We start from the raw sequence: 57,671 nt of genomic DNA on the forward strand, positions 1-57,671 counted from the left end.
CCTTTTTCATTATATAGACCGACAAATCCACTTTTTTCCCATCGAGTCACCCAATTATATAGAGTTCTTCGGCTGATTCTAAATATTGTTATTAGTTGCTCGGGAGAAAACCCCTGATAAATCAGGATTATACATTGGGCTCTATTTCTTACTTGAGGAAATTGGCTTGAGCAACTTATTCTGTTTAAAAGTTTGAACATTTCGAGATTCATTTCTTTCAGTAATATCATGGATTTTCGAGATTTAGAGTGTTTTTTTAGTATAAATCATTATTTTCTAGTTATGTAATTAATTTTGTTTACTTACTTATCAGAAATATAGTTCTTAATCTTCTCAGAATTAACGGCTATCATTCTCCGACAATAACTCAAAGAATGATAGCCGAAAATATCAATTATCTTTGGCTTTTTTGCACCTAATTTCTGGCAAATGAAAAAGCCCCGGTTTTTTTTTAGGGGGGATCTAAATCCGGGGTTAAAGTTGATTAATTATGTCGCTTCCATTTTGTATTTTTCCCCTTTCTTGGGATCAGTCCAGTCACAACCAAAGCCCTTGGTCGCCGGAACAAATTGGTTCCAGGGAATCGGATCAACTGGGCCTTCCGTTGCCCAAACAATATTAAATAATCCATCATCCCGTACCTGTCCCATCCGCACGGTTTTAGAAATATGATGGTTGGGGAACATCGTCACTTTGCCCTCAGGAGCATCGAAACTTTGACCGATAGCTGCCAATCTAACCTTCTCTAAATCATCAGCAGTTCCGGCTTTTTCTACGGCCTGTTTCCACAAATAGACCATCAAATAAGCGGCTTCCATCGGGTCATTTGTTACCCGGTCTGGCCCATATTCAGCTTTAAACGCTTCGACCCATTTCTTATTAGTGGGAGTGTCAACGGTTTGGAAATAGTTCCAAGCGGCATAGTGACCCAAAAGGAAGTCCTTCCCAATTTGTCGGACTTCTTCTTCCCCAATACTGACCGACATCACCGGATATTTTTCCGGGGTCATTCCCGCCCCCTGTAACTGTTTGAAGAAGGCTACATTACTATCTCCATTCAAACTATTAAAAATCACACCGCCATTGGGTAATGCCTGTTTAATTTTAGTAATAATTGGGGTAACTTCCGTATTCCCTAGAGGTAAATAATCTTCCCCTACGGTTGTGCCACCAATAGCTATTAACTGTTCCTTAATAATATTGTTAGCCGTGCGGGGAAAAACATAGTCGGAGCCTACTAAGAAAAATTCCTTACCTTTATTATCAAATAACCATTGTACGGCGGGTTCAATTTGTTGATTCGGGGCGGCTCCGGTATAAAAAATGTTTTTAGAACATTCTTGACCTTCGTATTGAACCGGATACCATAACATATGATTTCTCGATTCAAATACATCTTTTACCGCCTTCCGACTGGCAGATGTCCAGCAACCAAAAACAGTAACGACTTTATCTTGGTCGATTAATTTTTGAGCTTTTTCGGCAAAAGTCGGCCAATCAGAAGCACCATCTTCAACGATGGCTTCAATTTGTTTACCAAGTACCCCACCATTGGCGTTAATTTCTTTAATTGCCAACTTTTCGGCTTCCACAACGGTGGTTTCACTAATTGCCATCGTTCCACTTAAGGAGTGAAGAATTCCCACCTTAATGGTATCGCCGCCACCGCTGGGGGTTGCGGTTGGGGTTGCGGTTGAGGTTGGGGTTGAACTCGTGGTATTATTGTTAGCAGAGTTAGCACACCCTTTCAGGAACAGGGTACTCCCAAAGGCTGCCGAACCATAAACTAAGAATTTGCGTCTACCGAAATTTTTTTTCACGATGACTATTTAGGAATTTAACTTAATAAAGTTGCTCGAAGAATAGGTGATTTTCTTGACCCTATCTGCCATCTTAGAATCAGTTTAATTCATGGATTACGCAGTAGATAAAAACACTTAAAAATTAATAATTGACTGCGACTCAGTGAAGATAGGGTGGGGCAATTTCCTATTCAGGCTTCGTATACTAGAGGAATTCCATGGGTCGAATTGTAATCTACAATACAAAATATTGATTATTGGCATAAAGACATACCCCTAACCCAGAAGAAATTAAACAGTGAAATGGAACTGGGAAACCCTTAGCTTAGGTTTGTAACCTCACCAATATGTAAAAATAATAAACAAATAAGAAAACGTATCCGGCACGAAGTATGGCTGTGGAGTCTCGATATAATCCTGCATCCCTTGAACAAAAGTGGCAACAAACCTGGGCACAACAGGGGTTGTACAAAACCCCGACCGATAAAAACCGGCCCAAATTTTACGCGCTATCCATGTTCCCCTATCCGTCGGGGAGTTTACACATGGGTCACGTTCGCAATTATACCATTACTGACGTGATCGCCCGACACAAACGGATGCAAGGCTATCGTGTCTTACATCCCATGGGGTGGGACGCCTTTGGACTACCCGCCGAAAATGCCGCCATTGACCGAGGAATTCCTCCGGCGGAATGGACGTATCAAAATATTGCCCAAATGCGGGAACAACTGCAAAAGTTGGGGTTCTCCATTGATTGGGAAAAGGAGGTCACCACCTGTTCCCCGGAATATTACCGTTGGACACAATGGCTATTCTTACAATTCTATAAGTGTGGACTCGCCTATCAAAAAGAAGCGGCGGTTAATTGGGATCCAATTGATCAAACGGTGCTGGCTAATGAACAAGTCGATAATGAGGGAAGATCTTGGCGGTCTGGGGCTATTGTTGAGCAGAAATTATTGCGGCAATGGTTCTTAAAAATTACCGACTATGCTAACGAATTACTCAACGATTTAGAGCATTTAAACGGCTGGCCGGAACGGGTTAAATTAATGCAAGCTAACTGGATCGGACAATCCATTGGGGCGCAGTTAGAATTTCCGATCATTGGGTTAGATGAAAATATCCCAGTTTTTACCACCCGTCCCGATACGGTTTATGGGGTTTCCTATGTGGTATTAGCCCCGGAACATCCCTTAGTTGCTCAGGTAACAACTCCCGAACAAAAAGCCGCCGTAGAAGCATTTATTCAGGAAGTTAAAAACGAAAGCCAAACCGATCGCACTTCTGAAGATAAACCAAAACGGGGCGTTCCTACCGGGGGAAAAGTCCTTAATCCTTTTAATGAGGAAGAAATTCCGATTTGGATTGCGGATTATGTTTTATATGGATATGGAACAGGCGCGGTCATGGGAGTTCCAGCCCATGATGTTCGGGATTTTCAATTTGCCACTCAATATGATTTACCCATCAAACAGGTGATTGTTCCTGATGATGCAGATAATGATAATGAGGAAAATGATCAAATCACAACTGCCTATACGGGGACAGGAATTTTAGTCGAATCCTGTAATTTTAGTGGGGAACATTCCGAACACGCCAAACAAGCGATTATTGACTATGCTGAAGATGAAGGATATGGCAAAGGAATTATTCAATATCGGTTAAGAGATTGGTTGATTTCCCGTCAACGCTATTGGGGAACTCCGATCCCGATTATTCATTGTCCGAATTGTGGGGCGGTGGCAGTTCCCGATCAGGATTTACCCGTAAAATTGCCGGAAAATGTTAAATTTAGTGGTCGAGGTTTATCGCCTTTAGCCCAATTAGAAGACTGGATTAATGTGCCCTGTCCGAGTTGTGGAACTCCGGCTAAACGGGAAACCGATACCATGGATACGTTTATTGATTCTTCTTGGTATTATCTGCGTTATCCCGATGCCAAAAATGATCAACAAGTATTCAATCCAGCCATTACTAATGATTGGATGTCAGTAGATCAATATGTGGGTGGTATTGAACACGCCATTTTGCATTTGTTGTATTCTCGATTCTTTACTAAAGTGGTGCGCGATCGCGGATTATTACATTGTAAAGAGCCCTTTGAAAAGTTATTAACTCAAGGAATGGTGCAGGGAATTACCTATAAAAACCGCACCACTGGAAAGTATTTTTCCGCCTCCCAAGTTAGTCCGAGTAATCCCCAAGATCCGACCACGGGAGAAAAGTTAGAAGTCTTTTATGAGAAGATGTCTAAATCTAAATATAATGGGGTTGATCCATTAGAAGTAATGGGCAAATATGGGGCTGATACCGCCCGAATGTTTATTCTATTTAAAGCCCCTCCTGAGAAGGATTTAGAATGGGATGATGCCGATGTTGAGGGACAATTTCGCTTCTTGAATCGGGTTTGGAGAATTGTTACCGAATTTGCTGAAATTGCCACTTCTAAACCCAAGAATCGAGAATTAAGTAAAGTTGAAAAAGACTTAAAACGGGCGATTCATACGGCTATTAAAGAAGTCAGCGAGGATTTAAACGGAGACTATCAATTTAATACGGCCGTATCTGAATTGATGAAACTCAGTAATGCTTTATCAGAAGCAAAGTGTAAAGAATCTCCGATTTATTCTGAAGGCATTGAAACCCTGTTGAAATTATTAGCCCCCTTTGCCCCCCATATCGCGGAGGAATTATGGCAATTGATTGGAAAAACGGGTTCAATTCATACTCAAATATGGCCTGAGCATGAGCCAGAAGCCTTAGTGGTGGATGAAATTACCTTAGTGATTCAAATTAATGGAAAAACCCGTGGGACGCTGCAAGTTCCAGCGACCGCCGATCACCAAACTTTAGAAGAATATGCCCGAAATTCTGAAGTGAGTCAACGTCATATTGGGGACAAAACTATTAAAAAAGTGATTGTTGTCCCGGGAAAATTAGTCAATTTTGTAGTCGTTTAACCCAGCACGGTTAAAATACTTTAAGATTCCTCCAAACTTTTCCGGTTTGGGGGTTTTTTATGCAGAATAAATAAATTAGGGATTAGGTTGGGGATATCAGATGATTGTAAATTTTTTGTCCAGACTCCAGACTTTTGAATTCTAAATTTGATATCATGGACAATGGGGAAGTGTAAAGGAATTTTTGCCCAGACTGAGAAGATCAAGCTCAAAGCATAATCCTAGATTTCAGTAGGGTTCGCCTGTTTTTAATCAAATTTAATATTTCTATAAAAATCAACTGAGTTTAATTTACCAAAAGGGAGTTCCATGTTTAATAATAGTAAAAGATTTTATGAACAAGGTTTAACAAAAGCACGCCTAGGCAATTATCAGGGTGCTTTGAAGGATTTTGATCAAGTGATTCAATTAAACCCTAATTATGCCAATGCTTATAATAATAGGGGTCTAGTTTATTATTATTTGAAAGACTATCAAAAAGCGGTGAGTGATTTAACAAAAGCCTTACAAATCGAACCTAAGTTACCCGATGCTTATGTGAATCGAGGCAATGCTTGGAGACATTTGGGCAAATATGAAAAAGCCATTCAAGATTTTAAAATCGCCCTAAGTTTTAATCCCAAAAGTGATGCGGTTTATAATAATTTGGGATTAGCGATCGCCCAATCAGGACAGTATCAAGATGCAATTGATAATTACAATCAAGCTCTATCCCTCAATCCTGAGAATCATAAAACCTATTATAATCGCGGTCGAGCTTTTTATTTATTAGGGATCAAAGAAAAGGCTTTAGATGATTTTAATAAAACCACTGAATTAGAATTGAATTATATTAAAGCCTATATTAATCGGGGATTATGTCATTATCAATTAGGCAATCATGATCGCGCCATTCGAGATTATAACCGAGCATTACAAATTGATCCTTATAATGTCTATGCCTATTATAATCGAGGCTGTGTTCATCACAACTTAAAACAATATCAAGCCGCAATTGATGATTTTGATCAAGTTCTAAATATTGATCCCAACTTTATTAAAGCCTATTTAAACCGGGGGCTATCTCGTTATAAGCTAGGAGATGAATCGGGAGCCAATAAAGACTTTTATCATGTGATGTGCGTTAATTCAGATACCTATATTCATTATCAAGCACAACGGGGGATTTCCGATCCGAGTCCCTATGCTAAAAACTCTCCTAAAGTTGATATGCAACACGGCGGAGAATATTTTTATACTACCTTTCTGAATGGATTGTGGGATGCAGAAGACCTGGAACAAAGGGAATCAACTATCTGTGAAGCTGAATTTATCAATGAATAAAAACTTGTCGGCTAATTCAGTCTCTGGGTTTAAGTGAATAACATATTTAAACTAATGAACAATAAAAATAAAGCAAAACCCGTCCGTAATTTTTCTCCTGAAATAATATGGGAAAGTGCTGTTCCCCAAAAAGCGCCTAAGATTGCAAACGGAGCGATTAATAATAAAGCTGGCCAGTAAATATATCCAATAAACCCAGGAAGAAAAGAATCGCCATGGGAAGATAGCAAAAAAGCCAAAGTTCCTAAAATAGAAATCGGTAAACTAAAGGAGGAAGATGTCCCCACCACTTCATACATGGGTAATCCGCAATAAATTAAAAAAGGCACACTAATTGCACCGCCTCCTACTCCGAGAAGACCCGACTTAAAACCGATTCCTAACCCGACGGCGTTGATTATAGCTAATCCAGGTAAGGAATCTGATTGTACTCGAGGTTTAAAATCTAGCAATAATTTAACAGAAATCAATAATAAAAATAATCCGAAAATTATTTTCAGTAAAGCACTAGATAAAGTATGATCTAATAAAGCACCGAATAAAACCCCTAATAGAATCCCAGGAATAATTTTCCAAAAAACTCCCCATTGCACATCCCCTTGAGAATGGTGCGCCACAATCGAAGAAGTCGCCGTAAAAGTCATTACACTCATGGAAGTGGCGATCGCACTGTGCATCACCAGATCGGTTGGAAACCCCATTAAATTAAAAATATAAAATAACCCCGGGACAACTAACATTCCCCCACCAATCCCGAGTAATCCGGCCGTTGTTCCCGCGGCTAGTCCCAATGTGGCTAATAACACCCAAGGCAAAATCCCCATGACCATCAAAAAATATCCAGTTTAAAGCAATAGGTCAATTGTATTGTGTCACAAATGTTTATAGTGCACTTCCCCCAAGCTGATCTTCTGTGTAACTAATTCCGATTAGTCGATGAACACTAAGCTGTAAAATAGTGCAAAGTGCAAATTGACAACAGTAACGGCCCTCAAGCCAGTGTGAGAGGGAAAAGTAATATTTGACTGTTTCCGTCCATCGCACGTCAAAAAAACCAGCAAGTGATGTATTCGTCACATTTTGTTAGTTAAGAGCTTAGGCATTATAAGGGAGAACAAACGAATGTATCGTCCAAGTGGAAATGGTGTTGTAACCAAGACAGGGGCTAACGGCCGCGTCTTTATCTTTGAAGTGGAGGGACTCCGACAAGGGGAAAATACAGACAAACTCAACTTCCCGATTCGTCGCAGTGGTGTGGTTTATGTCACTGTCCCCTACGAACGCATGAATCAAGAAATGCGTCGGATTGCTCGGTCGGGGGGGAAAATTGTTAGTATTCGCCCCGCCGGTGAACCTCTACCCGAAACGTCCGTAGCGACTGTCAGTCAACACCAGAGCCAACCATCTGAAGAAAACAGCCAGCCCATAACTGAAGCCAAGGCCAAAACGGAAATTCCCGTTAATACCTACCGTCCGAACAATCCCTATATCGGGAAATGTATTGAGAACTATGAACTCGTGGGTGAAGGCGGTTCGGGTACTGTCCGTCACCTCACCTTTGACCTCTCTGGTGGCGACTTACGCTATGTTGAAGGTCAAAGTATTGGGATTATTCCCCCTGGAACAGATAAAAAAGGCAAATCCCATAAATTAAGGCTGTATTCCATTGCCTCTACTCGTCATGGGGATAAACTGGATGATAAAACCGTTTCCCTCTGTGTTCGTCAACTGGAATACAAACATCCTGAAACTGGAGAAACCGTCTATGGTGTTTGTTCCACCCATCTATGCAATTTAGAAGTCGGGGCGGATGTGGCCATCACCGGGCCGGTGGGTAAGGAAATGTTATTACCCGATGATGAAGAAGCTACGGTGGTGATGATGGCAACGGGTACGGGTATTGCGCCGTTCCGAGCCTTCCTGTGGCGGATGTTTAAAGAACAACATGAAGACTACAAATTCAAGGGTTTAGCTTGGCTATTCTTTGGAATTCCTTACACTGCCAATATTCTGTATAAAGAAGAATTGGAACAGTTACAACGGGAATTTCCTGATAACTTCCGCTTGACCTATGCCATCAGTCGTGAGCAACAAAATCCCGAAGGTGGCAAAATGTATATTCAAGATCGGATTAAAGAAAACGCCGATGAACTATGGCAATTAGTTCAGAAAGATAATACCCATACCTATATTTGTGGTCTCAAAGGTATGGAAGGTGGAATTGACGAAGGTATGACCTCGGCTGCGGGTAAATTTGATGTTAACTGGAATGACTACCAGAAAACACTCAAAAAAGCACATCGTTGGCACGTTGAAACCTACTAAATCAGTTATCAGTAAACAGTTACCAGTTATCAGTGTAAGAATTTAAGAGGATGATGCCGATTAACACAGATGAAAATCCGTGAAATCCGCGAAATCCTCTTAAATCCGTGATCCCCGTTTCCCATGATTTTATGCTCCCAAAAACTGGCATTGAAATGTACCAACAAAGGCTTTTTGCCCTGCATAAAAGTCAAATTTACACCCATTCAGACTATGAAATTGACCAGCCAAATTATCAAGATTGGCTGGATATATTAAAGCAAGAATCCGATTTAATTAAAGATAAAATTGCCAAAAAATCTGATTCATCTCGTCTGAATATTTTATTAGGAGATTCCCTAAGTATGTGGTTTCCTAATAGTTTATTACCATCGGGAACATTCTGGTTAAATCAAGGGATTTCAGGAGATACAACCAGTGGAATTTTAAAACGTCTGGATATTTTTGCCAAGAATAATCCTAATAATATTTATATTTTAGCTGGAATTAATGATTTAAAAAGACAAGTTCCCGTTGCAGAGATATTAGAAAACCATCAGAAAATACTCGATTATTTACAATACAATTATCCTGATACCCGTATTTTAGTTCAATCTATTTTTCCGACTCAATTACCAACAGAAACCCTAACTTTTTCGATTCCAAATTCTTTAATTAAACAACTAAATCAAAACTTAGCCCAACAAGTTAACGACAGGGGAAGCATCTATTTGGACTTTCATCAACGATTTACTAATACCCAGGGAAATCTCCGATCTGAATTAACAACCGACGGTTTACACCTGAGTCCAGAAGGTTACAAAGTTTGGCAATTTGCCCTGAAACAAACGGAATCTCGCCTATCTAAAAACCGAGATCATAACTATCAAAAATGGTTACAAAAATCATCAGAACTTCCCTTAGATGGACAATCCTATAGTTGGGTTTCCTATCAGGTTAAACCTGGAGATACCCTAGAAAAAATCACCCTAAAAGCATTAGGACGAGAGGATTTCGATTATTGCGATTTAATCGCTATCCGAAATAACCTGACATCAGATTTTCTCCTGATCGATGATCGGATCGAAATCCCGCAATTAATCCAAAAATAGCAGGGTTGCGGGTTTTTAGGGTGGATAGCCAAACTGAACTAGAGAGTTTGGCGAGAAACGAATTTTTCCAGGTCTGCCTGAGTTTGTTGTAGCATTTGCTCACGAGAATCACGAGCTATCGTCAGGTTGGGAACTAAATTACGAGCTTGTAACGTCATGTGCAGTTGTAAATCTGCCACATAAGCACTTACGCCTTGATGATCAGAAGCTGTTGAGTATCCCATCTCTAACTTCACAGGTTTTTCTCCCCTTACGCTTAACTGTGTTTTTTGGTCACTGGGTAGAAGGTATCACGTCCGTTGCCAAACTGTATGATCCCGCAACGAAGTTTAACGGTTTTGGGGATAATCTTTACAGTTTGTTACAGATCGAGGAAGATGGGAGGCAACTAAACGACTGACCGCTAATTATTGCAATATTGAGATTTGTTAACAAACAGGAGACTTATGGGTAAGCTTTGTGGTGTTAACAAAATTTATATTAGAGGGAAACATTCCAGTACAGGACTAACCAACCTGGGGACACTCCAGACAAAAGATAGGGGTTAATTTGCGTTATGTATCATGGGATACAGAAAAAACGACATTTAACCCAACTCAAACTTAAAATCAATTACTCACTTAAATTAGATTCCTGGATATGACACAAATTATTGGCACTGCGAGCGATGATTTTTTAACCGGGACACCCGAACCCGATGAAATCCTAGGATTTTTAGGAAATGATACCTTACAAGGATTAGACAAAAACGATACCCTGAATGGAGGTCAGGATCAGGATTTGCTGTCTGGGGGTAATGGCAATGATCTGATGTTTGGGGATCTGGGAAATGATACCCTCGAAGGAGAAGCAGGGAATGATATTGCCTATGGCAATAGTGGGGACGATCAACTCAATGGCGGTGAAGGTGACGACCTCCTTTATGGTGGACAGGGGAATGATACCCTATTTAACAGTAGTGGAAATGATCAGCTATTTGGAGATAGAGGAAACGACCTTCTCTATAGCGGAAGCGGGAAAAATGAACTCACCGGTGGAGGGGGTTCCGATGTATTTGTGATTGGTCGAGAACTCATTGATAGTGAAATTGATATCATTACCGATTTTAGAATTGGAGTCGATTTACTTGGATTAACCAAGGAATTAAAATTTGCTGATTTGCGGTTTGTTCAAGTGGGAAATGATACCGTAATTGAAGATAAGGTCAGCAATCAACAACTGATATTGTTAACCGAAACCCAAGCTACAACCCTGAATAATCAGGCCAACTTCACCCAGTCGATCGAAAGCCTTACGCCCATTATTGAGTTTACCAATAATGATTCCTTGGTAGTCAAAGAAGGCGAAACACCGGCCCTATTTGTCAACGTTCGGCGGGCGGGCTCCCCGTTTAATACGGTGAGTGCAAAACTAGAATTGCAACTAGACACCGCCACTGGTAGTGACGTTAACCTAGAACCCGTAGAAATCGTTTTTAAACCTTACGAAACTTTTAAAATCGTTCCTATTCCTTTAACCGTTATTGATGATCGAGAAACCGAACCGAATGAAAGCTTTAAGTTAATTTTAGCCAATCCCACCGGAGGAGCTACCCTAGGACAATCCCAGGAAATTGTTGTCACCCTACAAGACAATGATAGTAGTTCCCCAGGAACTGTCCCTCCCACCAACTCAACGCCACCGATCGTTTTTCCCATCGGGCCCTTTCCCTCCGCGATTAGTCTGTCAGTTGCTCCCTCTACTATCCTCGAAAACAGCGAAGAAAACTTTGTTTATACCTTTACACGGGCGGGAGGTTCCTTAGACCTACCAATTAACGTTAACTTCACCGTGGGAGGAACGGCGAAACTAGGGGAAAACTATACCGTTATTGACAACCAAACCTTTACGAGTACCGGAGGTAGCATTTCCTTCCCGGCAAATGGTACCATCGCCACCCTAAAACTCGCTCCCATCAATAATGATAAATTTGAAGAAGACCCCCTAACTATCGATATCACCTTAAAAGAATCCGGCTTTTTATACACCGCTAATCCACAACAATCCACCGCCATAGCTAGTATCGGGAGCGAAGATCTTCCGCCCAGACCCCCGGTTTATAACTTTAGTCAGCCGGAATTTCCCATCTTTGAGGGTGATCCTGGCTTTCCTCAGCAAGCCACTATTACGGTTAATCGTACTTTTGATACCAGTCAGCAATCGAGTGTGAGAGTTTTGCTTACCCCGGCTGGACAGAATGGCGGAACACCTGGGGTTGATGTCGAACCCACGGAAATCGTCCTACAATTTGCCCCTGGTCAGACTGAGAATACCTTCCAAATCCCGATCATTGGTGATAACGAAATTGAACCTTCAGAAACAATTATCCTATCCTTTGCACCAGACGGTTTTCTCCCCACGGGACAAGCGGGAACCCTTAATCCCACAACCAACTTAATTATTAATGACGACGATGGCCCCACTACCTATGATTTCAAAGAACCCCTATTCAAAACCCTTGAAGGTAACTCCAGTAATATTACCCAACTGGTAGAAATTGATCGTTCTGGGGATATTAATGTTAACTCCTCTGTGGAAGTTAATATTACCGGAGTCAATGCTATCCCCAATGTAGATTTTGTTCCCGGGCCAATCACCGTCAACTTCACCCCGGGACAAATCGCTCAAACTGTCCCGATTACCATTATCGGCAACCTCACACCCAATCAAAACAGAACCCTGAATCTCTCCCTCAATCCCCCCCTAGGAGCTTTGGTGGGGAACCAGCATCCCACCGCAGAGTTACTGGTGGTTGACGATGATAATGTTCCGACCTACGACTTCACCACTAATACTTATCGAGTTCGGGAAGGGAATAGTGATATTACCTACAGTGAAATTACTATTGTTCGCTCAGGAAAGGTTGATATTGACTCCTCGGTGACGGTGGACTTAAACCCCGCTGCCAAAAATGGAGCGACCCCAGGAGATGATTTTACCCCGAGTACCATCCCGGTGCAATTTGCACCTGGGGAAATTAGTAAAACGGTACCGGTTACGATTAAAGGGGATCAAACATCTGAGTCTACCGAAACCGTAATTCTGTCCTTTTCTAACTTCGATAACGATGGACAAACGGGAACCACAGTCCCGCAAGCGGCTCTGATCATTGATGATGATGATTCCCCACCTAGCTATAACTTTACCCAGAACAACTACAGCGTAGATGAAGGAGACACCACTAGCCTGTTTAATGAAGTTCAGGTGGTTCGCTCAGGAGATATTAGTCAAACCTCTAGTGTGGATGTGGTATTTACCAGTGAGACGGCGATCGCTAATACCGACTTTACACCAGGGCCCCAAAGAATTCAATTTGCTGTTAACCAAGACAAACAAATTGTCCCCCTGGGAATTATTGGGAACACCCGGGTGCAACCTGACCGTGACTTTCAACTCTCCTTTGCTAATTTTGACAAAAACGGACTCGCGGGAGACATTATCCCTACCAGTACCGTGACCATCAAAGATGACGACAAAGCCACTCTCAGTTTAACCACCGTAGAAGCAACGGCCACCGAACCTGTCACCACAAAAGTCCCCAATGAACTACCCAAAAACGGGATTTATCGGATTAGTCGCGCCCCGGACACCTTTGGGGATTTAACGATCAACCTCACCCTAAAACCCGATAAAATTAGCGCGGCGGACTATACTTTGACCACCTCGACGGGTCAAACCGTAGCGGTCAGTAACACCTCCACCGCTACGCTCACCCTTCCCAACAATCAATCCAGTATTGATATCATCCTGACTCCGATTGATGATGTCCCAGCCGAAGCCGATGAATCCCTCACCCTAGTCTTAGCGGACGGCAATTATAAGATTGCTCCCAAAGAAAATACCGCAAAGGTGACAATTCTGGCCAATGATACCGCCGTGACTCAACTGGGAGATACCACCAGCCAAGCCCCGGCAGACTATGCCACCCTAGTAGAAGGTTCCTTACGTCAGGCGATTCTTAACGCTGAATCTTTACCAGGGGAAGATAAGATTACCTTTGTTGACAAAGCCGCTGCTGGGGTGATTAATCTGGCTGGGGCTTTACCCGGGGTCGGTAGCGATGTGATTTTTGATGGGCCAGGGGCCAATAAGCTCACGATTCGTCGAGATACGGGCGGAGACTACAATATTTTCACCGTTAATGGCGGGAATGTCACCTTTGAAGGATTGAAACTGAGCAATGGTTTCCCCGCCGGGACGATACCCAATACAAGCAGTACGACCACAGGGAGTCGGGGCGGTGCGATTAATATTACTTCCTCTACCAGTAAGGTGAAGGTGATCGACAGTTGGCTCGATGCAAACCAGGCGAATAATGGGGGGGCGATCGCCAACTCTGGCCAACTCACGGTTCAAAATAGTACCATCAGCAATAACATAGGTAGCAACGGTGGTGGAATTATTGTGATTGATGGTCAAGTCCAAGTTATTAATAGCACGATTGCTAACAACAAAGGCAACATCGGTGGTGGCGTGTTTAACTCTGTTGCGGACTTGACGATTACCAATAGTACGATTGCCTTCAATAATGCGACCGGAAACAGTGGCGGGGTCAGAAATATTGGCGGTGTAGCCAACCTGAAAAACACAATTATCGCCAGTAACACCTCCCCCCTTGACCCCGACGTGGGAGCATCCATAGAATTTGCCTTTAAGAGTGGTGGCAATAATATAATTGGAGACGGAACTGGAGGACAGGGTTTAGTCAATGGAGTGAACAATGATCAAGTTGGTAGCAGTACCACCCCGATTGATCCTTTACTCAGTCCCTTACAAAATAACGGTGGTGGCACGCCTACCTTGGCTCTAGCTAGTACCAGTCTTGCCATTAACAAGGGAAGTAATAGCTTTATTGCCCCATATACAGACCCGGGACAATTTGATCAACGGGGGGCAGGCTTTAACCGAATTATTAATAACATTATTGATATCGGAGCCTTTGAGTCTCAACTGTTCTAATTACGAATTACGAATTACGAATGAGTGGGGCGGGTTTAGAAAGGTTATCTGTGAGTATCAGAAATTTGTAAAGAACCCGCCCCTACAGTCTGATCTATTTCGTTGCCGCAGTCCGGGCAGCCGCAGCTTCATCGGGGTGAATATTCAGACGGGTAAGATTAATCCGACCCTTACTGTCAATTTCCCGAACTTTGACAATCACTTCATCCCCGACCGAGACTTCATCCTCCACCCGAGGAACCCGGTAATCTGCCAACTGGGAAATATGAATCATTCCCTCTTTACCGGGGAGTAATTCCACAAAAGCCCCAATTGGAATAATCCGAGTAATTCGGCCCACATACACATCCCCAGCATTCAGTTTGCGGGTCATTCCCTGAATGATTTGATAGGCGCGGGCGGCATTTTCGCTATCGGTGGAAGCAATTGTGACCGTACCATCATCATCAATATCAATCTTGACTCCGGTTTCTTCCGTAATCCCCTTAATGGTTTTCCCACCAGGCCCAATTACCAAACCAATCAAATCGGGATCAATTTTCAAGGTTAATAACCGAGGGGCGTAGGGCGATAAATCCGAACGAGGTTTGCCAATTACCTCTAACATTTTTTCCAGGATATGCAGTCGGGCAGGTTTTGCCTGATAAATGGCATCCGCCACCGTCTTCATCGGCAACCCGGTGATTTTCATATCCATTTGTAGGGCAGTGACTCCGGTATCTGTCCCCGCCACCTTGAAATCCATATCTCCTAAAAAGTCCTCGATTCCTTGGATATCGGTGAGAATCCGAACTTCTTCCCCTTCTTTAATTAATCCCATCGCCGCCCCACTCACGGGTTTAGAAATGGGAACCCCGGCATCCATCAAGGCCAAAGTTGATCCACAGACCGAACCCATGGACGTTGAACCATTAGAAGATAAGACCTCTGAAACCACCCGAATTACATAGGGAAACTGATCCTTAGAAGGTAATACCGGAACTAAGGCCCGTTCTGCTAAAGCTCCGTGACCAATTTCCCGACGTCCGGGCGATCGCATGGGTTTGGTTTCTCCAACCGAATAAGGCGGAAAATTGTAGTGGTGCATATAGCGTTTTTCTTCCTGGGGATGCAAGTCATCCAAATCCTGAGCATCTCCCGGCGTCCCCAAAGTGGCAATTGATAATACTTGAGTTAAACCGCGATTAAACAAACCACTGCCATGTACCCGTTTCGGCAAACAACTGACCTTACAGGATACCGGACGCACCTGATCCAAGCTGCGACCATCCACCCGCACACTATCTTGAACAATTTGCTGACGCATCAAGGTTTTGGTGATGTCCTTGAAAATCTGACTCACCAACTTAGAATCCTCTGCCACCGCCACCCGGATCGGATCATCTTCGGGCAGAGCTTCAATGGGAGCTACGACCTCACTTGCCTTGATTTTATCCAGGTTGGCATCCCGGGCGGTTTTATCCAGGTCATGTTGCTGGAGAACTTGTTTAACAGGGAGAGTCACGCGATCCCGAACAAACTGGATTAACCCTTGATTTCCCTCTGGGGGTTCCCCAGGTTTGACCTCAATTCCCAAGTCTCGCATTAATTCCTCTTGGGCCTTGATTAAATCACAAACCGCCTCATAACCAAAGTCGATCGCTTCGATAATATCCTGTTCCGGTAGTTGGTTCGCACCTGCTTCCACCATCACCACGCCATCGGGGGAACCCGCCACGACTAAATCCAAATCCCCATTTTTCACTTCCCGGTAAGTCGGGTTAATAATAAAGTCATCTCCGACTAAACCCACCCGTACCGCAGCCATCGGCCCAAAAAAGGGAATTCTTGCCAAAATTACTGCTACAGAAGCACCTGTCACCGCTAACACATCCGGTGGTACTTGTTCATCCATCGACAGGGTTGTGGCCACCACCTGAATATCATCCCGCAACCAATGAGGAATCAGAGGACGTAAGGGACGGTCAATTAAACGACTGGTTAAGGTAACGCGATCGGGTGGACGACCTTCCCGACGTAAGAATCCCCCTGGAATTCTTCCCCCCGCGTACAGTCGCTCCTCGTAGTCCACCAACAAGGGTAGAAAGTCCAATCCGGGTCTACCTTCGGCGCGAGTCGCAGTCACTAGAACTGATGTATCTCCCGACTCGATTAACACGGCTCCACCTGCCTGTGGCGCAAGTAAACCTATTTTGAGTCGAATATCCCTTCCATCAAACGATATCGACTTAATGATCTCTTCCATGTATTTTATCTTCCTTCTTCTTCCACTATTCTCTCTCTGTCGCCATCGTAACACGGTGATGAGCATGGGTAGGGAGTGTATAAACACTCGCCGTCAACCCTTCCTTATGAACAGTTAACAGTCTTCTAGCCACGATTTCACAAGCAACAGAGGGAGTTTTAAAGTTGGACTGAGGTTTCTGATCTTCAATCCCATCCGACCTCACCGATTGAGGTTGATTTTGACTGAATCCTTGTGTTTTAGAAACCTGAGTTCAGTTCTTCATTATAGTTGCTGACCATCTCAATCCTCTCTATATTGGGTCAACAAATGTAATCTTAACGGGACTGACCACCAAACTACCTATCCTCGATTATCGGGGTTGGGGCTAATTTTAACTCGTTAATACTGTAGGGGCGGGTTCTTAACAATTCTTTGATTCTAACCGATCACCTGACTAAACCCGCCCCCTTCTGAGGCTTTTTTTAACTTAGAATAATGGCATAATATTACTACCGAATTAGTGCCATGTCTATTTCTAAGATTTAGTATTCCCCGGATACCGGATTTATAGCAGTTATCAAGGTACTTATGACCCTTGATCAGCATAAGTTCGATAATCTTTCACATAGAATTTACCATATCTAATGTCAAAATACCCCTAGATTTATTGACAACTAACTCCATCATTTCTAGCCATTGAGAACCTATTAAAATTTCAGGCAGTTCATCGCCAACATGAACTGGGATAATAAATTCTTCTCCATCCAGAATTACTTTGCCTTCATAGATATTAAAAAACTCATCTCCCCGCGCTGTCTGCATCTCGACTTGGGGAGCAATTAAAGACCATTGTAAGGCTTGTAGGTCTTGAGAATTAATTGCCAGCCAACCTGTGGTAAAACCAGTGTCGAACAACACTTCTATTGGAAAGGATTCACCATGAGTTGCAATTAATTCAATTTCAAAGAATAACTGCCCATTTTCACCAAATGTACCTGCGATCATATCATGCCACAGGTTCCTCTTTCATTGAGACGAAATGCGGTCATTTTAATATTTTGTTCGCCATAAATCTCGCGTATTTTTTCAATTAACTTGGGTAATTGGGGTGCAATTAAATAATCTTCACTATCAGGTTCGATAGCAATGAAATAATTATAATATTCATCTATTAATTGGGGGCGTAGTCTTTCAAATATCGCTCGGCAACGCAGACCTAATTGAGTTCTTTCTGCTTTGCGTTTTGCTAATTCTTCGGGGGGGATAGTATTTTCTTTTAAGATTCTACCCCGTCTTACTTGTCGCTTCTCTGATAAGTTCGTCATGTTTTTAATAAAGTAAATTTTACTATGTTTTATTATAGCTAATAAATATTATTTTGTCAAGTTAGGGATGGGAGAGGTGCGATCGCTTGTACCTTGTTATTAAAGGGATGGAAAAAGGGCGATCGCGCTTTGAGATTGGGGGTAGGAGAGATGCGATCGCACTTTTGGTGATTTGGGATATGGGAAAATAGGACTAATGAGTTTCTAATTAATGATCAACCATCCTGTAGGGGCGGGTTCTCAACAATTCTTTGATTCTAACCGATCACCTGACTAAACCCGCCCCCTTCTGAGGCTTTTTTAACTTAGAATAATGGTATAATACCATTGATAACAACCGCACATACTATGAGCAAAGAAAACATGATGCTGACACTGGATAGCGAGAAAAAAGCAGCACTTTCGGCGATCGCAACTCTAATGGATCGGGATTTAAGCGACGTAGTGAATGAAGCTATCTCAAACTATCTGGAAATCAATCAAAAACTCCTGACAGAAAGCACAAAAAATCTGGAAAAATCAAAGGCTTGTGACTTGATTGATGAGGGAGAAAAAAAGAGACCTATTGATTTACAATCTCGCGGTATAAATCGACAACAAGCAGCCAATTTGTGTGCTAGACTGCAAAGTTTTACTGAAGATTGGAATTGTCCAGAAATGGATGTCTATGATGCCTTATAATCGCGGTGGATTGAGTTGAAAATACATAGTATGTCACCTAATTTTTAGAAAAACTTTACCATTGGATAGGAAAGAATAGCTTTATCTTCTGTCATAATGGTTAAATCATGCTCTAAAGATTGACAGAGTAAAACACGATCAAAGGGATCATTATGTAAGGCTGGTAATTTAGCTAATTGAGTAATCGTAGTTTCAGCAATAGATAAACTAGAAATTAAATGTTTTTCACGCTGTTGGGGAAGGTAAATTTTAGGAGATTCTGGTAATGGTAATTTTCCTAATTGATATTTAATTATTGCTTCCCAAACCGAAACTACACTGAGATAAATCTCGTTATCTTGATTACTGATAGCATCATAATATTGGTCTGCTAGTCATTTATTATTAGTAATAAACCACAGAAAAATATGAGTATCTAAGATAATTTTCATGGATTGGTAAATAAGTTAATAATTTCTTCAGGGAGGGGATCATTAAAATCATCTGGTACAACAAATTCACCCTCACATAAACCAATAGGACGGCGTTCTTTTTGAGGTGGTTTTGTTAGTATCGGTTTGATTTCAGCAATAGGTTGATCAGCTTGAGTAATGATCAAGCTGTTACCTTCTTGAATCAGTTTGATAAATTCTGATAAATTGTGCTGAATGTCATCTATATTTAGGGTAATCATGGCATTATTTTTGGTTACTGATTTCTAATTGAAAATCCAGAAAAAGTAATTAAGGCTGTTGTTGTAATTGAGTCATTAATGGGTCAGGAATTTCTAAAGTTACTAGATTCATAAAATTAACTATTAATTATAGTTATTAATTGATTTTAACTGAAATTAATCTTTACTGTCCATACTCTTAAATTAAAAGCGATCAACAAGGATTTGATATGTCTTGATTATAACGAATTAATTATTATTTTGTCAATTGACTCCTCTAAATACGCTAACGTCTGATGAAATTGCCAATCAGCTTTTATATGTGTAAATTAAGTGTTTATTGAAAAATTAGCGATCGCGCTTTGAGTTTGGGGGATGGGAGAGGCGCGATCAAACTTTTGGTGATTTGGGATATGAGAAATAGGACTAATGAGTTTCTAATTAATGATTAACCATCCTGTAGGGGCGGGTTCTCAAAAAATCTTCAATTTAAACCCATGATCTGACTAAACTTGCCATCTCTTTAACTCACGTTGTAAATTTTCATGAAAACTGAATTTATTACGATTTTTGAAATACTTTCAAATCGCCTCAACTTGCCAATCTTCAGAACTTAATCCGGCTCTTTCAATGGCTTTTAAGCAAAATGAATTAATATCTTCCGCACATAAGTTAACCTCAATAAAAGCCCCATTTTTTAGTTTTCTGGTGTATCTTAATTTTTGATTATTCCAATTTACTAAACGAGGATAGTCTGTAATAAGTTCCTGAAACTTATCTTCATCTAATTCGGCAACAACGTTTAGGGTTGTTTCTAATACATCTCGCCAATTTTTAACAGTATATTTTTTGTTAAGTACAGACAATACTGTGGGTTTTGTTCCTCTAACTTTACCCACAGTATTGTCTTTAACCTCCCCAAAGTAAGGCCATATTTTTAGACAGATTTCTGCTAAAGATTCTGATCTATCTTCAATATCCTCCTTCTTCCAGGTGATTTTATTTTTAAAATACTCGTTTAATTCTAAATGACTTTCTAACAAAATGTCCCGTTTTTTATCAAAAGGTTTATTAGAAAGTTCAGGATTATATCCTGTGAGAGTTAAGTTTCCCAGTGTATGCAGCAACAGTTGGTGAGTTGTTTCCCAATCTTCGCCTAAAGATTTTTCCCAATCTTTATTGAGCTTTTGAGGCATAATGTGTTCGATTGAAAGATTATCGAAAGATACACCTTCTTTATGGGCAAATGACTGTTCGATTGATTCTAAAATTAGTTTAGCCTTTTCTGCCTTCACCCTAGTTGCATAAAGTTCCACTTCTTTTAACATCAATTTAAACTTATCATCGCTGGGATAGTTTTTTTGGGCAAGAATTTCTTTTAACCCATCCATAAAATTTTTATCAATTTTTTGTTTAATTTGACTGTATAAAGAAGGAAACATTTTGTTGAGGGAGTTGGTGGGAAAGTTACAAACAAAACGACGAATAATAAAGTTTTCCAGAATCTTTAAGATTTCTACAAATTCATCAGCAGTAAATTTACCGTTGCTGTAATCATCGTAACAATTTAGTAAAAATGGATAGACCGTAGTTAATTCTAGTCTTTTTATTCGCATCAGAAAATTACTAATAGCTTTGTTGATTTCCTTATTTGGCTCAATTAATTTATTATAGTAGTCGGCAAAAATAGCTAAATCTTCTAAAGATTCTAAAGCATTTTTAGCATTAACTTTATCCTTTAATGTCAAATAAACTTGATCTTTTTTAACTTCTCGACCATATTTCATTAAATAATGACGGATAAATTCAGTCAAATTATCGCCTAAAGCGTCTTGCATTGGTTCCCAATATTGAGCATAAATTTCCTCCTGTTGTTCCACATGAATTTTCATAAAGAAGTAGTTTCTAATTAAATCAGCTTCGCTTAAAGCTTTTCCTTTCGCATTTAAACTTTCAAAAACCAAGTGCGGATTTTCGTCTGGATCTAAAACAATACTAACTAAGGAAAGACCACTAATAATCACTGTTGTAATTAAACTTAATTCAATTTCTCTCTGACGTAATTTTTTATCAAAGAAGCGATAGCACTCATTAATTAAAGATTTCTCAGGGTTAGCAGAACTTTCATCAATAATCTTATGAAAATTGCAACGATCTGCCTGAGTAGGTTGTAGCTTATATTTTTCTAATCCTATTTCATAAGGATTAATTAGAATGGTATTATTAATTTTTTCTGCTATTTTATGTATTTGTTGTTGTTTAGCATGATCACGAACAACAGCCAATAAAATTAAAATAGTTATCAGTCTTTGTTGTCCATCAATTAATAAATATTTAGACACTCCTTCCGGCACAGAAACCGTTTGCATAGTCACAATAGAACCCATAAAATGAGGTCTTATTGTTTCCTGTTCTGTCAAATCTATCAGATCCTCCCACAAATTTTCCCATTGTTGACGTTCCCAGCTATAGAAACGTTGAAATAGGGGAACAAGATATTGTTGGGTTCCTTCTAAAATCTTTTGTAGCTTGGTTTCCGATGCTTTCATATTTTTTAGGTATATTTCAACTAAAATTATTTAAGGCTTGATGTTAATGGTTTACTAATAAGGCCATTTTTCTAGTCCTTTCTCGTCAGTTGGGTTAACCTAAGAGAACCTAACATCTTTTTCCAATCACAATTTTATCAATATGGCAATTTTACATGGAAGTTGGTGCATGACGCCGGGTGGGTCTTTCTTTCTATGGGGAGAAACCTGGCGACGAGTCCCGTCAGAGTCCTTTTATTCAGAAGCAATTTTCCCCTATCCTTTTGCTTTAAATGATACAGAATTATTGACTCAACTATTGTTAAAAAATATTGGGTTATCAAATATTCCATCCCAACAAATTATAGCGTTACCAACAGATATTTCTGAATCTGGGGAACTCACTCCGATTTATTCTGCTACAACTAATATTCCTAAATCCTATCTTTATCCTTGGCAAATTACTGGAATTAGTCTCAACCCTCAACAAGCGTTTCAATTTTTACAATCTCTACCCTTGAATACCGTTATCACAACTGATTCCGACCTGGGGGAAGATCTACGTTTTTGGTCACATATTGCCCGTTGGAGTTTGGATTTATTAGCCCGATCTAAATTTTTACCCGGATTAATTAAACAATCTGATCAAACTATTATATCTCAATGGCAACCGCTTCTTGATAGTGCGATTGATCAAGCTAGATTATTACGTTTTGCCCAACAAATGCCAACGGTTTGTCGAGTATATCAGGAGTTAATAGAAGGTGATAGTTTGGCGATTAATTTACCCCTGTCTGCTGAGGATATTATTATTAATTTTTTATCGATAATGATTGATCAACAGGTGAGAAATATAGCTAAAGAAGTTGATCAAAAAGCGATTGTATCACTTCCAATTTGGCAAAAATGGTTACAGAGTTTAGGACAAAAAGAAAATACTATTAATGCTGAATTAACAGAAATAGAATTCCTAGAAACCACTTTAAAAAATTGGACTTCTCCCCTACAATATTCTTTATCTGAATTTAATCTATTTTCGACGGCTTTTCGTTTACATCCTCCCACAGAATATAATCCTAATTGGCAATTAGAATATTGTCTACAAGCTATTGATCAACCTGAATTTATTGTTAATTCTAATATTGTTTGGAATCATCCTGTTGACTCATTTAATTATCGAGGGAGAACCATTAAACATCCCCAGGAAACCCTGTTAAAAGGCTTAGGACTGGCTTCAAAATTATATCCGGTAATTGAAACCAGTTTACAGCAAGCACGCCCCCAAAGCTGTAGTTTAAATCCTTTACAAGCTTATCAATTTTTGAAAAGCTATGCTTGGCGCTTTACTGATAGTGGTTTAGGGGTAATATTACCTCCGAGTTTAGCAAATCGAGAGGGGTGGGCGAGTCGATTAGGATTAAGTATTAAAGCAGAAACCCCTAAATTAAAAACCAATGAAAGATTAGGATTAAAAAGTCTATTAAACTTTAAATGGCAATTATCAATTGGTGGTCAAACCATGACTAAGGCGGAATTTGATCGCTTAGTTGCTAAGGAAAGTCCGTTAGTAGAAATTAATGGGGAATGGGTAGAATTACGCGAATCGGATATTAGATCGGCAAAGATATTTTTTAGTCAGCGCAAAGATGAAATGACGCTTTCCTTAGAAGATGCGTTAAGGTTATCAACGGGAGATACTCAAATGATTGAAAAATTACCTGTTGTTAATTTTGAAGCGGGAGGAAAATTACAGGAATTATTAAATACTTTAACCAATAATCGTAACTTAGAACCGATTCCGAATCCTAAAGATTTTAAAGGGGAATTACGACCTTATCAAGCTAGAGGTGCAGGTTGGTTGTCTTTCCTAGAACAATGGGGTTTAGGAGCTTGTTTAGCTGATGATATGGGATTGGGAAAAACCATAGAATTTATTGCTTTTTTACTACATTTAAAAGAACAGAATAGTTTAGAAAATCCAGTTTTATTGGTTTGTCCAACATCGGTTTTAGGAAATTGGGAACGGGAGGTTAAAAAGTTTAGTCCCACCCTAAAAGTTATGGTTCATCATGGCGATAAACGGGCTAAAGGTAATAATTTTACTAAAATAATTCAAGATAAAAATTTAGTGATTACCAGTTATCCCTTAACTTTCCGAGACGAGAAAGAATTGCAAGGAGTAACTTGGCAAGGACTGGTATTAGATGAAGCTCAAAATATTAAAAATCCCGATGCTAAACAATCAAAAACCGTTAGAAATATCAACGCATCGTTTAAAATAGCACTAACAGGAACTCCGGTAGAAAATCGCCTCTCGGAATTGTGGTCAATTATGGATTTCTTGAATCCAGGGTATTTAGGACAACGACTATTTTTTCAACGACGGTTTGCTATTCCCATTGAAAAATATGGGGATACGGATTCTTTGAAGATTTTGCGATCGCTCGTACAACCCTTTATTTTACGTCGCTTAAAAACCGATAAGGATATTATTCAAGATTTACCGGAAAAACAGGAAAATATAGTATTTTGTCCTTTAACAACTGAACAAGCAACCCTATATCAAAAAATTGTTGATGACTCCTTAGAAAAAATTGATGATGCGGCAGGAATTCAACGTCGAGGAATGATTTTAGCTTTATTAGTCAGACTGAAACAAATTTGTAACCATCCGGTTTTAATCGAAGCTAAAGTTAAAAATAGTAAAAAATCAGATATAATTAAAACTCAATATTCAGGAAAATTACAACGTTTAACAGAAATGTTAGATGAGGTTTTAGCAGAAGGCGATCGGGCTTTAATTTTTACTCAATTTGCTGAATGGGGAAAGGTATTACAACCCTATTTAGAACATTATTTTAACCGAGAAATATTATTTCTATATGGAAGTACCTCAAAAAATAAGCGAGAAGAAATGATTGATCGCTTTCAAAATGATCCGCAAGCTCCCCCGATTATGATATTATCGTTAAAAGCCGGAGGAGTAGGATTAAATTTAACCCGGGCGAATCATGTTTTTCATTTTGACCGATGGTGGAACCCAGCAGTGGAAAATCAAGCGACAGATCGAGTTTTTAGAATTGGTCAAACCCGCAATGTACAAGTCCATAAATTCGTTTGTACAGGAACATTAGAGGAAAAAATCCATGATTTAATTGAAAGTAAAAAAGCGTTAGCGGAACAGGTTGTTAGTGCGGGAGAAGATTGGTTAACAGCTTTAGATACTGATCAACTCAGAGATCTATTAATATTAGATCGGAACTCAATTATTGAAGAAGAAATCCCATTATAGCCCCGTTGTTGCGCTTAAGCGCATCTTATCTTATCTTATAAAAATTATGTGCGCTAAAGCGCAACAACAAGGAGGATAAAATGAGTCAAGAATGGTGGTCACAACAATGGTTAGATTTATTAGACAAATATCGGTTTAAAAAACGCTTGGAACGGGCTAGAAATTACGCGAGAGAAGGTAACGTTTTAAATATTGAATTTAAAGATCAAAAAGTTTTAGCACAGGTTCAGGGGACTCAAATCGAACCTTATACCGTTTCCTTGTGGTTAGATATATTTAGTAATGAAGAATGGAATTATATTATCGCCACCCTATCACAACGGGCAATTTTTAGTGCTAAATTATTAGCCGGAGAAATGCCGCCGGATATTGAGGATGTGTTTGCCGCCAATGGGTTAAGATTATTTCCTTTTTCCCTAGATAATGTTCATTCTGAATGTAGTTGTCCAGATCAAGCTAATCCCTGTAAACATATTGCCGCAGTTTATTATATGTTAGGCGATCGCTTTAGTGAAGATCCTTTCGTTTTATTTCAACTGAGGGGAAAAAATGCCGAACAAATTATTAATGCTTTACGACAGTTGCGAGGTCAAAGTAAAGATGAAATTAACGTTGCTACCTCGGAAGAAATAACGATAAAATTTAATCCTAATTCGTTAAAAATTGATCAATTTTGGAATTACTCTCAACAGCTAGATTCTGCTTTAGTTGTGATTACACCGCCTCCGAGTAGTGAAACGGTACTTGATATTTTAGGGGCAATGACCTTAGCCACAATCGGGATGAAGTCTACAAATCGTTCTACATTATCTGACACAGATATTGTGATGCAATATTTAGAAACAGTCTACAAAAATGTCAGCCAGCAAGCGGTTTTAGTAGCACTTAATCGGGAAGAAAATTAATTGATCAATCAACAAAATAGGGTAATTTAGTATCTGATATGTTAAAAACCATATCAAGTAGGTGATCATATTCATCAAGATTGTCAACCTCTAATGTAAAAATGAGAAGTGTAGCCTTGCGTTAGGGATGGTTTAGAATCGTGGTTTTTAAAATTGGTTTATTAGGACTAGGAACAGTTGCAACCGGAGTGGTTGAAATTCTGTCCAACCCGGAGGGTCGTCATCCCTTGTTATCGGAGTTAAGTTTGCATCGGGTAGGGGTGCGATCGCTTGCTAAACCCCGCAGTGTCAATATACCCGAACATATGCTGACAACGGATTTAGAAGCAATTGTCATTGATCCGGCCATTGATATTGTGGTGGAATTAATCGGCGGTTTGGAACCAGCGCGATCGCTCATTCTACAAGCGATTGAAAATGGCAAGCATATTGTTACCGCCAATAAAGCCGTGATTTCCCGTTATGGGAGTGAAATTTTTGATGCGGCGAATAAAAAAGGGGTTTATGTGATGTTAGAGGCCGCCGTTGGGGGCGGGATTCCGGTGATTCAACCGTTAAGACAATCCTTGGCTGCGAATCGGATTCAAACAGTCACCGGAATTATTAATGGGACAACTAACTATATTTTGACTCGGATGAAAAATGAGGGGGCAGATTTCTCTGAAGTTTTAGCGGATGCTCAACGGTTAGGATATGCAGAAGCTGACCCCACCGCCGATATTGATGGCTTAGATGCAGGAGATAAAATTGCGATTCTGGCGTCCTTAGCTTTTGGAGGCAGAATTAAGTTAGAACAGGTTTATTGTGAAGGGATTAGAAAGGTGACGGCGACGGATATCACCTATGCGGAAAAATTGGGATTTGTGATTAAGTTATTAGCGATCGCAAGCCGAAATCCCCAGGCGACTCCTGAACAGGATTTATTATCGGTTCGAGTTCATCCGACTTTAGTTCCATTTTCCCATCCGTTAGCCAGTATTAATGATGTTTATAATGCCATTTTAGTTGAAGGAGAACCGATTGGACAGGTAATGTTTTTTGGCAGGGGAGCCGGATCGGGGCCTACGGCGAGTGCTGTAGTTTCTGATATGTTGAATATTATTGCTGTTTTACAAATGCAAGAAGCAGAAGTCGTTAATCCGATTATTCCCCATGAAATGATGAGTTGTAGTCATCAACATTACTGTAAAATTGCGCCGATGGAGGATCTAGTCACCCGTTTTTATACTCGGTTTCTGACTAAGGATTCTCCTGGGGTAATTGGCAAATTAGGCACTTGTTTTGGTCAGCATCATGTCAGTATAGAATCAATTGTACAAACGGGATTTCATGAAAATTTAGCGGAAATTGTTGTAGTTACCCATGATGTTTTGGAGGGTAATTTTAATCAAGCTTTAAGTGAAATTAAAGGTTTTGATGAAATTGACAGTATTCCTAGTATTTTAAGGGTACTGTAAATCAGTTATCAGTAAACAGTTATCAGTTATCAGTGTAAGAGTTATCAGTTATCAGTGCAAGAATTATCAGTTGTCAATTGACAGTAAAGAGTTCATTGTTAGTATTTAGTGGGCTAAAAACAGTTAACTGGTAGGGGCGGGTTCTTTTAGATCTTTGCTAATCACCGCGCATCTTGATGAACCCGCCCCTACAACTGATGACTGATTAGGAGTGTAGATCCGTAGGTTATGATAGATATATTCATATTTCTTAATTTTTGTTTACAAAATCCTGATGACTGCACCAAGCATTGCCAAAACCAAGCAATTCTTTAAGAAAACCGTATTTTTTGACAACGAGCCAACCCCAGAACTGATCGCCATTTTGCTGGTGTACTTTGTCCAGGGAATTTTAGGACTGGCCCGTTTGGGGGTGAGTTTTTTCCTCAAGGATGAATTGGGAATGAGTCCGGCGCAAGTGTCGGTATTACTGGGAATTGTGGCGATTCCCTGGATTATTAAACCCCTATTTGGCTTTATTTCCGATGGTCTGCCGATTTTTGGTTATCGGCGGCGTCCCTATTTAATTCTCTCAGGACTGTTAGGAACCCTATCCTGGGTCGCCCTGGCTACAATTGTTCACACTCCTTTAGGCGCTACGGGGGCCATCGCCTTGAGTTCCCTTTCCGTGGCTATTGGCGATGTAATTGTCGATTCCTTAGTGGTTGAAAGAGCCCGTCACGAATCGATTCATAATATTGGTTCTCTGCAATCCGCTTCCTGGGGAGCTTCGGCCATTGGCGGATTAATTACCGCCTATTTAGGAGGATTTTTATTAGAGAAATTTCCCCCACAAACCATATTTTTAATTACAGCAACTTTTCCCTTAATTACTTCCATTGTGGCGGGATTAATTGTAGAAGAATTTCAAGGTCAACCTTCTAATTGGCAAACGGTTAAATCTCAAATTAAAAATCTGCGTCAAGCCATCACCCAAAAATCAATTTGGTTGCCTACGGCCTTTATTTTTATTTGGCAAGCCACACCCACGGCTGATTCGGCATTTTTCTTTTTTACCACTAATGAATTAGGATTTCAACCAGAATTTTTAGGGCGAGTTCGTTTAGTGACTAGCGTGGCATCCCTACTCGGAATTTGGCTATTTCAACGATTTTTTAAGTCCCTTCCCTTTCGGACAATCTTTTTTTGGTCAACAATTATTTCCACCCTATTAGGGATGACGATGTTACTATTAGTCACCCACACCAACCGAACCCTAGGAATTGATGATCATTGGTTTAGTTTAGGGGATAGTTTAATCCTAAGCGTGATGGGACAAATTGCCTATATGCCTGTTTTGATATTAGCTGCTCGCCTCTGTCCTCCAGGGGTAGAAGCCACATTATTTGCCCTATTAATGTCTATTTCTAATTTAGCAGGTTTAATTTCCTATCAATTAGGAGGTGTCCTCACCTATTGGTTAGGAATTACGGAAACCAATTTTGACCAATTATGGTTACTGGTGATGATTACTAACCTGAGTACCTTATTACCGATTCCCTTAATTCATTGGTTGCCAAATAATAGTGCAGAAATCGAACCCCCAACGGTCACCATTCAACCAGCAGAACTTGATCAATTAACCGTAAATCCTTAATTAAGAGACAATGAAAAATATAATTTCTCAGCCAGCAAATCCCTTATCCTACAGTATCAAAGATTGGGCAAAGGGATATCTTTCTCAACCCCATGAATACGACTATTGGATTGAAGATATTGAAGGAGAAATTCCGACGGAACTAGAAGGAACTCTCTATCGCAATGGCCCAGGTTTATTAGATATTAATGGACAAAGTTTTCGTCATCCCTTCGATGGCGATGGCATGATATCTGCGATTCGCTTTACCGAAGGTACTGCCCACTATTGTAATCGATTTGTCAAAACTCAAGGTTATTTAGAAGAACAAAAAGCCGGAAAAATTCTCTATCGGGGTGTGTTTGGAACCCAAAAAGCCGGAGGATGGTTAGCAAATTTTCTGGATTTAAAAATCAAAAATATTGCTAACACAAATGTTATTTATTGGGCGGGAAAACTATTAGCATTATGGGAAGCTGCCCAACCCTATCATCTGGATACCAAAAGTTTAGAAACTATTGGAATTGATGACTTAGAGGGGATTTTAGAACCCGGAGATGCCTTTTCAGCCCATCCTCGAATTGATCCTAATTGTGAATGGAATGGCGGTGAACCCTGTTTAGTCAATTTTTCGATTAAACCGATGTTATCAACCACCATTACAATTTATGAAATTTCTACCCAAGGAAAGTTACTGAGAAAACAGGTTCATTCTGTACCTGGATTTGCTTTTATTCACGATTTTGCTATTACTCCCAATTATTGTATTTTCTTCCAAAATCCCGTCCAGTTCAATCCCATTCCCTATTTATTAGGATTATCGGGGGCGGGAGAATGTATTAACTTTCAAACCGAAAAACCGACTAAGATTATTGTGATTCCCAGGGGTAAAAAGGGTAAAATTCAATATTTTGAAATGCCTTTGGGATTTGTGTTTCATCATGCCAATGCCTATGAACAAGATGATACTTTATTTGTGGATTCTATTTGTTATCAATCCCTATCCCAAATTCGCCCCAATGAAGATTATCGAGAGACGGATTTTAGTGTATTAGACCCCGGACAATTATGGCGTTTTTCCTTGGGTTTGACCACGGGAAAAATAGAGCGTCAACTGATTGAATCTCGCTGTTGTGAATTCCCATCTCTCCATCCAAATTATGTCGGTAGACCCTATCGCTATTTATATTTAGGGGCCGCCCACGATGCCGAAGAAAATGCCCCCCTACAGGCAATTTTGAAAGTGGATTTAAAAATGAATCAGCGTCAATTATGGAGTGCCGCCCCGACAGGATTTGTCAGTGAGCCCATATTTGTGCCGCGGAAAAATGCCATCGCCGAGGATGATGGATGGGTGTTAACGGTGGTGTATAATTCTGAAAATCATCGTTCCGAGATTGTAATTTTGGATGGTCGTGATTTAGGGAAAGGTGCGATCGCTCGATTACACTTAAAACATCATATTCCCTACGGTTTACATGGAACCTTCGTGCCTTTTTGAAGTTTAGACTCTGATACCCTAACAACGGTAAGATCGCTGATCCGCTCGATATGTTAGGGTAAAAACGACAGAATTAGTAGACTCTTTAGCGAGGCAGTCCGATGAAGTTTAGCATCGTGATTACAACTTATAACCGCATTGCTTTACTGAAACGGGCAATTGATTCTGCATTGAAACAAACCATTCCCTGTGAAGTTGTGGTTGCAGATGATAGTTCTTCTGACGAAACAGAAGACTATGTTCGTAATTTATCTGCTTCCTTAGCTCAACAGGGAGACCACCGTTTAGTTTATCATCGCAACTCCAGTAATCTAGGCCATTCTGCCACGATGAATGCCGGGGTTAAAGTCGCTTCTGGAGAATGGATTAAACCCGTAGATGATGATGATTATTTGGCGGTCAATTGCATTGAAGAAATGAGCAAAGCTATTGAAACCTATCAAACTAAAGTCAATCAAAATTCATCCTCCCAGGCGGTAATTTGTTCGGTCTCAGCGTCTCAAGTAGACCCTGACGGTAAAGAATTAAGTCGAACTCGCTTAACCGGCCCAGGCACAGTTTATTATATTCCCCAGGAAGATATTCACTATGGAATGTTATTAGAACAAGTGCCATTTGGAACCCCGATTCAAGTCGCCTATTCCAAAGAAGCGTTTATCAAATCCGGTGGCTGGGATTCGAGTTTGGATACTAATTGTGATGATATTGATTCTTGGATTAAAATTTCTCAATTTGGAGATGCAATTTTTATTAATCAGTGTTTAGCCTATCGTACTATTTGGCCGGGAGCTTTTAATCAAAAAATATCCCTGCAAAAGCGATTAGATACTAATATTTTAATCAAGGAAAAAATCTATAAATTGGTTAATCACAAATATCATATCCAACTCCCTAGCCTTGAACATATTAGGGATTATCTTAAACTACATTGGAGTCTTGTGGCGTTAAAAAGAGCTAAAGTTAAAAACGCTATTTGTTTTTCCTCAAAATCCTTGTTTTCTGCTCAAGGTTGGAAATTATTAATATCTTCTCTTTTAAATCGAAGACAACAATGGTCAAAATTAAAACAAATGTCAAAAGTAGATAAAACCTCAGAAATTTTCGTCAAAAAAATAATTTTAATTGAATAATATTATGAAACATTTTTTAAAAATAGCTCGAACTTTCCTGTCAACCTACTATGCTTATATGGTTGAATATCGAGCCGAATTGTTTTTCTGGGTATTGTCGGGTTCCTTACCTTTTATTTTAATGGGAATTTGGATAAAAGCCTCCGAAACAGGTAATATCGGACTTAGTTCTATTGAGTTTGCTCGATACTTTTTGGCTGCTTTTATTGTCCGACAAAGTAATGTAGTTTGGGTGATTTGGGAGTTTGAAAAAGAAGTAATTCAAGGAAAACTTTCCCCTCGATTATTACAACCGATTGATCCAGTTTGGCATCATTTTCTTAGCCATATTGCCGAACGATTTGCCCGTTTTCCCTTTATTATTGGACTAATTATTTTATTTTTTGCCCTCTATCCCGAATCTTTTTGGATACCCAGTTTAGGACAAACCTTATTATTTTTATTCGTATTAATTTTAGCTTTTATGCTGCGGTTTATTATTCAATATACCTTTGCTTTATTATCATTTTGGACGGAACGAGCCAGTGCCATTGAACAAATTTGGTATTTACCCTATATATTTTTATCAGGAATAATTGCTCCTTTAACCGTCTTTCCTCCCTTGATTCGGGAAATAACATTATGGACTCCTTTTCCCTACCTAGTTTATTTTCCTGCTTCTATTATTGTGGGATTTCCCGTTGATGTATTTCGAGGTTTATTGATAATGTTCTTTTGGGGAATTTTGTTTTTTATACTCAACCGTTGGCTATGGAAACGGGGATTAAAACAATATTCAGGAATGGGTGCCTAGTAGTGAGTCCTTCAGGACTCTCTTTCTGGGAGAAAGCCCTAAAGGGCTTACTACGATTAATGGGTTATATTAATATAAATACATCACCAAAAAAAACAACAATGAGACTACTCCATACAATGTTACGCGTAGGAAACCTAGACCGTTCTCTAAAATTTTACTGCGATATTTTAGGAATGAAACTACTGCGCCAGAAAGACTATCCAGGGGGTGAATTTACCTTAGCTTTTGTCGGTTATGGCGATGAATCCGATCATAGCGTGATTGAGTTAACCTATAACTGGGGCGTCGAACAATATGAAATCGGTACCGGTTATGGTCATATTGCCCTCGGTGTTGATGATATTTACGCCACTTGTGAACAAATTAGAGCCGCTGGGGGTAAAATTACCCGTGAACCCGGCCCAATGAAACATGGAAACACTATAATTGCCTTTGTGGAAGATCCCGATGGTTATAAAATAGAGTTAATTCAGTTAGGAACTCAGGGATCAAATTCGGAAAAAGAAACGACTGTTGCGGCTTTAGGTTCTTGATTTTAAACAATTAAAACCCTTCCCTTAATAGGGGGAGGGGAAAATATTTAAAGTAAAGTTATGCACCATCCTTTGCTTATAATTTTCGTCAAAGTCACGATTTTTTCTTTGATGTTAGCCATCGGACTCAATCTTTCTTTTGAGAAAATGCTCTCCTTCTGGCGCAAACCAGCTTTACTATTCCGTGCGCTTCTAGCCGTTGTTGTGTTAGTTCCCCTAGTCGTTATTATCCTGCTAAAACTGTTTAATTTACCGCCAGGAGTAATGATAGGATTAGTCCTGCTAGCAGCATCTCCAGGAGCACCTCTGACCACAATGCGAGCGCAAATGGCTGGAGCGAGATTTCGTTATTCAGCCAGTCTTCAGCTAACCCTAGCTTTACTGGCCGTTTTTATTACTCCTATAACCTTAGCTATTTTCGCCATTTTGTTTAAAGGAATTCCAGAAAACACAACGATTTTAGAAGTCGCTGAACAAGTGACTATAGTACAATTTTTACCTGTTATTATCGGTCTTTTACTCCAAAAATATGAGGCTAAATATGTAGATGTGATCGCTAAATTTTTAACTTTTATGTCAAATGGTTTGTTTTTTGTATTAGCCATATTACTCTGTATCTTAGGATTCCCTTTATTATTGAAAGTTTGGGGATTACCGATGATTGCGATCGCTATTCTGGTCATTGCTTCTCTCGGTATTGGACACACTTTAGGGGGGCCAGATGAGGATAAACGATCAATTCTAGCGATTTCCTGTATTGCTCGTAATGTCGGTTTGGCTCTATTTATTGCTATTTTGAATAATGTACAACAGCAGGTGATTCCGACGCTGATAGCTTATATAATTTTGGGAGCCATTTTAGGTGTTCCCTACTCTCTTTGGAATAAGCGAAAATTAGCCTCCTTAACCCCCGAAACCTAACCCATTATGAGTCAGCCACCCGTCAATTCAGAACCCCCTAAACATCTTTCTAATGATGATTTAGCAGTAGATCGTACCGAAATGGCTAAATACCGCAGTCGGGCGGCCGCAGATCGCACTTTAATGGCTTGGATACGCACCTGTCTGTCGTTGATTGCTTTTGGTTTTGGTATCCCCACTATTGTTAGAACAATTGAACAAACCCACCTTCATCCTAATATTGACCCCGTAAGATTTTCTGTCATTGTTGGACTGTCTTTTATTAGTACGGGAATGGTAGGAATGGCTTTAGGGTTAAGGGAACACCGTCGGTTACTTCAACAAATTCAAAGCGATCGCTATACCTACGAAGCCTCTTATAGTACAGAAATTATTGGGGTTGCTTTGCTGGTCATTGGGTTAGTTAGTTTTATTGGGGTAATCGTTAAGTCCCTAATTTTTTAATCCTCTTTCGATATAACATAACCACTAAAAACCACCAGATGAAATCAACTTTAAGTTCTTGTTTCAGTCTATTAACAATTTTAGTCGCCACACCTGCTTGGGCGAGTGCTGTTAATCTGGATTCTGATCCGACGGTATCCTCGGCTTTTTCAGAAGATCAGCATCAGTTTTTGATTAATTCTGATCGGCATTTTCCCGTAGATCAATATCCGCTTGAATTCAATCCAGTTGCGGTTGAAAAAATGGCGATCGCTCCTTCTCCCTCACAACAATTAACTGAAAAGAATGCAGAAGATTATAAACTCTCTCAACTAAGTTCAACCTTCTTAAATCATAGCATTAATGCCGCTGATTTACAATCGCCTGAACTGAGAACCATTAATTATGCGATCGCCCCAGAAACAACTATTCCAAATCCTCCTAATATTGAGGGAAATACACTTAGCCAAAATCCCAATAATATTGTCAATGAATTCCTAGCTGAAGATACACCTAGTTCAACTCCAGAAACTGAACAACCAACGAAAAAACCCGGATGGAGATTTGAAGTTGAACCGATGCTATTTGTGCCCTTTAATATTCAGGGTTATGCCATTGTTGGAGAAGGTGCAAGTGTAAATCGAGTTGTTTTAGTTGACTTAATTACGGCTGAAATTACGAATCGAATCTTAAATCAATTACCCAAAGATATAATTGAACAAACCGTTAATAGAGTTTTAGAACGTCTACCATTTGATCGCAGTAATACTCGGTTAGAAGACCGCATTGCTCAAGGAGTGCGCGATCGTTTAAAACAACGGGGAGAAGACCTAACAGCACGTTTAGAAACTCAAATTCGAGAAGGAGTACAAACAATAGTCAATCGAGTTCCTTACGGTCAAGTTCCGATTCAAGTTGATTTTAATTTGGGTATAGGAAAAATGCTCGACCTTAATTTTACTAGACTTTTACAGTTAGGAACCCGTTTAGAAGCTTGGAATGGAGATATCGGATTAATCTTTCAGGGGGTATATACTGAAATCGGTTTGACGAATAAAGGTTCGCAAATTGATATTGATTTTGATACGGAATTATTAACCTCAGAAATCTTATTAGCATGGCATTTAGGAACCCTTCCGCTAACATCTGTTAAAGATACCTCAAAACCAAATAATGTCTATCCTTCCCTTGATTTTGAAGTCTATGGAGGGACTCGTTTTGGCTATCTCGATACGAATTTTAAGTTTAATCCCGGCCCGGAAATTAACTATCGACCGGATTGGTTTGATCCGGCATTAGGAGCGCAAATTACACTCAATTTAGCCGATAATCTTAAAATTACAACCAGAGGCGGAACCGCAATTACAGGGGGAAGTGAAGCCCAAGCAAATTGGGATTTATTGGTGGCTTTAGATTGGCAAATATCGCGGGATTTAACCTTATCTACAGGTTATCGTTTATATCAATTAAAAGTTGAAAAAGAAGGGAATATTGGAACTTCAACGGTTAAAATGACTTCTCAAGGAATGCGTTTAGGATTAGCTTGGTCTTTCTAGTTTAAACACAAACCCACTGAAACTGATTAAAGGTTTGGCTTATGGATTGGAATTTTAAAATTTTAATCCATTCTCTTCCGTACTTAGGAAGGCTTTGATATAATCAGAATATCCAATAATATCTTAAAATTGCATAACTATGCAGACCATCACCCTTGAAGTCAGTCCCGAAATTGCCGAAGCTTATCAATTTGCTTCCTTAGAGGAACGTCAACAGATTCAGCAAATTGTTAGCCTTTTACTCAAGAGAGAAAATGAAAATGATATTGATTTTTTAAGAAAAATAATGGATGAAATTAGCGACAGAGCAATGGCGAGAGGCTTAACACCAGAAATTTTAGAATCAATTATTAATGAAACCTAGACAATATTTAGTTTTAGATACCAATATTCTAGTCAGTGCGGTTCTGTCTAAAGCAAGTAAAGCACGTCAAGCCTTAGACAAAGCACAAAATATAGGGAATATTTTAATGTCATCTTCTGTCTTACTGGAACTAGAAGAAGTTTTATTTAGACCTAAATTTGACAAATATGTGACTCAAATAGAACAGTGCGTTACTGCATGATTCAGCCAGTCTATAAGTTAGCTCTCGCCTTCCCATGTTTTTTTCAACGTTTCTGAAGGTAACTCCCCAAATAATTGTTTATAATCCCTCGAAAAATGCCCCATACTCCAAAATCCCCAATGAGTTGCAATTCCTGAAATTGTAGTTTGGTTAGGATCGCAGGTTTTTAGAGTTCGTCGTACTCCATTTAATCGCTTGATTTTGAGATATTCCATCGGACTCATCCCAAACAAATCGTGAACACCATAAGACAATGTTCTGGGACTGGTTTTGACGGCTGTATACAGATCTTTTAACGTTAGAGGTTGATCAATATTTGCTATCATAAAATCTTCCACTTCTTTGATCATCTGATAACGTCCCAATTTAGGAATCCCCGAATCAAAAAAATCCTGATCAAACCGCAGGGTATCAATTAAAAGCGGTAAGCAATCTTCAACGATTAGCTTTTGGGTTTGCAGTTGCTGTAGCCAAGTTGGGTTGGTTTGAAGTAAATAAAATAATTGTTGTAAGTAAGTTTTAAAATTACTCAGTTTATTGGGATCAATATGAACTATATTTTTATGGAAAAACGTATCATTAAAGGACTTGTATTTCATAAGATCGGTGTATTGGTGAAATACATTAGTGCTGACTACAACTATTCCGACTCGACAGAGTTTCTGATTAATAATATAGGTTTCACGAGTCGGATCTAATCCAAATAAAACCTTCTGATTCAAACGCTGATTATGGGCGATTAATTCTTGATCTTGAGAGGTTAAAAGTGTTCCAAAAGTTAGAGTATTTGGGGGCTTATCTCCGACAATTTGCATAGCTTGATTAGCAGAAGCATAGATGAGTTGTAAACAGCCAAATTGAGCGATCGCTAATTCCCCTTTAAATTTTCCCTGACTGAGTTGATTTGCTGTCAAGTTCCAGGTTTTGAACGCCTCAGTCCATTGATCAAAATCTTCAAATAATTGATGCAAACAAAACGGATTAAATTCATCCCTCATCGGGACTATATTTGGGGTAGTCATAGAATATTTATTTTTGTCAATCACATTTTAGTAATTGTGTCAATATATTAAGATTGCAAATTTGGTATACCATCATTTCTAAAATCTTACGATAATATTAGGGGATTTCAGAATTAGGAGGTAAACTAGCTAAAAAGAGGCGACAAAACCCCTACGGGAGTTTGTCAATAATCTGGTTAATTTGTCATCTTATGGAATGGTCGTTTTTAAGAAACTTTGCAATTACCCTATTTGCCCTTTTAAATCCTTTAGGGATGCTGCCAATTTTCATTAGCTATGTGGGTCGTGAGCGACTAGGGGTGCAACGCTGGTTAGCCTTGTTTATTTCTGGCACTGTGTTGGGCTTGCTACTGTTATTTATGTTAACAGGCGCATCTGTCCTGCAATTTTTTGGTGTCACCCTGAATTCGTTTCGGATTGCGGGAGGCATCCTGTTATTAATTATCGGGATTAACATTGTAAATGGAGTAGCCTCCAAGACCACAGAAATTAACGTTACCAAGGCAAAAGAAAGCGATCTAACCCAGGCCCAATCTATCTATCGCCAAATTGTGATCCCGATGGCGATGCCTTTATTAGTGGGGCCCGGTGTAATTGCCAACGTCATACTTTATGCTAGTGAAGCAGAGGCAAAGAAAGGGAGTGGATTGCTTCTCGGATTAATCTTAATGACGATTTTAGTCAGTTTCTTCGTGTTCGTTATTCTCTTATCGGGTAGAGAGTTACAGCGCATGATCGGAGATACGGGACTCAGTATTGCTCAACGAACTCTTGGACTATTTGTCGCGGCGATCGGTGTTCAATTTATAGTTACAGGTTTAACCAATATCATTGTTGTTCAAATTGTGCCTGAAATTTTGAAACTCCGATAAAGCTACAGTCGATTACTATATCAATACAATTCTAACTTCAAGGAGAAATAAAAAATGACCGATAAAAAACCGAACATTGTCGTTATTTGGGGGGACGATATTGGTCAATCTAACCTCAGTTGTTATACTCACGGTTTGATGGGCTATAAAACCCCTAATATTGATCGAATTGCCAAAGAGGGGATGCTATTTACCGACTCCTACGCCGAGCAGAGTTGTACCGCCGGGCGATCAGCTTTCATCACGGGTCAATGCGTTTTTCGCACAGGTTTAAGCAAAGTCGGGATGCCGGGAGCCGACCTGGGGATGCGTTCCGAAGATCCGACTATTGCCGAACTTCTGAAGCCCCTGGGTTACGCCACCGGACAATTTGGTAAAAACCACCTGGGCGACAAAGACGAAATGCTGCCCACCAACCACGGCTTTGACGAGTTTTTTGGTAATCTCTATCACCTGAACGCAGAAGAAGAACCGGAATTACGAGACTATCCCCCGGCCGCCGACTTTCCCAACTTCAAGAAAAATTTTGGCCCGCGCGGTGTCCTCGACTGTAAAGCCAACCCAGACGGGACTCAAACCATTGTCGATACGGGTGCGCTGACCAAGAAACGGATGGAAACCATTGATGATGAAGTGCTGGCCAAAGCCAAGGATTTTATTGATCGCCAGGTGAAAGCAGGTATTCCCTTCTTCCTCTGGTTTAATACGACCCATATGCACTTCCGCACCCATGCTAAGGCTGAAAGTGTAGGGCAGTCTGGACGCTGGCAGTCAGAATACCACGATGTGATGATTGACCATGACAAGTGCGTTGGGGAATTGCTCAATTATCTCGATGCCCTCGGGATCACCGATAATACATTTGTCATGTATAGCACCGATAACGGCCCCCACATGAACTCCTGGCCTGATGCCGGGATGACCCCTTTTCGGAGTGAAAAAAATACGAACTGGGAAGGGGCCTTCCGTGTCCCCAAGTTGGTGCGCTGGCCAGGTGTGATTCAGCCGGGTAGTGTCTCGAATGAAATTGTTAGTCATCTGGACTGGTTGCCAACTTTTTTGGCGATCGCAGGTGATCCAGACATTAAAGAAAAACTACTCACAGGCTACCAAGCGGGGAATAAAACCTTCAAGGTACATCTGGATGGCTATAACCTAGTGCCTTATCTCAAAGGCGAGGTGGAAAAAAGCCCACGAGTCGAATACTTTTACTTTAGTGATGATGGCGACCTGATGGCATTGCGCTTTGACCACTGGAAGACGGTTTTCATGGAACAACGGGTAAAAGGGACTTGCCAAATCTGGGCCGAACCCTTGGTCACGTTGCGAGTTCCGAAACTGTTTAATCTCCGCACCGATCCCTATGAGCGTGCAGATATTACCTCAAATACCTATTGGGATTGGATGTTTGATCACATTCCTTTAGTATTGGCTGCCCAGCCTATAGTTGCCAAATTTATCGCAACTTTCCAAGAGTTTCCCCCACGCCAAAAAGCTGCCAGTTTTACGGTTGATCAGGTGATGGAAAAAATTACCTCTGGTATTGCCAGTCGTTAGGGGTATCACCCGTAGTGAGTCCTTCAGGACTCAGCCCTAAAGGGCTTACTACGGTTTGAGTACAATTTATAATTGAAAATGAGCTTAGATAAAATTATTGTTCCCTTGGATGTTCCCACAAAAGAAGATGCGATCGCCCTGGTGGAAAAACTGCCTCAAGTCACCTTCTGGAAAGTTGGTTTAGAATTATTTGTTAGTTGTGGCCCAGAAATTTTAACTTTCCTCAAATCTCAAGAAAAACGCATTTTTCTGGATTTGAAATTCCATGATATTCCGAATACCGTTGCTGGCGCTTGTCGGTCTGCTTCTCGATATGGTGTGGATTTAATTACCCTCCACGCAACGGCCGGAAAAACAGCCCTGAAAGCCGCACAAATCGCCGCCGAAGATGGCGCAAAGGAGGCGGGTTATCCCGTCCCTAAATTAATCGCTATTACCCTATTAACCAGTTTAAATTCTAGGGATTTAGCCTTTGATTTAAAAGTGCCTTTAGAATTACCGGAATATGCCTTACAAATGGCCTTATTAGCTCAAGAAAGTGGGTTAGCGGGGGCCGTTTGTTCTCCCCAGGAAGTCGCCCAACTCCGTCAAACCTGCGGGGATGAGTTTCTATTAGTTTGTCCGGGGGTACGTCCGGTTTGGGCAGATAAAGGCGATCAACAACGAACTTTTACCCCCTCCGAAGCGCTCAAAGCCGGGGCAAATTATCTGGTTATTGGACGCCCGATCACCGCCGCCGATGACCCGGTTACGGCCCTAGAACGTATTATTGAATCAGTCATCAGTTAACAGTCATCAGTCATCAGTCATCTAATAACTGATAACTGTTAACTGATTATAGTCCCAGGTCAACGGCGACCCGATGGGCGCAGGCGAAGCCGGAGAAAGCGACAGCGTTTAATCCTTGGCCGGGGAAAGTGCTATCACCGACACAATATAACCCCCGGATGGATGTGCGGTTAAAGGGCATTCCTAGGAGTCCTTTTAATTTATGGGTGGGAATGGGGCCGTAGGTTCCATCCTGTCGGTTTAAAAAGCGACGATGCGATCGCGCGGTGCCCACTTCCATATAGTCTAAACCCGCATCTAACCCGGGGAAAAGTATTTCTAAACGATCAATAATTCTGCCCGCCGCCTGTTCTTTTTTGGCTTCATATTCTGATTCGGGTAATTTTTCCCAATCATCAATCCAACTAGGGGTAAAAGCATGAATAATATGATAGCCGACCGGGGCTAAACTCGGATCTAATAAAGTTGGAATTGACACAAAAATTGTGCCCTCGGGTTCCTCCATTTTATCCCAATTTTCCACAATAATATGGTGACAATCGGTTTCTGGGGGAAGGATGGAGGCTTCTACCCCTAAATGTAAACTCAAGAAACTGGGGGATTTTTGATAACGTTCTCGCCATTTTTTTTCCGCCCTAGGCATAGATTCCAGGGGGATTAATTTACCAAAGGTATCCCAACGGGTGGCATTAGAAACGATTCTTTTCGCGCGATAAACTTTACCATCAACGAGTTCTACTCCCACTGCTTTTCCATTTTCTAATACAATTTGTTTAGCTCGGGCTTTATATTGAATTTGTCCACCAAATTTTTCTAATCCCTCGACTAATTTAATCGCAATTTGACCAACTCCACCTTTGGGATAGTTAATTCCTCCATAATGGCGATCGGAAAATACCATTCCGGCGTTGATCATTGGGGTTAAATCGGCGGGAACCACTGACCAGCAGTAACATTCAATATCAATAAACTTTAAAACTTCAGGATCAGTAATATAACGTTTGGCAATATCTCCGACATTTTGGGGTAAATACTGGACTAACCCTAAACATGATCCCGGTTCTTGGAAAAATACCCGCATTAAATAACGGGGTTCTTCCAAAGATAGCAACTCCATGGAGTTCAGACAGTTAAAGACGTTCCAGCATTCATCATAAAATTTACGAATCCCTTTTTCTTCCTGGGGGAAGCGGGTAATTAGTTCTTGCAAAAATTTCTCATAATCTCGATGTACCCGTAATTTGAGATCATTGGGTAGGTGATAATGAATTTGAACCGGATCGGGAATGGTTTCTAGGGTGACATCTACAGCTTGCAGGGCGCGGGTAAGTAGGTTGGTGGTTCCCTTGTCCCCAAAGCCAAAAATCATGGATGCACCGACATCAAATCGATATCCGTCCCGTTCAAAATATCCCGAACTTCCGCCCGGGATGATATAGCTTTCCAGGACGAGAACTTTCGCACCCTTGGCCGCTAATTGGGTCGCAGTCACCAGTCCTCCAATACCAGAACCAATGACAATTACGTCAAATTCCTGATCTGAGTCAGAACTAAATTCAGCAAAAGACTGGGATAGGTTAGAAACAGGCATGACTGTCAACTCTCTTAAGCATTTCCTGACTGTACAGTGTAGCGTCTTACGCCCAAATCAGAGAGTTCAATTTTCACCGTTTTCAGGAAAGGGGAATCACAATCAAGAAATTCGGGGTCAGCCTACCATTGCCGACTGCCCCGTTTGCCGATCCTTTTGAGAGGAGAACACTGAAAGTTAATATAGCTTTGTTGATAATTATTGTCAACACCTTGGGAAATTTTTTTTGCCTTGAGTGGGATAGGGGACTGGCGGGGGATAGTTTTGTGGCTCTGGATTCGGTGTACAATCAACGATTAATATAGTTAGTTTTAAGTCGGGAGTGTCGTCCCAGATAAATTTGTAGCCAGTATGAAACACACCCTATCTGTTTTAGTGGAAGATGAAGCCGGAGTCCTGACGCGCATTGCGGGTTTATTTGCCCGTCGGGGGTTCAATATTGAGAGTTTGGCCGTGGGCCCGGCGGAACAATCGGGGATTTCTCGAATTACAATGGTGGTTCCTGGGGATGACCATATTATTGAACAGTTGACCAAACAACTCTACAAACTGATCAATGTTCTGAAGGTGCAGGATATTACGGAAGTTCCCTGTGTGGAACGGGAGTTAATGCTATTGAAAGTTAATTACAATAGTAGTACCACTCGTTCTGAGATTATTGAGTTGGCCCAGATTTTCCGGGCGCGGGTTGTGGATATTGGGGATGATTCCCTAACCATTGAGGTAGTGGGCGACCCGGGAAAAATGGTGGCTATTGTCCAGGTTTTAGGTAAGTTTGGAATTCGGGAAATTGCTCGGACGGGCAAAATTGTCTTGGTGCGCGAGTCGGGGGTCAATACGGAATTCCTGAAAAGTAAAGCTTCGGTGGAAGCGAGATTTTAGCTGAAACAGCAGAATCTTAAACCAAGTAGGGGCGAATGGCCATTCGCCCCTACCGTGGCTTCTCAGATTTGTCGGACGTTTTAACTCGGATTTGATTAACAAATTGGGGTTGAGCGTCCTATTTTATTGGGTTTTAGGGGGTTGTAATGTTTTGTAAATTTTTTTCATCCGTTGTCGCACGAAGCTAGAAAGCCTAATTCCATCAGAATAGGAGCTTTTTTAAGATTTTTATGGATTTGGGGGTTGACTCGTTAGGAGAATTCGGTTATAGTCTTGAATATCGAGAAATTTACAGGTTCGGGCAGTTGAAAACAACCTATTTTAGTTTTTATACCAGCCATACATCCGTAGTCTCGCGCAAACGCACTTTGAAAACTAAATAGGGTAAGGTTTCCAGAAGGGTAGGGTTAGTTTCTATCTTTTCCCCGCAAGGGGACGGAAACAGTTAGTGTATGTCCTTAAGTTTTACCTATTAATGTTAGTTTCTATCTTTTCCCCGCAAGGGGACGGAAACTACCCGTTGTGTCCTTCCACTTTAACTTTCGGTTTTGCGTTAGTTTCTATCTTTTCCCCGCAAGGGGACGGAAACTAGGTATCCCTTTAGCTACTAAGGCTAATGGTTCTGATGTATTAAAGGAGTGTTAGTTTCTATCTTTTCCCCGCAAGGGGACGGAAACGACGTATACCCCCTTTAATGGGTATACCTTTCTCATGTTCAGTTAGTTTCTATCTTTTCCCCGCAAGGGGACGGAAACGTTTTACGGTTAACACCTTCAGCAGCAGCAGCAGCTTGTCCTGTTAGTTTCTATCTTTTCCCCGCAAGGGGACGGAAACTTCAGGGTATAGAAACGACCCATTCATAATTCAAATCTTAGTGCATGAGTTTGGTTAGTTTCTATCTTTTCCCCGCAAGGGGACGGAAACCATTAGGCGGGTCTCTCTCATCATCTAAGAAAAGTTTGTATGTGTTAGTTTCTATCTTTTCCCCGCAAGGGGACGGAAACCAGACACTCAAGTGTTCGACAATATTGAGTGTCGATTTCTAGAAGGGAAGTTAGTTTCTATCTTTTCCCCGCAAGGGGACGGAAACTCAAGTATCCAATTGATTAAGTCCCTTTGGCTATCTATATCCAGTTAGTTTCTATCTTTTCCCCGCAAGGGGACGGAAACAGCTGTTGAACATGAAGGTGTTTGGCAATTACCAGAAGCAGTGTTAGTTTCTATCTTTTCCCCGCAAGGGGACGGAAACAATCAGAGTAGCTTGATATACTGACATTACAGAAGCAGTGTTAGTTTCTATCTTTTCCCCGCAAGGGGACGGAAACTTCTTCTCCAACCGACACACCAACAAAAACTTGAACTCCTTTAGTTAGTTTCTATCTTTTCCCCGCAAGGGGACGGAAACTACATAGTAATCAGTAGGAAATGATGCAAGACTTCCATCCATGTTAGTTTCTATCTTTTCCCCGCAAGGGGACGGAAACAATGAAAGTATTTTCCCATACTTGGATGAATTTAGCCATGGTATTGTTAGTTTCTATCTTTTCCCCGCAAGGGGACGGAAACTTCAGTGATGTTGAGAACATCGTAACTTGGAGTGTTGTAAACACCTGTTAGTTTCTATCTTTTCCCCGCAAGGGGACGGAAACTCAGAAACTGTAACAACGCTCAAGTGGTAATCTGTCAGGCATTTAAACGGCTACACATCCCCATAATTAAGGGTTTTTGGTCTTTTTGCAAAAAAAGTTGATTTTTAAGTCATTTTTACAAAAAATTGTTAAAATAGAGAAAGGTGAGCGATCGCGCAGTGTCGAAACTCATCAGAAACCATCATGAATCAAGAAGATTGTTTAGCCGTTTATCAGGCACTTGTAGAGATGCTAAACTCTATAAAATTGGGGTGGGTAACCGAACAAGTTGCCGATGTAATTAGTGCGGGAAAAACTACCGAAGAATTGGTATCAGGACGGAAATCTCCTGATTTAAAGTTAAATTATTATACACCCCAAGAACAACTATTACTTTTAATTAATGCGATTGAGAAATCCGTCATTAATACCGGAGAAATCGAAACAGAAATTCTGGATATTTTCAGCCATGAAGCCCAAAATAGTGATTTAAAACCAGAATTGAGATTTACCTCCTCGGTGGATGGAAAAGGTACAGTGTTTAAATATAGTATTGAATCTGTTAATAGCCGCCAACAACACCGCCAAGAATTAAAAAAATTGCTGGAACAATTACGTCAGGAGATGGAAACCGATGTCGATTAATACCGCTTTATTAGATAAGATAAATCAACAGTTAAAACAAAGTTTAAATCCCGATCTGCAAACCCTTAGAGATCTTGAGGATTGGTTTAAATTCTACATTTTCAATATTATTATCAAAGCCGCTCGGAATGAAGGAGCCTTAGTTTATTATCAAGATGTTTTGAAAAGAAATCCAGAAACCTTAGTGTTTCGCAGACGGGCGGGACAAATTTATGATCTGACCCAACCCTATACCCACGCCGTGATTGAATTTGAACAAAAACCGCCCTTAGAAATTCATTTGGGTGTGAAAATTCATGGGCGTTTAAGGGTGTTATATGATTGTGATGTTTGTGTTCTTTATAAAATGGAGGCCGAGAGTTGTCGGACGAATCAACGGGAACCCCGGGCATCTCGAATTTTTATGGCGATCAACTGTCAGCATTATGCCTCGGAATTGCGACTAGAATTTGCCCAAACTTTTCTAGCTTTTTCTTCGGAATTAAGGGTAGCGGGGGATTGTTATTTTGTTTCTAATAGTTCTTCCCCGGCCGTTGGTAAACTTTTGGCCAGTCGCAAACGAAAATGGGAATATGATATTGTGCCGAGTGAAACGAATAATGTCAATCGGTTAATGTATGAATTTCAGACAAAATTTAAGGACTTCAAAGCCAAAAGTTAGCCAAATGTCCCCGAATCTGCAACAATATTAGAATCCCTGATCGGAATAGATTGGGGATGTGTTTTTTTTAGTAACCTGAAAAACAGTTAGGATATGAAAGTTTATCGTTCAATTTTGGCCTGTGTCTTAGCCCTAGTCACAACGTTTGTGGTCGGTTGCAGTTCTCCAAAAGCGGCAATTCCCACCACCTACACGGAAATTCAAATTCAACAGATCCAAAAACATAACACTGATATTTTAGCCCTGCGCGATCGCTTTACTACCGAACTTCCCCGGTATATTAGCACTCGGAATTGGGTACAAGTGGACACCTTTGTGCATGGGCCATTGGGTTCATTGTTGCAAGAAATGAATTATATTACTAAAAATTTGTTGCCCGATGTCCAGTCGAAAGCTCGTGAATTGTCCAGAGAAGTGTTTGAACATTTAGTAACGGTTTCTAAAGCCGCAGAAGCCCGTGATCCCATTCAAGCGGCTTCGGGATATCAAGAAGCTCTGAAAGATTTAGATTCATTCTTGAGTTTAGTCCCCAAAGCTTAGTCAATTTGTTGTTGCGCCGTTGTTGCGCCGTTGTTGCGCTTCAGCGCACTCTTATTTCCCAGGGCTAAAGCCCAACAACTTATAAGAGGGGCTAAAGCCCAACAACGGGCAAGAGGGGCTGAAGCCCAACAACGTTTTTTAAGATTTTTTATGAATTCTATTGTTATTATTGGTTGCGGTGTAGTCGGAGCTACCATTGCCTATGAACTCTCCCAAAATCCAGATTTAAAGATTACTGTTATTGATCAAAATCCTCCGGCTCAAGGCTCAACAGGGGCGGCTTTGGGAGTTTTGATGGGAATTATTAGCCAAAAAACGAAGGGAAGGGCGTGGCGACTGCGAGAGTTTAGTATGCAGCGTTATGAAACCCTAATTCCCGAATTAGAAGGGATTACGGGTAAAATTATTCCTTTTAATCGCCAAGGTATTTTATTATTATCCTATGGGGAAGATGAATTGGAAAAATGGCAAAATTTAATCAATTTACGTCGAAGTCAAGGATTAGAATTGCAATGGTTAGATCCGGATCAAATTCAGGTTAAATATCCCCAGATTAATCCTGAAAAAGTATTAGGTGCGGTCTATTCTCCCCGGGATCGACAAGTTGATCCAACGGCTTTAACTTTGGCGTTAGTCGAGGCGGCTAAAAGTCGGGGGGTGACATTTCAATTCGGTGTTAAGGTAGAATCTTTAGAAACTATAAAAACAGCAAATAATCAGCAGGTTTGTCAAGGCTTGAAAACCAGTACAGGAGAATTTAAAAGTGATTGGGTTGTGTTGGCGACGGGGTTAGGAACAACGCCGTTAATTTCTGCAATTCCTAGGGAAAATGAGCCAGAAAAATTAATTAATATTCGTCCAGTTTTAGGACAGGCTTTGCAAGTTCGTTGTCTGGAAACCTTGGGAAATTTAGGATTTGAACCTATAATTACGGGGAATGATATTCATATTGTCCCATTAGGAAATGCGGAATATTGGATTGGGGCAACGGTGGAATTTCCCGAACACGGAGATGAGATTTTAGCGAGTTCTGAACTATTGGATTTAGTGTTAAAAGGGGCGATCGCAATCTGTCCGGCTTTGGAAAACGCCACAATTATGAAGCAATGGTCAGGGTTACGTCCCCGCCCTGACGGGATTCCAGCCCCTGTGATTGGGAATTTACCCGGGTTTGAGAATATTCTATTGGCTACTGGACATTATCGCAATGGTGTGTTATTAGCACCAGCAACGGCGGATCAAATTCGTGGGATGATCAGGGTTGAGGGTTGAAAAAAGGCACGCTCTAAAATAAATCAACCCGTAGCAGGATGACATAATTCCCATAAATCCCTCAAATTCCCCTAAGTATAAATACTCGATCTTGTTTTTTTAAAAAAAGCTGTAGCTTACGTTACAAAATTTTAAGATTTTTACCTATTTCATCCACTTTCAATCAAAGGAACTATATAATGAGGGGGTAAGCACAAAAGATTATCTAAAAAAGTCCATGTTAAACACAAACCTACGCAAAAACTCCATTAAACTGTCTGACGTCCATCGGGCTAATATTCAAAAAAGACTGGAACACCGCTTGGAAGTTGCTAGAGCTAATGGAGACGAGAATTTAGTTCGTGTTCTGGAAGCCGAAATGCGCCAGTTCTAAGAATTGTCCCTTCCTTGATCAGATATTTGTATTCAGCTAGGCAGTGGTAAAACCCATTTGCGTTAACCTTACTCCTAGAAGAATTTATGAGTGAACTACCCACACTTCTCTACGAGTAAGTGTGTGCTTCTAGCATCAACGGGAGGGGCATCAAAAGAAACAGAAGTTTGTTCTGGTGACTGACATCCCCTCAGACTAGCAGTATCGCTGGTTCCCAACGACAAAATCCGCAAGGCTTCATTCTTGATATTTACCGCAGCATTGATATCACGGTCATGGGTAGTTTGATAATGCTCACAAGTCCAACTTCTAATATCAAGTGGTAAACTACCGACTTTGTTTAGACAGACGTTACAAGTTTTAGAAGAAGGGAAAAATCTATCGATTTCGATATAGGTTTTACCTTCTTTTTCTGCTTTGTACTTGAGCATTGTGCCAAACATTCCCCAACCACAATCGCTAATTGATTTAGCTAACTTATGGTTTTTAACCATATTCTTAACTGCTAGATCTTCTACAGCAATAACTTGGTTTTCGTTAACTATCTTGCGGGATAGTTTGTGTAGAAAATCTTCTCGACAACGAGCAATCTTGGCGTGGACTTTAGCTACTTTTAATTTAGCTTTTTGTCTGCTATTACTTCCCTTCTGTTTATGGGATAATTTTTGTTGTTTACGTTTTAAGTTGCGCTGATGTTTAGCAAAATGTTTGGGGTTGCTATACTTGTCCCCATCACTGGTAATGGCAAAATGGGTTAACCCTAAATCAATCCCAATTGCTTTTCCATTGGTTGATAGATTGGGCATTTCCTTACCATCATCAACCAAAACGGAAGCATAATAATTTCCATCGGGATTCTTTGAGATAGTAACGGTTTTAATTACGCCTTGAAATTCCCGATGGCGCAAACAATAAACCAACCCAACTTTCCCCGGTAGTTTTAGATAATCTCCCTCAAATTTAACGTTTTGGGGATAACTGATTGATTGCTTACCGTGTTTAGATTTGAATCGAGGTAATCTTGTCCGTTTCTCAAAGAAGTTTTTGTAAGATACGGATAAGTTAAGAGCGACGACTTGTAGCGACTGAGAGTAGGCATCTGTTAACCAAGGATATTCCTTTTTTAACTCAGGTAACAATCCTTGAATAGCTTTCCTTGATAATCCTTTCCCTGTCGTTTTGTAGGTTTCTTGACACAAGTTCAGGGCATAATTCCAATACCAACGGCAACAACCAAAACTTTTAGCTAAGGCTGTTTCCTGCTCGATATTTGGATATATACGATACTTGTATGCTTGAAACATTGTTATTTTCAAAACCCTTTAATAAAGTCTAACATATAATTGTTAATTTTGTCGGGGTTGACCGAACAAAATTAACTTGGGGGAGTCCATGTATCCCACGCTGATTTCTAGTTATTTTTTGTTTTGTGAAATTCAGCGTGGGACTTATCGCTCCCCCAAACCCCCTCGTCAGTTAAAAATTCCCAAAGCCTGGTTATGTAAAATCACCAGGCTTTTTGGTGGTTTATCTATAATAATAGCGAGCGAGGACGGTTGCAGTGCTGCTATCTATTAATCTTAGATTGAACAAATTCCTCTAAACGTTTGATGCCTTTTTCAATCGTAGTTAAATCCGTTGCGTAGGATAAACGAATATGGTCATCATTGCCGAAGGCGTGACCGGGTACGGCGGCTAAGTGTTTTTCTTCTAGTAATAAATTACAGAAGTCAACGGAATTTAAACCCGTTTTGTCAATATTAATGTACATATAAAATGCCCCGTCAGGTTTGAGACAACTAATCCCCTGAATTGCATTTAATAATTTGAACATAACTTCTCGCCGATTTGCAAAAGCTAAACGCATTTCTTCTACACAGTCGAGGGAGTTTTCTAAAGCTGCGATCGCCCCATATTGAGCAAAAGTACAAACATTAGAGGTACTATGACCTTGTATACGAGTGGTGGCTTTAATAATATCTATATCCCCCGCTAAATATCCTAAACGCCAGCCCGTCATGGCAAAGGATTTAGCAAAACCACTACTAATTAAAGTACATTTATAGCTTTCAGGATGGGCGGCGGCAATACTTAAATGTTGAGCATCATCATAAATAATTTTAGAATAAATTTCATCGGAAACTACTAAAATACCCGCTTCCACAACCACTTCCGCTAAGGCGCGAATTTCCGCCGGGGTATAGACCATTCCCGTCGGGTTAGAAGGCGAATTTAAAACAAAAAGTTTGGTCTTGGGTGTAATCGCTTGGCGTAACATTTCCGGGGTAATTTTATAACCGGTTTCCGCACCCGTTGGCACAATAACTGGAATCCCTTCGACCAGTTTTACCATTTCAGGATAACTTAACCAATAGGGAGACGGAATAATCACTTCATCCCCAGGATCAACCACCGCCACCATCAAATTGTAGAGGGAATGTTTGCCCCCATTAGTAACAATAATATTGTCACTTTTATAGTCTAAACCGGTTTCTTTACTTAAGGTTTGGGCAATTAAGGAGCGTAACAGGGGTTCCCCTGCTGCTGGGCCATAGCGAGTTTTACCTTCATCCAGGGCTTTTTTCGCCGCAGCAACAATATGTTTCGGGGTATCGAAGTCCGGTTCGCCTACGCTAAAATTTAAGACATCCATCCCCTCAGCTTTCATTGCTTTTGCCTTCGCTGAGATCGCCAGCGTTACAGACGGCGGAACTTTTTCTACTCGCGCTGCTAGCTTCATATTTTAATAATCTCTGATTTTCTGTTTCAATCTTTAGATCTTAGGAGGGGGATTGCATCGTGGCAACCCATTTGTTACAGGATGGTAACATTATATTATGATTACCACGGTTTTTCTACCACAAATCTTAATCTGTTGAGGTTAAGCGGTGATTATTTAGGATTAAATATTAAGAAAATCGAAAATTTTGATCAATTTCTGATTTATGTAATTCGACAAGTTAACTCAAAACTTTATAGTATTTCCCATCTTGATTAATACATTTAAGTGTTTATTTTCTCCTTAACTCTGGAATTTTTTTGGCAATATAAGAATTACTGCATAAGAGTTTTGAGCGAGTATCAGATCTCGCTCCTCTGTACTCTTGCAAGTTTTTAAACCCGCTTTGATCGGCTTAAACCCTTGCCAATCTAACGATGATGTAGGGCTTCCGTATTTTGAGGATTGATTCTCAGCGCCTGATCATAATCTTGGATGGCTCCCGTGCGATCGCCCAATTTCAATCGAGCTAACCCTCGTTTAACATAAGCATCATCATTATTCGGGTCAATTCTAATCGCTTGATCACAATCTGCAACTGCACCCCGATAGTCTCCGAGTTGCCGTTTTGCATTACTTCTACCCACATACGCATTGACATCTTGAGGATCAAGACCAATCAACAGATTATAGTCTTGTAATGCACCTCGGTAATCTCCTATTAAATAACGGGAATTTCCCCGATTTAAATAGGCTGTTGTGTTATTCGGATCTTGATAGAGAAGTTGGGAATAATCTTCAATCGCTCCGTGATGATCCCCTGACAATGCTTTAAATAAAGCCCGACTTTCCAAATCTTGTAAATTTGATATCGGCACTTCATTCATTGCCGTGACCATTGAGTTAAAAAATTGTTCTTGCTTCCTAGCTTCTAATAATGTTTAACCTAAAGGGGTTCTGTTGAACCATTCATACAATAACCACCATAAAACCAGGCCAATAATAATACTGATTAAAATGTCCATAAGATGATGACTCCTATTTGCTCTCGTAATGTGAATGGGGCTGGTTTAATGAGATTCCAGAATCACCGTTGCAGTTAATCATCGCTTTAACCTCGTGACAATTTGTACAAGTTGTAAATTTTGACCTCTCTATCTATTGCTGCCTAACAAATGATTTACGCAAATTTCCTGAAAATTTTTGATCAGGTTTCGGTGGGGGAGAAGAAACCCTGTTTCTAGGGTTTGCAACAAGGACTCAAGGGTTCATCGGCTATCATATAACATTAGTTCAATTCTAATTCAATGGTTTGAATTGATTATCATCTATTGGACAATAGATTTTGACGTTTGGATGAGGTATAGAGTCTATTAATCTTTTCCAGTTGATTAAAACATCATTTTGAACAGGGTATTGAGGATCGCTGCGTTGCAAACCAATTAGAAAATCAATTTTTTCACTTTTGTAAGGTGCTGATGTTAAATCTTGTTCCTTCAGTTGTGAAAAAATGCTAGTGAAGGTAGACCAAACTTGCATGACACGAATTATTTTTTCAACTGAACTACTCGTATGAACAACAATTAGAAGTTCATATTTTTCTCGATTTTGAATATTCATCATTGTTGTCCATTCATTCATAGTTATGCGAATGACAGGAGTGCTAATAGCTTTCGCCTCCACTTTAAGCAATGGCTTCAACCCTTGTTGTTCTGTTGGTTGGGTGCAAAGAAAGTCAAACCCAGCAGGAGCTTCTTGTTTAACTATCTGTTGATAACCCAGCCATTTATAAAAAAGTTGTGACCATTTTTCCCCTAAAGCACCATATTCTGGATTGCCTGTACCTTCATATCCTGATGTAATAGTAGTTGTTTCATGGGAAGTTTCTTGTACTGAAGGTTTCTCAATTTCATTGTTTTCTTCATCAGGAGGAATGGGATCAGAAGTTGGTGCATAACCAAGAGCATCAAGAATTTCAGATGCAGCCTTGGGTGTTTTTGCCATAATCACTTCTTTGATACCTGCGGCAAATTTTCCAGCTTCTGCATTAGGATTAATCGCATAAGCAATTTCCCGCGCTATGTGAGGCCAGGGTTCAACTCCATTTTGTAATTGATAGTACAAAATATATTGATGATTTCCTTGGCTATAGTCAAGATAAACTTGTACTATTTCTTCAGTGCTTGAATGTAACTCAAAGTGATAACGGACTTTAATCAAGCTGACTTTTTTAACAATTAATTTTTCCAAGCAATCCAAATTTACAGCTTGAGAATTAGTCAAAAGCTGCCCTTGAATAACTCGCTTGATCAAAGATTTTCTATTTTTCAATCTTTTGGTTATGACTGGATCTACATTAGGATTGGTAGGCTCTAGTTGTGTTAATTTTGTTTGTATTGCCTGACTTAAAGGACGGACACCAACAGCTTCCATTGCATACCAAGATTCTGAGGGTCTAGGAATAACATTTTCGTTACTCTGGAGAAAAGTTAACTTTTCCAATAAATTCGGACGATCTACAAAAAATATCTGCTCAGGAATCGTTAAAAGTCGTTTAGCATTGGGAATTACTTTTTGGATACTCAAATTTTTAAATTTTTGTAGCTCGTTGTTATCATTTCCAAAACTATTTTCAATTTTAGCCTGGGTTAAAACTTTCCAACAATCAAGGAGTACCTTATAACTTTCGTCATCTAAGCAAAAATTATCATTTTCAAAATTTTTGCTAATTTCTTCAATCACGAAAATAGCATCAATTGGTTCTGGAGAGTCAGAAACCCCTAATTTTTGAAAAAGCGGATAATAAGGGTGTAAATGATCAGGTAAATGATAACGATATTTGCCAAAAGGATGATCATTCCAAAAAACTTTTTCAGGTTGAACATATTGGCTAGTTGCCAGATGAATAGTTGGGTTATTTTTTAGCCTTTCAAAATTAGTATCATCGATCTGATCAATGTTATTTTGTAAAAATTCATAGACTCGATGATCCAGTAAGTGACCTTGCCCAGAACAGGTTAATAGATGTTCAATCACTTGCTGGAGTTGAGGTTTAGCTTTAATCCCTAAAAAATCACTAAATTTATTAGCTTCAGCTTGCAGTTCAACCCTACGATCAATATCCAGAAATTTTACTTGAGTATCAACTAGATAATGGGAGGAGCTAGTAAAGATTTGATCGGGACAATACCATCGTGTTTCATCTCCTTTTACGGGCAACCAAGCCATAGATTTTAAAGAATTTATTGACTCAAGTTCTAACGTTCTTGATTTTAATGCTTCCCATCGTTCAGTCAGATGTTCAAAAATTTCTTGCATCTGTTTTCTTGTAGTTACTTTCGGCTCCTTTGCTTTCAGGGCATTAATGATTTGACAGATATGAATCAGGCTGGGTTGATCAACTACTTGTAGCCATTTCAAGAACTTTTGAGCTTTTTCTGCACAATTCTTTGGTAAGACAGCGATTTGGTTTTTCAAAGTCCAATTGCTAAAAAGTTTCCGAACAGATTCACTGTCTAAGTAAGCTTCATCAGCAGATCGAAACTGACCATCTTTGCATTCAATTAGAGGACATTGAGATAATAGTTGTCGAATCTGTTTGTTTGCTTCAATTTCTTCCAGATGCGTTGCTAATTGACAAACTAATTGACGGCACGCTTCCGGCAAAATTTGTTTTTCTTGGAAAGCTTTGGGAACTTGTTCACAAGCATACTCTGAAAAAGTTAAATATTTTGCCCCTAGATTTACCAAAAAATCTATGTGTCCACGCACATATTGAATATCCACCAATGAAGCTAAATTTAATGTGTCTTGAAAAGAACCAGGAATTGCCAGACCTTCTAAGGGGCGAAGTCGATCAGAACTAGGGAAAATGGACAATTTGCGAACACGATGTAACAGACTTTCAGATCGTAAAATATTTTGTTGATGATTTTCTAACCATCCGATAAGTTCAGGTATAAGGTTCCGATTATTATGCCATTGTTTTTCTAATTGTGATGTACTAATTTTCTCTAACAATTCAATAGCTTTATCAACACTGAATTTAGCAACTAAATCTTCAATTTCTTTGGGATTACCAGATGCTAGAAAAGGTTGCGTCACACCTAAACTTTTAAATAAAGTAGCTGATTGTGGTTTGGCGTGGCACAAGTTAATAGGAGGATATAGTTGGTTATCATCACTCAGGGCGATCGCACATTTTTTTAACTTATCTTTAGCACTTGTATCTTTCCCAACTGACTGACGAGTAAATAAAATTCCAACTTCTTTTGCTAACTGCTTTCGCTGAGTTTCAGACTTGATCCAATCAGGTACTTGATTTATAGGTATTGCTTTATCTAATCCCCACGCAAAAAGAGCATCTGCTAACATTGAGGCATCTAGTGAAATCACTCCAACTTTCTTGAGCAAACGAGAATAAGAGCGCAGATCAAAATGTACAATTGAAGAACGTTTGATTTTATCCAAAGCTTTCTCTAAAACTGCGGAAAGTTCATATTCTTCTTTAGCATCTAGTAAGCACACCTGTTGAGGGGACTGCCATTTTTTTGCTGACGTAAAAATTATTTCTGAAGACTTAACTTTAGGACTTAGTTTTTCCCAGAAAAATTTTAATAATGGATGCTGAGATTGTACCTCAATCTGGCTTAATAAACTCCAGAGATGTTTATGACCGAGAATATTTTTCAGATGTATTAGGTTTTGCTGAATGATCTCGGCAGCTGAGAAAATTGCTAATTTATTCCATGTACTTTGATCGTCTTGTTCTAAGCGAATTCCTTTGCGATCAGAAGTTGGGAAGAAATCTGCATTAATATGAAAAGGCAGTTCAGTTTTTTGTTGAGTTGGCAAGAAAGCATAGTAAAAGCCAGAAAAATTATCTTGATTGCTATCAGGAATAGCGACAACAACATCTGCTCGACGTTTCGTTTTGATAGTCAACTGAGAGTTGGCTTTTAATACATTAGCATATTCATTAAAATTCCCATCAAGAAGATACCAGCCTTCCTGAGTAGTAGTCTTCTTTAGTTGATTATTAACTTCAATGATAGTTTTTGTTTCATTTTTTATTTGTGAAACTTTTATAATTAAATTATTATCAATTTGAATTTCAATTTTTTTAAGATTTTGTAAAAAAATCAGTGACTTTGGAGCAACTTCAATCAGATCTTTTAAAAATTGAGCAACTGAAGCTGGAGAAATAATTCCTACTTCTAAGTTCTGACGAATTTGGGTATCTGAACTAGCCCAAGGAAAACAGAAACGAGTACCTGGAGATGATTTCTCTAACAGAACTTGTTTAATTATAGAATTAGATTCTTTTTCAGGATAAAAAGTCCAGTGCTTACCAGAAGATATAATTTCTGGGTGATCAGTAATTTGATAAACTGAGGTAAAGCCAATTCCAAATCTACCTATTGTCCATTCTTCATCCCGTCTGTCACCTCCAGCTAGTCTTTGCATTTTTTTAAAATCTTGTTCACTAAATTCGCTATCATTTTCAACAATCAGCGCATCCGTACAAATATTGAATCTGATCCAAGATGACTTAGAATCTTCTGCATTTTGAATCAACTCATAAGCTAATGTGAAAAATCCACTCAGATTCACTAGCTCTGTTCTTAAAAAATCTAAGATATCGATGCCTTGTGATAAGTATTCAGGAGATGAATTATTCATGCTTTGCTTTAACCTCGTGACAATTTGTACAAGTTGGAAATTTTGACCTGTCTATCTATTGTTGCCTAACAAATGATTTACGCAAATTTCCTAAAAAAATTTTGAGCAGGTCTGGGTGGGGGAGCAGAAACCAGGTTTCTCGGAGAAACCTGGTTTCTAGGGTTGACAACAAGAACTCAAAGGTTCATCGGCTAAACTTTCTAACCCAATCGAATTTAATAACTCTTTCCACTCCTGTAAAATCTTTGGATCTTGAGGTTTTTCCTGCCGCAATCCTGCTAATAAAGTTAAGGTTTCATACCATAATCCGTTTTGAGCATAGACTTGAATTTGTTCTAGGGGTGTATTGGCTTTTTCTAACTGACGGATTAAATTTTCACTGGGGTTAATTCGGGCGATCGCTCCTTCAACTCCATCATCCTCAGCCCGCAATCTAGGATTACATTGATAGAAAAATCGCCAACGATATTGTTTACCCACTTCTAACATTGGTGCGGATGGAGGTAACTTAAATTTGACAATTCCAGGGGTTCCGGTGAGAGGCATTTTTTGCTGAAAAATTTTATTATCTTCTTCATCTAACAACACAAATTCTACCTCTCTAGGGGGATTTGAACTGTAGGGAACATAAATCATAAATGTGGGATATCCTGATAATGTTAACACGATATTGGATTTAGGAACCAATGCAGTTAAGGGTTTAGAAACCGCCGGACAATTGGTTCGACTGGAGGAACCCTGACGATCTTCATTGGGTTCGCCCCGATCTGGAGGTTGAAATTCAACGGCGACTTGTTGAGCAGATAAAGGGTGTTGGGCAACCCC

45 protein-coding genes, 1 pseudogene and 1 CRISPR repeat array (1 of these 47 running past the window's edge) are annotated in these 57,671 nt (G+C 39.9%); of the genes and pseudogenes, 29 read left to right on the plus strand and 17 right to left on the minus strand.

The window, feature by feature from the left end; translation table 11 throughout:
- The coding region (locus tag PL11201_RS27565; protein WP_144017865.1) for a helix-turn-helix domain-containing protein at positions 1-230 on the minus strand (230 nt) is incomplete at its 3' end.
- A 258-nt stretch (positions 231-488) separates the two neighbouring features.
- A complete protein-coding gene (gene urtA, locus PL11201_RS22345) occupies positions 489-1,823 on the minus strand; it encodes an urea ABC transporter substrate-binding protein (RefSeq protein WP_200816867.1) in 1,335 nt (444 codons plus the stop codon).
- Positions 1,824-2,200: 377 nt separating this feature from the next.
- Here urtA and leuS point away from each other — a divergent pair, with 377 nt between their 5' ends.
- Entirely contained in the window at positions 2,201-4,768 is a 2,568-nt protein-coding gene (leuS, locus tag PL11201_RS22350; RefSeq protein ID WP_079681588.1) for a leucine--tRNA ligase, read from the plus strand.
- A gap of 309 nt (positions 4,769-5,077) precedes the next feature.
- Positions 5,078-6,091, plus strand: coding sequence for a tetratricopeptide repeat protein (locus PL11201_RS22355; RefSeq protein WP_079681072.1), 1,014 nt, complete (start codon positions 5,078-5,080; stop codon positions 6,089-6,091).
- A 29-nt stretch (positions 6,092-6,120) separates the two neighbouring features.
- Here PL11201_RS22355 and PL11201_RS22360 read toward each other — a convergent pair whose 3' ends face one another.
- Positions 6,121-6,921, minus strand: coding sequence for a sulfite exporter TauE/SafE family protein (locus PL11201_RS22360; RefSeq protein ID WP_200816848.1), 801 nt, complete (start codon positions 6,919-6,921; stop codon positions 6,121-6,123).
- Positions 6,922-7,213: 292 nt separating this feature from the next.
- On the opposite strand from PL11201_RS22360, the gene petH reads away from it, so the two are divergent.
- Both petH and PL11201_RS22370 read left to right on the plus strand, forming a co-directional pair.
- Positions 7,214-8,416 carry a ferredoxin--NADP reductase gene (petH, locus tag PL11201_RS22365; RefSeq protein ID WP_079681073.1) on the plus strand — a complete coding sequence of 401 codons (1,203 nt, stop codon included), beginning with the start codon at positions 7,214-7,216 and terminating at the stop codon, positions 8,414-8,416.
- Positions 8,417-8,547: 131 nt separating this feature from the next.
- Entirely contained in the window at positions 8,548-9,507 is a 960-nt protein-coding gene (locus PL11201_RS22370; RefSeq protein ID WP_079681074.1) for a GDSL-type esterase/lipase family protein, read from the plus strand.
- A 38-nt stretch (positions 9,508-9,545) separates the two neighbouring features.
- On the opposite strand, the gene PL11201_RS22375 is transcribed toward PL11201_RS22370, so the two are convergent.
- On the minus strand, positions 9,546-9,731 hold the full coding sequence (locus PL11201_RS22375; protein ID WP_079681075.1) for a hypothetical protein: 186 nt from the start codon (positions 9,729-9,731) through the stop codon (positions 9,546-9,548).
- Positions 9,732-10,146: 415 nt separating this feature from the next.
- Here PL11201_RS22375 and PL11201_RS22380 point away from each other — a divergent pair, with 415 nt between their 5' ends.
- Entirely contained in the window at positions 10,147-14,505 is a 4,359-nt protein-coding gene (locus tag PL11201_RS22380; protein ID WP_079681076.1) for a Calx-beta domain-containing protein, read from the plus strand.
- Positions 14,506-14,599: 94 nt separating this feature from the next.
- Here the strand turns inward: PL11201_RS22380 and PL11201_RS22385 are convergent, their stop codons facing one another.
- The 3 genes from PL11201_RS22385 to PL11201_RS22395 all read right to left on the minus strand — a co-directional run bounded on the left by PL11201_RS22385 (position 14,600) and on the right by PL11201_RS22395 (position 18,057).
- Positions 14,600-16,750, minus strand: coding sequence for a polyribonucleotide nucleotidyltransferase (locus PL11201_RS22385; protein WP_079681077.1), 2,151 nt, complete (start codon positions 16,748-16,750; stop codon positions 14,600-14,602).
- Between the two features lie 603 nt (positions 16,751-17,353).
- Entirely contained in the window at positions 17,354-17,737 is a 384-nt protein-coding gene (locus PL11201_RS22390) for an aspartyl protease (RefSeq protein WP_079681078.1), read from the minus strand.
- The gene (locus PL11201_RS22395; protein WP_079681079.1) at positions 17,734-18,057 is read right to left on the minus strand and encodes a hypothetical protein; all 324 of its coding nucleotides are present in this window, start codon (positions 18,055-18,057) and stop codon (positions 17,734-17,736) included. The genes PL11201_RS22390 and PL11201_RS22395 overlap by 4 nt, the downstream gene beginning before the upstream one ends.
- Positions 18,058-18,405: 348 nt before the next feature.
- On the opposite strand from PL11201_RS22395, the gene PL11201_RS26925 reads away from it, so the two are divergent.
- Positions 18,406-18,738: a CopG family ribbon-helix-helix protein gene (locus PL11201_RS26925; RefSeq protein WP_200816849.1), complete on the plus strand. Its 333-nt coding sequence runs from the start codon at positions 18,406-18,408 to the stop codon at positions 18,736-18,738.
- Between the two features lie 44 nt (positions 18,739-18,782).
- Here PL11201_RS26925 and PL11201_RS27570 read toward each other — a convergent pair.
- From PL11201_RS27570 to PL11201_RS22415, 3 genes and pseudogenes are all read right to left on the minus strand, one after another.
- Positions 18,783-19,094: pseudogene (locus PL11201_RS27570) on the minus strand (type II toxin-antitoxin system VapC family toxin); the annotation flags it as partial.
- A 71-nt stretch (positions 19,095-19,165) separates the two neighbouring features.
- Positions 19,166-19,411 carry a type II toxin-antitoxin system Phd/YefM family antitoxin gene (locus PL11201_RS22410; protein ID WP_079681080.1) on the minus strand — a complete coding sequence of 82 codons (246 nt, stop codon included), beginning with the start codon at positions 19,409-19,411 and terminating at the stop codon, positions 19,166-19,168.
- 560 nt (positions 19,412-19,971) lie between these two features.
- Positions 19,972-21,939 (minus strand): DUF262 domain-containing protein, encoded by a 1,968-nt coding sequence (locus PL11201_RS22415; protein WP_079681081.1) that lies wholly within the window; start codon positions 21,937-21,939, stop codon positions 19,972-19,974.
- 142 nt (positions 21,940-22,081) lie between these two features.
- Here PL11201_RS22415 and PL11201_RS22420 point away from each other — a divergent pair, with 142 nt between their 5' ends.
- The 13 genes from PL11201_RS22420 to PL11201_RS22480 all read left to right on the plus strand — a co-directional run bounded on the left by PL11201_RS22420 (position 22,082) and on the right by PL11201_RS22480 (position 36,613).
- Entirely contained in the window at positions 22,082-25,210 is a 3,129-nt protein-coding gene (locus PL11201_RS22420) for a DEAD/DEAH box helicase (protein ID WP_079681082.1), read from the plus strand.
- Between the two features lie 80 nt (positions 25,211-25,290).
- Complete coding sequence (locus PL11201_RS22425; protein WP_079681083.1) at positions 25,291-26,115, plus strand: SWIM zinc finger family protein; 825 nt, start codon at positions 25,291-25,293, stop codon at positions 26,113-26,115.
- Between the two features lie 140 nt (positions 26,116-26,255).
- Positions 26,256-27,572 (plus strand): homoserine dehydrogenase, encoded by a 1,317-nt coding sequence (locus PL11201_RS22430; protein ID WP_079681084.1) that lies wholly within the window; start codon positions 26,256-26,258, stop codon positions 27,570-27,572.
- A gap of 274 nt (positions 27,573-27,846) precedes the next feature.
- Positions 27,847-29,208, plus strand: a complete 1,362-nt coding sequence (locus PL11201_RS22435) for a folate/biopterin family MFS transporter (RefSeq protein ID WP_144017866.1) — start codon at positions 27,847-27,849, stop codon at positions 29,206-29,208.
- Positions 29,209-29,218: 10 nt separating this feature from the next.
- Positions 29,219-30,688, plus strand: coding sequence for a carotenoid oxygenase family protein (locus PL11201_RS22440; protein ID WP_079681086.1), 1,470 nt, complete (start codon positions 29,219-29,221; stop codon positions 30,686-30,688).
- A gap of 101 nt (positions 30,689-30,789) precedes the next feature.
- Complete coding sequence (locus PL11201_RS22445) at positions 30,790-31,818, plus strand: glycosyltransferase family 2 protein (RefSeq protein ID WP_079681087.1); 1,029 nt, start codon at positions 30,790-30,792, stop codon at positions 31,816-31,818.
- 4 nt (positions 31,819-31,822) lie between these two features.
- Positions 31,823-32,611, plus strand: a complete 789-nt coding sequence (locus PL11201_RS22450) for an ABC transporter permease (RefSeq protein ID WP_079681088.1) — start codon at positions 31,823-31,825, stop codon at positions 32,609-32,611.
- Positions 32,612-32,712: 101 nt separating this feature from the next.
- Entirely contained in the window at positions 32,713-33,147 is a 435-nt protein-coding gene (gloA, locus tag PL11201_RS22455; RefSeq protein ID WP_234996813.1) for a lactoylglutathione lyase, read from the plus strand.
- A 60-nt stretch (positions 33,148-33,207) separates the two neighbouring features.
- The gene (locus tag PL11201_RS22460) at positions 33,208-34,068 is read left to right on the plus strand and encodes a bile acid:sodium symporter family protein (RefSeq protein ID WP_079681090.1); all 861 of its coding nucleotides are present in this window, start codon (positions 33,208-33,210) and stop codon (positions 34,066-34,068) included.
- A 6-nt stretch (positions 34,069-34,074) separates the two neighbouring features.
- Positions 34,075-34,512, plus strand: a complete 438-nt coding sequence (locus PL11201_RS22465) for a YidH family protein (RefSeq protein WP_079681091.1) — start codon at positions 34,075-34,077, stop codon at positions 34,510-34,512.
- Between the two features lie 38 nt (positions 34,513-34,550).
- Entirely contained in the window at positions 34,551-36,047 is a 1,497-nt protein-coding gene (locus PL11201_RS22470) for a hypothetical protein (protein WP_079681092.1), read from the plus strand.
- A gap of 139 nt (positions 36,048-36,186) precedes the next feature.
- Complete coding sequence (locus PL11201_RS22475) at positions 36,187-36,411, plus strand: hypothetical protein (RefSeq protein WP_079681093.1); 225 nt, start codon at positions 36,187-36,189, stop codon at positions 36,409-36,411.
- Positions 36,401-36,613 (plus strand): putative toxin-antitoxin system toxin component, PIN family, encoded by a 213-nt coding sequence (locus tag PL11201_RS22480; RefSeq protein WP_144017867.1) that lies wholly within the window; start codon positions 36,401-36,403, stop codon positions 36,611-36,613. Before PL11201_RS22475 ends, PL11201_RS22480 begins: the two co-directional genes overlap by 11 nt.
- A gap of 17 nt (positions 36,614-36,630) precedes the next feature.
- On the opposite strand, the gene PL11201_RS22485 is transcribed toward PL11201_RS22480, so the two are convergent.
- On the minus strand, positions 36,631-37,635 hold the full coding sequence (locus PL11201_RS22485) for a helix-turn-helix domain-containing protein (RefSeq protein WP_079681094.1): 1,005 nt from the start codon (positions 37,633-37,635) through the stop codon (positions 36,631-36,633).
- A gap of 191 nt (positions 37,636-37,826) precedes the next feature.
- On the opposite strand from PL11201_RS22485, the gene PL11201_RS22490 reads away from it, so the two are divergent.
- The 3 genes from PL11201_RS22490 (at position 37,827) to pyrF (ending at position 40,853) form a co-directional block, all read left to right on the plus strand.
- Positions 37,827-38,507 (plus strand): MarC family protein, encoded by a 681-nt coding sequence (locus PL11201_RS22490; protein WP_079681095.1) that lies wholly within the window; start codon positions 37,827-37,829, stop codon positions 38,505-38,507.
- A 54-nt stretch (positions 38,508-38,561) separates the two neighbouring features.
- Positions 38,562-40,064, plus strand: a complete 1,503-nt coding sequence (locus PL11201_RS22495; RefSeq protein ID WP_079681096.1) for an arylsulfatase — start codon at positions 38,562-38,564, stop codon at positions 40,062-40,064.
- Positions 40,065-40,142: 78 nt separating this feature from the next.
- Complete coding sequence (gene pyrF, locus PL11201_RS22500) at positions 40,143-40,853, plus strand: orotidine-5'-phosphate decarboxylase (protein ID WP_079681097.1); 711 nt, start codon at positions 40,143-40,145, stop codon at positions 40,851-40,853.
- Between the two features lie 46 nt (positions 40,854-40,899).
- Here the strand turns inward: pyrF and crtH are convergent, their stop codons facing one another.
- The gene (crtH, locus tag PL11201_RS22505) at positions 40,900-42,444 is read right to left on the minus strand and encodes a carotenoid isomerase (protein ID WP_079681098.1); all 1,545 of its coding nucleotides are present in this window, start codon (positions 42,442-42,444) and stop codon (positions 40,900-40,902) included.
- A 351-nt stretch (positions 42,445-42,795) separates the two neighbouring features.
- Between crtH and ilvN the strand changes: the two genes are divergently transcribed.
- From ilvN to PL11201_RS26930, 6 genes are all read left to right on the plus strand, one after another.
- Entirely contained in the window at positions 42,796-43,326 is a 531-nt protein-coding gene (ilvN, locus tag PL11201_RS22510) for an acetolactate synthase small subunit (protein WP_079681099.1), read from the plus strand.
- A 406-nt stretch (positions 43,327-43,732) separates the two neighbouring features.
- Positions 43,733-44,976: direct repeats of the CRISPR family, unit length 37 nt; unit sequence GTTAGTTTCTATCTTTTCCCCGCAAGGGGACGGAAAC.
- 182 nt (positions 44,977-45,158) lie between these two features.
- Positions 45,159-45,599: a hypothetical protein gene (locus PL11201_RS27205; protein WP_234996814.1), complete on the plus strand. Its 441-nt coding sequence runs from the start codon at positions 45,159-45,161 to the stop codon at positions 45,597-45,599.
- Complete coding sequence (locus PL11201_RS27210; RefSeq protein ID WP_234996815.1) at positions 45,589-46,260, plus strand: hypothetical protein; 672 nt, start codon at positions 45,589-45,591, stop codon at positions 46,258-46,260. The genes PL11201_RS27205 and PL11201_RS27210 overlap by 11 nt, the downstream gene beginning before the upstream one ends.
- A gap of 93 nt (positions 46,261-46,353) precedes the next feature.
- Complete coding sequence (gene psbQ, locus PL11201_RS22520) at positions 46,354-46,800, plus strand: photosystem II protein PsbQ (RefSeq protein WP_079681100.1); 447 nt, start codon at positions 46,354-46,356, stop codon at positions 46,798-46,800.
- Positions 46,801-46,950: 150 nt separating this feature from the next.
- Positions 46,951-48,072 (plus strand): NAD(P)/FAD-dependent oxidoreductase, encoded by a 1,122-nt coding sequence (locus tag PL11201_RS22525; protein WP_079681590.1) that lies wholly within the window; start codon positions 46,951-46,953, stop codon positions 48,070-48,072.
- A gap of 217 nt (positions 48,073-48,289) precedes the next feature.
- Positions 48,290-48,445 carry an arginine synthesis PII-interacting regulator PirA gene (locus PL11201_RS26930; protein WP_197046309.1) on the plus strand — a complete coding sequence of 52 codons (156 nt, stop codon included), beginning with the start codon at positions 48,290-48,292 and terminating at the stop codon, positions 48,443-48,445.
- Positions 48,446-48,540: 95 nt separating this feature from the next.
- On the opposite strand, the gene PL11201_RS22530 is transcribed toward PL11201_RS26930, so the two are convergent.
- Both PL11201_RS22530 and PL11201_RS22540 read right to left on the minus strand, forming a co-directional pair.
- A complete protein-coding gene (locus PL11201_RS22530; protein WP_079681101.1) occupies positions 48,541-49,749 on the minus strand; it encodes an RNA-guided endonuclease InsQ/TnpB family protein in 1,209 nt (402 codons plus the stop codon).
- 263 nt (positions 49,750-50,012) lie between these two features.
- On the minus strand, positions 50,013-51,185 hold the full coding sequence (locus PL11201_RS22540) for a pyridoxal phosphate-dependent aminotransferase (RefSeq protein WP_079681103.1): 1,173 nt from the start codon (positions 51,183-51,185) through the stop codon (positions 50,013-50,015).
- Positions 51,186-51,266: 81 nt separating this feature from the next.
- Between PL11201_RS22540 and PL11201_RS26560 the strand changes: the two genes are divergently transcribed.
- On the plus strand, positions 51,267-51,443 hold the full coding sequence (locus PL11201_RS26560; RefSeq protein ID WP_159451569.1) for a hypothetical protein: 177 nt from the start codon (positions 51,267-51,269) through the stop codon (positions 51,441-51,443).
- A gap of 152 nt (positions 51,444-51,595) precedes the next feature.
- Here PL11201_RS26560 and PL11201_RS22545 read toward each other — a convergent pair whose 3' ends face one another.
- From PL11201_RS22545 to PL11201_RS22555, 3 genes are all read right to left on the minus strand, one after another.
- Positions 51,596-52,051, minus strand: a complete 456-nt coding sequence (locus PL11201_RS22545; protein ID WP_159451570.1) for a tetratricopeptide repeat protein — start codon at positions 52,049-52,051, stop codon at positions 51,596-51,598.
- Between the two features lie 412 nt (positions 52,052-52,463).
- Complete coding sequence (locus PL11201_RS22550) at positions 52,464-56,846, minus strand: sacsin N-terminal ATP-binding-like domain-containing protein (protein WP_079681105.1); 4,383 nt, start codon at positions 56,844-56,846, stop codon at positions 52,464-52,466.
- A gap of 156 nt (positions 56,847-57,002) precedes the next feature.
- Positions 57,003-57,671: the 3' portion of a DUF928 domain-containing protein gene (locus PL11201_RS22555; RefSeq protein ID WP_079681106.1), read on the minus strand. 72 nt of this gene lie beyond the right edge of the window; 669 of the gene's 741 nt are visible here — the last part of the coding sequence; its start codon lies off the right edge, out of view — the gene reads right to left on this strand; the stop codon is at positions 57,003-57,005.

Origin of the sequence: Planktothrix sp. PCC 11201 (assembly GCF_900009135.1) — a bacterium.
In the GTDB taxonomy this organism is placed as follows: Bacteria; Cyanobacteriota; Cyanobacteriia; order Cyanobacteriales; family Microcoleaceae; genus Planktothrix.

What these genes read in the sequence shown, in the direction of transcription:
- PL11201_RS22475 (WP_079681093.1), top strand. Translation starts at nt 36,187, where the DNA reads ATGCAGACCATCACCCTTGAAGTCAGTCCCGAAATTGCCGAAGCTTAT.
- PL11201_RS22435 (WP_144017866.1), top strand. Translation starts at nt 27,847, where the DNA reads ATGACTGCACCAAGCATTGCCAAAACCAAGCAATTCTTTAAGAAAACC.
- PL11201_RS22445 (WP_079681087.1), top strand. Translation starts at nt 30,790, where the DNA reads ATGAAGTTTAGCATCGTGATTACAACTTATAACCGCATTGCTTTACTG.
- PL11201_RS22470 (WP_079681092.1), top strand. Translation starts at nt 34,551, where the DNA reads ATGAAATCAACTTTAAGTTCTTGTTTCAGTCTATTAACAATTTTAGTC.
- petH (WP_079681073.1), top strand. Translation starts at nt 7,214, where the DNA reads ATGTATCGTCCAAGTGGAAATGGTGTTGTAACCAAGACAGGGGCTAAC.
- crtH (WP_079681098.1), bottom strand. Translation starts at nt 42,444, where the DNA reads ATGCCTGTTTCTAACCTATCCCAGTCTTTTGCTGAATTTAGTTCTGAC.
- PL11201_RS22360 (WP_200816848.1), bottom strand. Translation starts at nt 6,921, where the DNA reads ATGGTCATGGGGATTTTGCCTTGGGTGTTATTAGCCACATTGGGACTA.
- ilvN (WP_079681099.1), top strand. Translation starts at nt 42,796, where the DNA reads ATGAAACACACCCTATCTGTTTTAGTGGAAGATGAAGCCGGAGTCCTG.
- pyrF (WP_079681097.1), top strand. Translation starts at nt 40,143, where the DNA reads ATGAGCTTAGATAAAATTATTGTTCCCTTGGATGTTCCCACAAAAGAA.
- PL11201_RS22530 (WP_079681101.1), bottom strand. Translation starts at nt 49,749, where the DNA reads ATGTTTCAAGCATACAAGTATCGTATATATCCAAATATCGAGCAGGAA.
- PL11201_RS22415 (WP_079681081.1), bottom strand. Translation starts at nt 21,939, where the DNA reads ATGAAAGCATCGGAAACCAAGCTACAAAAGATTTTAGAAGGAACCCAA.
- PL11201_RS22495 (WP_079681096.1), top strand. Translation starts at nt 38,562, where the DNA reads ATGACCGATAAAAAACCGAACATTGTCGTTATTTGGGGGGACGATATT.
- PL11201_RS22355 (WP_079681072.1), top strand. Translation starts at nt 5,078, where the DNA reads ATGTTTAATAATAGTAAAAGATTTTATGAACAAGGTTTAACAAAAGCA.
- PL11201_RS26560 (WP_159451569.1), top strand. Translation starts at nt 51,267, where the DNA reads ATGGTAACATTATATTATGATTACCACGGTTTTTCTACCACAAATCTT.
- gloA (WP_234996813.1), top strand. Translation starts at nt 32,713, where the DNA reads ATGAGACTACTCCATACAATGTTACGCGTAGGAAACCTAGACCGTTCT.
- PL11201_RS22490 (WP_079681095.1), top strand. Translation starts at nt 37,827, where the DNA reads ATGGAATGGTCGTTTTTAAGAAACTTTGCAATTACCCTATTTGCCCTT.
- PL11201_RS22460 (WP_079681090.1), top strand. Translation starts at nt 33,208, where the DNA reads ATGCACCATCCTTTGCTTATAATTTTCGTCAAAGTCACGATTTTTTCT.
- PL11201_RS22550 (WP_079681105.1), bottom strand. Translation starts at nt 56,846, where the DNA reads ATGAATAATTCATCTCCTGAATACTTATCACAAGGCATCGATATCTTA.
- PL11201_RS22410 (WP_079681080.1), bottom strand. Translation starts at nt 19,411, where the DNA reads ATGATTACCCTAAATATAGATGACATTCAGCACAATTTATCAGAATTT.
- PL11201_RS22390 (WP_079681078.1), bottom strand. Translation starts at nt 17,737, where the DNA reads ATGATCGCAGGTACATTTGGTGAAAATGGGCAGTTATTCTTTGAAATT.
- psbQ (WP_079681100.1), top strand. Translation starts at nt 46,354, where the DNA reads ATGAAAGTTTATCGTTCAATTTTGGCCTGTGTCTTAGCCCTAGTCACA.
- PL11201_RS22380 (WP_079681076.1), top strand. Translation starts at nt 10,147, where the DNA reads ATGACACAAATTATTGGCACTGCGAGCGATGATTTTTTAACCGGGACA.
- PL11201_RS26930 (WP_197046309.1), top strand. Translation starts at nt 48,290, where the DNA reads ATGTTAAACACAAACCTACGCAAAAACTCCATTAAACTGTCTGACGTC.
- PL11201_RS22440 (WP_079681086.1), top strand. Translation starts at nt 29,219, where the DNA reads ATGAAAAATATAATTTCTCAGCCAGCAAATCCCTTATCCTACAGTATC.
- PL11201_RS22525 (WP_079681590.1), top strand. Translation starts at nt 46,951, where the DNA reads ATGAATTCTATTGTTATTATTGGTTGCGGTGTAGTCGGAGCTACCATT.
- PL11201_RS22375 (WP_079681075.1), bottom strand. Translation starts at nt 9,731, where the DNA reads ATGGGATACTCAACAGCTTCTGATCATCAAGGCGTAAGTGCTTATGTG.
- PL11201_RS22545 (WP_159451570.1), bottom strand. Translation starts at nt 52,051, where the DNA reads ATGAATGAAGTGCCGATATCAAATTTACAAGATTTGGAAAGTCGGGCT.
- PL11201_RS22395 (WP_079681079.1), bottom strand. Translation starts at nt 18,057, where the DNA reads ATGACGAACTTATCAGAGAAGCGACAAGTAAGACGGGGTAGAATCTTA.
- PL11201_RS22450 (WP_079681088.1), top strand. Translation starts at nt 31,823, where the DNA reads ATGAAACATTTTTTAAAAATAGCTCGAACTTTCCTGTCAACCTACTAT.
- PL11201_RS27205 (WP_234996814.1), top strand. Translation starts at nt 45,159, where the DNA reads ATGAATCAAGAAGATTGTTTAGCCGTTTATCAGGCACTTGTAGAGATG.
- PL11201_RS27210 (WP_234996815.1), top strand. Translation starts at nt 45,589, where the DNA reads ATGTCGATTAATACCGCTTTATTAGATAAGATAAATCAACAGTTAAAA.
- PL11201_RS22485 (WP_079681094.1), bottom strand. Translation starts at nt 37,635, where the DNA reads ATGACTACCCCAAATATAGTCCCGATGAGGGATGAATTTAATCCGTTT.
- PL11201_RS26925 (WP_200816849.1), top strand. Translation starts at nt 18,406, where the DNA reads ATGAGCAAAGAAAACATGATGCTGACACTGGATAGCGAGAAAAAAGCA.
- PL11201_RS22420 (WP_079681082.1), top strand. Translation starts at nt 22,082, where the DNA reads ATGGCAATTTTACATGGAAGTTGGTGCATGACGCCGGGTGGGTCTTTC.
- PL11201_RS22540 (WP_079681103.1), bottom strand. Translation starts at nt 51,185, where the DNA reads ATGAAGCTAGCAGCGCGAGTAGAAAAAGTTCCGCCGTCTGTAACGCTG.
- PL11201_RS22425 (WP_079681083.1), top strand. Translation starts at nt 25,291, where the DNA reads ATGAGTCAAGAATGGTGGTCACAACAATGGTTAGATTTATTAGACAAA.
- PL11201_RS22465 (WP_079681091.1), top strand. Translation starts at nt 34,075, where the DNA reads ATGAGTCAGCCACCCGTCAATTCAGAACCCCCTAAACATCTTTCTAAT.
- PL11201_RS22480 (WP_144017867.1), top strand. Translation starts at nt 36,401, where the DNA reads ATGAAACCTAGACAATATTTAGTTTTAGATACCAATATTCTAGTCAGT.
- PL11201_RS22385 (WP_079681077.1), bottom strand. Translation starts at nt 16,750, where the DNA reads ATGGAAGAGATCATTAAGTCGATATCGTTTGATGGAAGGGATATTCGA.
- PL11201_RS22370 (WP_079681074.1), top strand. Translation starts at nt 8,548, where the DNA reads ATGCTCCCAAAAACTGGCATTGAAATGTACCAACAAAGGCTTTTTGCC.